General features: G+C 66.3%; 45 protein-coding genes and 1 pseudogene. 16 read left to right on the top strand and 30 right to left on the bottom strand.

The features are described from left to right. Window positions 1-1,408: DUF349 domain-containing protein (locus BJG92_RS08185; RefSeq protein WP_232083531.1), on the top strand; the 1,408-nt coding region annotated here is incomplete at its 5' end. A 233-nt stretch (window positions 1,409-1,641) separates the two neighbouring features. Continuing rightward, entirely contained in the window at window positions 1,642-2,250 is a 609-nt protein-coding gene (locus BJG92_RS08180) for a hypothetical protein (RefSeq protein ID WP_232083530.1), read from the top strand. A gap of 110 nt (window positions 2,251-2,360) precedes the next feature. On the opposite strand, the gene BJG92_RS08175 is transcribed toward BJG92_RS08180, so the two are convergent. The 9 genes from BJG92_RS08175 to pdxT all read right to left on the bottom strand — a co-directional run bounded on the left by BJG92_RS08175 (window position 2,361) and on the right by pdxT (window position 12,329). Beyond that, a complete protein-coding gene (locus BJG92_RS08175) occupies window positions 2,361-4,754 on the bottom strand; it encodes a bifunctional (p)ppGpp synthetase/guanosine-3',5'-bis(diphosphate) 3'-pyrophosphohydrolase (RefSeq protein WP_374199776.1) in 2,394 nt (797 codons plus the stop codon). 163 nt (window positions 4,755-4,917) lie between these two features. Next, window positions 4,918-5,937, bottom strand: coding sequence for a protein translocase subunit SecF (gene secF / locus BJG92_RS08170; protein WP_232083529.1), 1,020 nt, complete (start codon window positions 5,935-5,937; stop codon window positions 4,918-4,920). Beyond that, entirely contained in the window at window positions 5,938-7,698 is a 1,761-nt protein-coding gene (gene secD, locus BJG92_RS08165; RefSeq protein ID WP_232083528.1) for a protein translocase subunit SecD, read from the bottom strand. Between the two features lie 105 nt (window positions 7,699-7,803). Next, a complete protein-coding gene (yajC, locus tag BJG92_RS08160) occupies window positions 7,804-8,211 on the bottom strand; it encodes a preprotein translocase subunit YajC (protein WP_232083536.1) in 408 nt (135 codons plus the stop codon). 212 nt (window positions 8,212-8,423) lie between these two features. Next, a complete protein-coding gene (ruvB, locus tag BJG92_RS08155; protein WP_232083527.1) occupies window positions 8,424-9,524 on the bottom strand; it encodes a Holliday junction branch migration DNA helicase RuvB in 1,101 nt (366 codons plus the stop codon). After that, the gene (ruvA, locus tag BJG92_RS08150) at window positions 9,517-10,161 is read right to left on the bottom strand and encodes a Holliday junction branch migration protein RuvA (protein ID WP_232083526.1); all 645 of its coding nucleotides are present in this window, start codon (window positions 10,159-10,161) and stop codon (window positions 9,517-9,519) included. The genes ruvB and ruvA overlap by 8 nt, the downstream gene beginning before the upstream one ends. Window positions 10,162-10,284: 123 nt before the next feature. Continuing rightward, window positions 10,285-10,872, bottom strand: a complete 588-nt coding sequence (ruvC, locus tag BJG92_RS08145) for a crossover junction endodeoxyribonuclease RuvC (RefSeq protein WP_232083525.1) — start codon at window positions 10,870-10,872, stop codon at window positions 10,285-10,287. Then, window positions 10,869-11,624 carry a YebC/PmpR family DNA-binding transcriptional regulator gene (locus tag BJG92_RS08140; RefSeq protein WP_232083524.1) on the bottom strand — a complete coding sequence of 252 codons (756 nt, stop codon included), beginning with the start codon at window positions 11,622-11,624 and terminating at the stop codon, window positions 10,869-10,871. Before BJG92_RS08140 ends, ruvC begins: the two co-directional genes overlap by 4 nt. 3 nt (window positions 11,625-11,627) lie before the next feature. Continuing rightward, on the bottom strand, window positions 11,628-12,329 hold the full coding sequence (pdxT, locus tag BJG92_RS08135) for a pyridoxal 5'-phosphate synthase glutaminase subunit PdxT (RefSeq protein WP_232083523.1): 702 nt from the start codon (window positions 12,327-12,329) through the stop codon (window positions 11,628-11,630). A gap of 81 nt (window positions 12,330-12,410) precedes the next feature. Here pdxT and BJG92_RS08130 point away from each other — a divergent pair, with 81 nt between their 5' ends. From BJG92_RS08130 to BJG92_RS08115, 4 genes are all read left to right on the top strand, one after another. Further along, the gene (locus BJG92_RS08130; protein WP_232083522.1) at window positions 12,411-13,700 is read left to right on the top strand and encodes a Mur ligase family protein; all 1,290 of its coding nucleotides are present in this window, start codon (window positions 12,411-12,413) and stop codon (window positions 13,698-13,700) included. Then, window positions 13,697-14,494 carry a type 1 glutamine amidotransferase gene (locus BJG92_RS08125; RefSeq protein ID WP_269461828.1) on the top strand — a complete coding sequence of 266 codons (798 nt, stop codon included), beginning with the start codon at window positions 13,697-13,699 and terminating at the stop codon, window positions 14,492-14,494. The genes BJG92_RS08130 and BJG92_RS08125 overlap by 4 nt, the downstream gene beginning before the upstream one ends. Before the next feature lie 96 nt (window positions 14,495-14,590). After that, entirely contained in the window at window positions 14,591-15,691 is a 1,101-nt protein-coding gene (locus BJG92_RS08120; protein WP_232083521.1) for a glycosyltransferase family 4 protein, read from the top strand. Beyond that, window positions 15,688-16,524, top strand: coding sequence for a class I SAM-dependent methyltransferase (locus BJG92_RS08115; protein ID WP_232083520.1), 837 nt, complete (start codon window positions 15,688-15,690; stop codon window positions 16,522-16,524). The genes BJG92_RS08120 and BJG92_RS08115 overlap by 4 nt, the downstream gene beginning before the upstream one ends. 89 nt (window positions 16,525-16,613) lie before the next feature. On the opposite strand, the gene BJG92_RS08110 is transcribed toward BJG92_RS08115, so the two are convergent. Next, complete coding sequence (locus tag BJG92_RS08110) at window positions 16,614-17,507, bottom strand: alpha/beta fold hydrolase (protein WP_232083519.1); 894 nt, start codon at window positions 17,505-17,507, stop codon at window positions 16,614-16,616. A 2-nt stretch (window positions 17,508-17,509) separates the two neighbouring features. Beyond that, window positions 17,510-18,835 (bottom strand): CapA family protein, encoded by a 1,326-nt coding sequence (locus tag BJG92_RS08105; RefSeq protein WP_232083518.1) that lies wholly within the window; start codon window positions 18,833-18,835, stop codon window positions 17,510-17,512. An 82-nt stretch (window positions 18,836-18,917) separates the two neighbouring features. On the opposite strand from BJG92_RS08105, the gene BJG92_RS08100 reads away from it, so the two are divergent. Then, on the top strand, window positions 18,918-20,930 hold the full coding sequence (locus tag BJG92_RS08100; RefSeq protein ID WP_232083517.1) for a M3 family metallopeptidase: 2,013 nt from the start codon (window positions 18,918-18,920) through the stop codon (window positions 20,928-20,930). Window positions 20,931-21,010: 80 nt separating this feature from the next. Here the strand turns inward: BJG92_RS08100 and pdxS are convergent, their stop codons facing one another. From pdxS to BJG92_RS08070, 6 genes are all read right to left on the bottom strand, one after another. Then, window positions 21,011-21,937 carry a pyridoxal 5'-phosphate synthase lyase subunit PdxS gene (gene pdxS / locus BJG92_RS08095; protein WP_308011638.1) on the bottom strand — a complete coding sequence of 309 codons (927 nt, stop codon included), beginning with the start codon at window positions 21,935-21,937 and terminating at the stop codon, window positions 21,011-21,013. Between the two features lie 173 nt (window positions 21,938-22,110). After that, window positions 22,111-22,749, bottom strand: a complete 639-nt coding sequence (pgsA, locus tag BJG92_RS08090) for a phosphatidylinositol phosphate synthase (RefSeq protein WP_232083516.1) — start codon at window positions 22,747-22,749, stop codon at window positions 22,111-22,113. Beyond that, window positions 22,739-23,362, bottom strand: coding sequence for an HIT domain-containing protein (locus tag BJG92_RS08085; RefSeq protein WP_232083515.1), 624 nt, complete (start codon window positions 23,360-23,362; stop codon window positions 22,739-22,741). The genes pgsA and BJG92_RS08085 overlap by 11 nt, the downstream gene beginning before the upstream one ends. A gap of 8 nt (window positions 23,363-23,370) precedes the next feature. Next, window positions 23,371-25,377, bottom strand: a complete 2,007-nt coding sequence (gene thrS / locus BJG92_RS08080) for a threonine--tRNA ligase (protein ID WP_232083514.1) — start codon at window positions 25,375-25,377, stop codon at window positions 23,371-23,373. Window positions 25,378-25,483: 106 nt separating this feature from the next. Then, window positions 25,484-28,984, bottom strand: a complete 3,501-nt coding sequence (locus BJG92_RS08075; protein WP_232083513.1) for a DNA polymerase III subunit alpha — start codon at window positions 28,982-28,984, stop codon at window positions 25,484-25,486. Window positions 28,985-28,986: 2 nt separating this feature from the next. Beyond that, entirely contained in the window at window positions 28,987-29,313 is a 327-nt protein-coding gene (locus BJG92_RS08070) for a DUF6504 family protein (RefSeq protein ID WP_232083512.1), read from the bottom strand. Between the two features lie 145 nt (window positions 29,314-29,458). Here BJG92_RS08070 and BJG92_RS08065 point away from each other — a divergent pair, with 145 nt between their 5' ends. After that, the gene (locus BJG92_RS08065) at window positions 29,459-29,845 is read left to right on the top strand and encodes a hypothetical protein (RefSeq protein WP_232083511.1); all 387 of its coding nucleotides are present in this window, start codon (window positions 29,459-29,461) and stop codon (window positions 29,843-29,845) included. A 22-nt stretch (window positions 29,846-29,867) separates the two neighbouring features. Here BJG92_RS08065 and BJG92_RS08060 read toward each other — a convergent pair whose 3' ends face one another. The 3 genes from BJG92_RS08060 to BJG92_RS08050 form a co-directional block, all read right to left on the bottom strand. Continuing rightward, window positions 29,868-30,194 carry a chorismate mutase gene (locus tag BJG92_RS08060; RefSeq protein ID WP_232083510.1) on the bottom strand — a complete coding sequence of 109 codons (327 nt, stop codon included), beginning with the start codon at window positions 30,192-30,194 and terminating at the stop codon, window positions 29,868-29,870. Between the two features lie 166 nt (window positions 30,195-30,360). Further along, a complete protein-coding gene (locus tag BJG92_RS08055; RefSeq protein WP_269461827.1) occupies window positions 30,361-31,107 on the bottom strand; it encodes an SOS response-associated peptidase in 747 nt (248 codons plus the stop codon). Between the two features lie 68 nt (window positions 31,108-31,175). Further along, window positions 31,176-31,697 (bottom strand): MarR family winged helix-turn-helix transcriptional regulator, encoded by a 522-nt coding sequence (locus BJG92_RS08050; RefSeq protein ID WP_232083509.1) that lies wholly within the window; start codon window positions 31,695-31,697, stop codon window positions 31,176-31,178. A 76-nt stretch (window positions 31,698-31,773) separates the two neighbouring features. Here BJG92_RS08050 and BJG92_RS08045 point away from each other — a divergent pair, with 76 nt between their 5' ends. Next, on the top strand, window positions 31,774-33,348 hold the full coding sequence (locus tag BJG92_RS08045) for an MFS transporter (RefSeq protein ID WP_232083508.1): 1,575 nt from the start codon (window positions 31,774-31,776) through the stop codon (window positions 33,346-33,348). A 7-nt stretch (window positions 33,349-33,355) separates the two neighbouring features. Then, a complete protein-coding gene (locus tag BJG92_RS08040; protein WP_232083507.1) occupies window positions 33,356-34,000 on the top strand; it encodes a YdeI family protein in 645 nt (214 codons plus the stop codon). Window positions 34,001-34,092: 92 nt separating this feature from the next. Here the strand turns inward: BJG92_RS08040 and BJG92_RS08035 are convergent, their stop codons facing one another. Next, complete coding sequence (locus tag BJG92_RS08035; RefSeq protein WP_232083506.1) at window positions 34,093-35,022, bottom strand: NADP-dependent oxidoreductase; 930 nt, start codon at window positions 35,020-35,022, stop codon at window positions 34,093-34,095. Between the two features lie 225 nt (window positions 35,023-35,247). On the opposite strand from BJG92_RS08035, the gene BJG92_RS08030 reads away from it, so the two are divergent. After that, on the top strand, window positions 35,248-36,303 hold the full coding sequence (locus BJG92_RS08030; protein ID WP_232083532.1) for a DNA polymerase IV: 1,056 nt from the start codon (window positions 35,248-35,250) through the stop codon (window positions 36,301-36,303). A gap of 74 nt (window positions 36,304-36,377) precedes the next feature. On the opposite strand, the gene BJG92_RS08025 is transcribed toward BJG92_RS08030, so the two are convergent. Beyond that, window positions 36,378-37,220, bottom strand: coding sequence for an MBL fold metallo-hydrolase (locus tag BJG92_RS08025; RefSeq protein ID WP_232083505.1), 843 nt, complete (start codon window positions 37,218-37,220; stop codon window positions 36,378-36,380). Window positions 37,221-37,509: 289 nt separating this feature from the next. On the opposite strand from BJG92_RS08025, the gene BJG92_RS08020 reads away from it, so the two are divergent. Both BJG92_RS08020 and BJG92_RS08015 read left to right on the top strand, forming a co-directional pair. After that, complete coding sequence (locus BJG92_RS08020; RefSeq protein ID WP_232083504.1) at window positions 37,510-37,863, top strand: toxin-antitoxin system YwqK family antitoxin; 354 nt, start codon at window positions 37,510-37,512, stop codon at window positions 37,861-37,863. Between the two features lie 120 nt (window positions 37,864-37,983). Then, window positions 37,984-38,428: pseudogene (locus BJG92_RS08015) on the top strand (IS3 family transposase); the annotation flags it as partial. A 326-nt stretch (window positions 38,429-38,754) separates the two neighbouring features. On the opposite strand, the gene rox reads toward BJG92_RS08015, so the two are convergent. Together rox and BJG92_RS08005 are read right to left on the bottom strand one after the other, a co-directional pair. Beyond that, a complete protein-coding gene (gene rox / locus BJG92_RS08010; protein ID WP_232083503.1) occupies window positions 38,755-40,185 on the bottom strand; it encodes a rifampin monooxygenase in 1,431 nt (476 codons plus the stop codon). Between the two features lie 451 nt (window positions 40,186-40,636). Continuing rightward, on the bottom strand, window positions 40,637-41,572 hold the full coding sequence (locus BJG92_RS08005; protein ID WP_232083502.1) for a DMT family transporter: 936 nt from the start codon (window positions 41,570-41,572) through the stop codon (window positions 40,637-40,639). Here BJG92_RS08005 and BJG92_RS08000 point away from each other — a divergent pair. Next, entirely contained in the window at window positions 41,571-42,983 is a 1,413-nt protein-coding gene (locus BJG92_RS08000) for a PLP-dependent aminotransferase family protein (protein WP_232083501.1), read from the top strand. The two genes, BJG92_RS08005 and BJG92_RS08000, sit on opposite strands and share 2 nt — an antisense overlap. Window positions 42,984-43,164: 181 nt before the next feature. Here the strand turns inward: BJG92_RS08000 and BJG92_RS07995 are convergent, their stop codons facing one another. The 4 genes from BJG92_RS07995 to BJG92_RS07980 form a co-directional block, all read right to left on the bottom strand. Beyond that, window positions 43,165-43,863 (bottom strand): DinB family protein, encoded by a 699-nt coding sequence (locus BJG92_RS07995; protein WP_232083500.1) that lies wholly within the window; start codon window positions 43,861-43,863, stop codon window positions 43,165-43,167. 14 nt (window positions 43,864-43,877) lie between these two features. Further along, window positions 43,878-44,354: a GNAT family N-acetyltransferase gene (locus BJG92_RS07990; protein WP_232083499.1), complete on the bottom strand. Its 477-nt coding sequence runs from the start codon at window positions 44,352-44,354 to the stop codon at window positions 43,878-43,880. Between the two features lie 148 nt (window positions 44,355-44,502). Beyond that, window positions 44,503-45,522 carry an NAD-dependent epimerase/dehydratase family protein gene (locus BJG92_RS07985; RefSeq protein WP_232083498.1) on the bottom strand — a complete coding sequence of 340 codons (1,020 nt, stop codon included), beginning with the start codon at window positions 45,520-45,522 and terminating at the stop codon, window positions 44,503-44,505. Window positions 45,523-45,794: 272 nt separating this feature from the next. Further along, window positions 45,795-46,226 (bottom strand): MarR family winged helix-turn-helix transcriptional regulator, encoded by a 432-nt coding sequence (locus BJG92_RS07980; protein ID WP_232083497.1) that lies wholly within the window; start codon window positions 46,224-46,226, stop codon window positions 45,795-45,797. Between the two features lie 44 nt (window positions 46,227-46,270). Here BJG92_RS07980 and BJG92_RS07975 point away from each other — a divergent pair, with 44 nt between their 5' ends. Then, a complete protein-coding gene (locus BJG92_RS07975; protein WP_232083496.1) occupies window positions 46,271-46,738 on the top strand; it encodes an SRPBCC family protein in 468 nt (155 codons plus the stop codon). Beyond that, on the top strand, window positions 46,728-47,111 hold the full coding sequence (locus BJG92_RS07970) for a hypothetical protein (RefSeq protein WP_232083495.1): 384 nt from the start codon (window positions 46,728-46,730) through the stop codon (window positions 47,109-47,111). Before BJG92_RS07975 ends, BJG92_RS07970 begins: the two co-directional genes overlap by 11 nt. Before the next feature lie 62 nt (window positions 47,112-47,173). Here the strand turns inward: BJG92_RS07970 and BJG92_RS07965 are convergent, their stop codons facing one another. Together BJG92_RS07965 and BJG92_RS07960 are read right to left on the bottom strand one after the other, a co-directional pair. Next, the gene (locus BJG92_RS07965; protein ID WP_232083494.1) at window positions 47,174-47,839 is read right to left on the bottom strand and encodes a GAP family protein; all 666 of its coding nucleotides are present in this window, start codon (window positions 47,837-47,839) and stop codon (window positions 47,174-47,176) included. Next, complete coding sequence (locus BJG92_RS07960; RefSeq protein ID WP_232083493.1) at window positions 47,836-48,345, bottom strand: TetR/AcrR family transcriptional regulator; 510 nt, start codon at window positions 48,343-48,345, stop codon at window positions 47,836-47,838. The genes BJG92_RS07965 and BJG92_RS07960 overlap by 4 nt, the downstream gene beginning before the upstream one ends. Window positions 48,346-48,495 lie beyond the last annotated feature (150 nt).

Raw genomic sequence — 48,495 nt, 5'->3', positions numbered from 1 at the left:
CGCCCAGGAAGCGGCCCCCGAGGCGCCCGCCCAGGAAGCGGCAGTGCCCGCGGCCCGTCCCGCGCCGTCCCCGGCCGCGTTCGCGGCCCGGCCCAAGGCAAAGCCCTCCCCGGCGGCACCGGCAGCCGCCCCCGCAACGGTGTCCTCCGCTGCCTCGCTGGCCGAAGCCGCCCGCTGGGGCCGAGTTGAAGGCGACGGCCACGTGTTCCTCACCGTGGACGGCGCCGAGCACCCCGTCGGCCAGTACCCGGGCGTCAGCGATGACGAAGCCCTGGGCTACTTCGCCCGGAAGTACGATGACCTCCTCGCCCAGATCGTCCTGCTGGAACAGCGCGTAAACTCCAAGGCGCCCACCACGGATATGCAAAAGACTGTCACCCACCTGCGCGAGCAGCTGGCGGAGCGGAACATGGTGGGCGATCTCCGCTCCGCAGAGTCGCGCCTGGACGCCCTGGCCGCGCAGATCACGGAGCTGGAGAAGGCAGAGAAGGCCGAACACGACGCCGTCCGTGCCGCCGAGCTGGCGGCCCGCGAGGCCATCGTGGCCGAGGCCGAGGAGATTGCCGGCCACGATCCGGCGCAGATCCAGTGGAAGACCTCCAGCGCGCGGATGAACGAACTCTTCGAGAGCTGGAAGACCGCCCAAAAGGGCGGCGTCCGGCTCGGCCGCAACAATGAAGACGCCCTCTGGAAGCGGTTCCGATCAGCCCGCACCGTCTTTGACCGGCACCGCCGCGCCTACTTCTCCCAGCTGGACAGCAACAACTCGGCAGCCAAGGCAGCCAAGGAAAAGCTGATCGCCGAGGCCGAGGCTCTTTCCACCTCGACCGACTGGGGCTTTGCCGCCGGCGAGTACCGCCGCCTGATGGACCAGTGGAAGGCTTCCCCGCGCGCAAGCCGCAAGGACGATGACGCCCTCTGGGCCAGGTTCCGCGCCGCACAGGATGTCTTCTTCACGCACCGCCAGACCGCGAACGACGAGATCGACCAGGAATACGGCGCAAACCTCGTGGTGAAGGAAGCGCTCCTGGCCGAGGCCAGCGAACTGCTTCCCATCAAGGACCTCGCCGCCACCAAGAAGGCGCTTCAGTCCATCCGCGACCGCTGGGAAGAAGCCGGCAAGGTTCCGCGGGCGGACATGGCCCGGATCGAAGCCGGTCTGCGCAAGGTTGAGGACGCTGTCCGTCACGCCGAGGAGGAGAACTGGAAGCGCTCCAACCCGGAGACGAAGGCCCGCACCAACAGCGCGTTGACCCAGCTGGAATCGGCCATCGCCGGACTCCGGGATGACCTGGCAAAGGCCGAAAAGGCCGGCGACCAGCGTAAGATCAACGCCGCCAGGGAAGCGCTCGAAGCCCGCGAGGCATGGCTGGAGCAGCTCGAGAAGTCGGCAAGCGAACTCGCCTAGCAGGCACGCCCCGCCAGCACTGCGCGCAGCAACCAGTAGCAAGCAGCCAGCCGGCACCGCAGGCCCCGTTTCGGTTATCCACATGACCGGGACGGGGCCTGTTGCTGTCCCGGGGAGCGCGGCACGATGGCTGAATGGTCATCCCGCCCGGCTCCCCTGCCGTTCCCGGCTTTCATCCGCCCGGCTTTCATCCACCCGGCTTTCATCCACCCGGCACTCTTCGCGCGCACGGCATGGCTGCGCGCCCCGCTCGCGCCGCTGCGCCCGATCCGCCGCCTGTCGAGCTGTACTCCCCGGGCGGGCTCTTCTCCTGGCCCGAGCTGCAGGCGATGGCGTCCGACGGCGTGCTGACGCAGCTCTACCAGCGCGGGTACCTGCCGCCGGGTGCCCGTCCCACGCCGCAGCTCCGGGCCCGGGCCGCAGCCGTCCTGATCCGTCCGGCTATCCGCCAGCGCGTCGTGGCGGGCAGGATGACTGCGGCCTGGATCTATGGCTGCGCGCCGGAACCCGACCGGCTGGCACTGCTCGTGGACGCAAGCCGGAGGATCTCGAGCCTGAGGTCAACGCGCGGGTGCACCTTGCACGAGGTGCGGCTCGGCCGGTTCGACGTCGTGAGCCTCGGCGGGCTCATGGTTTCGAGCCCGCTGCGGACCGCCGTGGACATCGCCCTCCATGTGGATGCCAAACGGGCGGTCCCTGCCCTGTGCGCCCTGGTGGAGCACCCTGAACTCGGTCTTGGACTCCGGGTACTCACCCTCGCCGTGGACGCGATACCAAGGATGCCGCATAAGCGGCAGGCACTGGAGACGCTTGCCTCGGTCCGGTCCGGCCAGGCGCCGTAACTGCGGGCACCGTAACTGCAGCCACCGTAACTGCAAGCGACCCAGCGGCCAGGCGCCGGGTTCCCAGGGACCTGGCTGCCGGCTCCCCCGGGCGCCGGGCCGCCCGCCGCCTAGTTGCGCCGGCGGCTTCCGGTGGTGCGGTAGACGTCGAACACGCCGTCGATCCGGCGGACGGCGCTGAGCACGTGGCTGAGGTACTTGGGATCGCCCATTTCGAAGGCGAACTTGGAGATCGCCACCCGGTCCGTGGACGTGTGCACACTGGCTGCCAGGATGTTGACGTGGTTGTCCGAGAGGATCCGGGTCACATCCGAAAGCAGGGACTTGCGGTCCAGCGCCTCGACCTGGATTTCCACCAGGAACACGCTCGACTGGGTGGGCGCCCACTCGACCTCCACGATCCGGTCGGGCTGCTCCAGCAGGCCCGTGACGTTCGTGCAGTCCGTCCGGTGTACGGAGACGCCGGAGCCGCGGGTGACGAAGCCGAGGATCGGATCGGGCGGCACCGGCGTGCAGCAGCGGGCCAGCTTGACCCAGACGTCGTCCACGCCCCGGACCACCACGCCGGAGTCCGAATAGCGGGCCTTGCTGACCTGGGTGGGGATGGAGACCTCGGTGAGATTGTCCTCCGGCGCGTCGTCCCCGCCCAGGCTGGCGATGAGACGTTCCATCACGGACTGCGCGGACGTGTGACCATCCCCGACCCCGGCGTAGAGCCCGGAAATATCCGTGTACTTGAAGTCCTCGGCGATTGCGGCGAGGGCATCGTGCGTCATGAGCCGCTGCAGGGGAAGGTTCTGCTTGCGCATGGCCTTGGTCAGCAGCTCCTTGCCGCGGTCGATCGACTCTTCGCGGCGTTCCTTGCTGAACCACTGCCGGATTTTGTTGCGGGCGCGGGCGCTCTTGACGAAGTGCTGCCAGTCCTGGCTGGGACCGGCGCCTTCGGCCTTGGACGTGAAGATCTCCACCCAGTCGCCGTGGTTCAGTTCGCTGTTGAGCGGCACCAGTTTGCCGTTGACCCGCGCACCGATGGTGCGGTGGCCCACCTCTGTGTGGACGGCGTAGGCGAAGTCCACGGGCGTGGAGCCGGCGGGCAGCGCCATGACCTCGCCCTTGGGGGTGAAAACGAACACCTCCCGGGCATTGATCTCAAAGCGCAGGGAGTCCAGGAACTCGCCGGGGTCGGAGGTCTCCTGCTGCCAGTCGACGAGGGACCGCAGCCAGCCCATGTCGCCGTCGCGCGGGCTTCCAGGCCCGGCAGCGGCACGGTTGGGCTGATCCTTGTATTTCCAGTGCGCCGCGACACCGTACTCGGCGCGGCGGTGCATTTCGTGCGTGCGGATCTGGATTTCCACGGGCTTGCCGCCGGGGCCGATCACCGTGGTGTGCAGTGACTGGTACATGTTGTACTTGGGCATCGCGATGTAGTCCTTGAACCGCCCGGGCAGGGGATTCCAGCGCGAGTGCAGGGCGCCGAGCGCCGCGTAGCAGTCCCTGACGGAGTCGACCAGGACCCGGACGCCCATCAGGTCATTGATGTCGTCGAAGTCCTTGTCCCGGACGATCATCTTCTGGTAGATCGAGTAGTAGTGCTTCGGCCGGCCGGTGATGGTCGCCTTGATTTTGGCCTCGCGCAGATCATCGGTGATCTGGTTGCGGATCACGGCCAGGCTCTTTTCGCGCTCCGGGGTCCGGTCCCCCACCATCCGCACGATTTCCTCATAGACCTTCGGGTACAGGGCGGCGAAGGAGAGGTCTTCGAGTTCCCACTTGATGGTGTTCATGCCCAGCCGGTGGGCCAGCGGAGCGAAGATCTCGAGGGTTTCCCGGGCCTTGCGGGCCGATGATTCCGCGGAAACGAAGCGCCAGGTGCGGGCGTTGTGCAGCCGGTCCGCGAGCTTGATCATCAGCACGCGGATGTCCTTGGCCATCGCCACGACCATTTTGCGCACGGTTTCGGACTGGGCGGCCTCGCCGAAGCTGACCTTGTCCAGCTTCGTGACGCCGTCCACCAGCATGGCCACTTCCGGACCAAACTCAGCCTTGAGGTCCGCCAGCGTGTACGAGGTGTCTTCCACCGTGTCATGCAGGAGGGCTGCTGCCAGCGTCGTGCCGCTGAGACCCAGTTCGGCGAGGATGGTAGCGACGGCTACCGGGTGCGTGATGTAGGGATCACCGCTCTTGCGCTTCTGCCCGCGGTGGCAACGCTCCGCGACGAGGAAGGCGCGCTGGATGAGGTCGAAGTCCTCTTTGGGATTGTTGGCCCGCACGGTACGGAGCAGGGGCTCCAGGATCGGCGAATACGCGGGTGCCCCACGGCCCGTGAGCCGGGCCAGCCTGGAGCGGGTGCGTTCACGTCGGCCGGGGAAGGTCGGCCGGGCTCCGGAGTTGTCCACGGGCACACGGGGGTCGGCGCGTCCGGGAGCCACCACACCAGTCTGCGAACCCTGGGCGGCACCTGTGTCCGCTGGTGCTGCAGGCACCGGCGTCGAACGTTCTTCCAATGAAGCACCCCTCACAAGCCGTTAATTACTCAAGTCTATTCCCGCAGCAGGTTACTTCGATAACCGGCGAAGATAAGGCGACGGGCCGGAGAACGTCACGGATGACGTTCTCCGGCCCGTCGCTTGAAGCCGAGCGGAACCGTTGGGGGCAAATACCGGGCGGCTACGCCGTCGCCGGTGTCGCCGCGGAGGCGTTCTTGGCGGCCGCTTCGGCCCGGCGCTGCACGACGCGCTTGGCCTGCTTGACCATGTCCGGCTCGCCCTGGCGCAGCCAGGCATAGAGCGGAGCGGCGATGAAGATCGTCGCCGCTGTGCCGACGAGGATGCCCACGAACAGGGCGAGCGAGAGGTCCCGCAGTGTGCCGGCGCCGAGCAGCCCGGCACCGATGAACAGGATGGCACCCACGGGCAGGATGGCCACCATCATGGTGTTGATGGACCGGACCAGGGTCTGATTGACGGCGAGATTGACTTCTTCGGCGAACGTACGGCGTGTGGACGCCTGAAGGTCCGCGGTGTTCTCTCGGATCTTGTCGAAGACCACCACGGTGTCATACAGCGAGTAGCTGAGGACGGTCAGGAAGCCGATGATGGCCGACGGCGTGACCTCGAAATCGCTGAGCCCGTAGACCCCGGCGGTGATAAACATCGTCACCAGCATGCCGACGATCGCGGAGAGCGACATCTTCCAGGTCCGGAAGTACAGAGCCATCAGGAAGGCGGCGAGCACGACGAAGGTCACGAGTCCCAGCAGTGCCTGCTTCGTGACGTCAGCACCCCAGGTAGGTCCGACGAACGCCGAGGTCACCTCGTTGTCAGTCACTCCGTAGGCGGAGGTCAGGCCGTCCTTGATCCGGAGGGTCTCGTCGTCGGTGAGCTTGTCCGTCTGGATCCGCATGGTGTTGCCGGCGACGTTGGCCACCCTCGGGATGCTGCCCGGGACAACATCCTGGACTGCCTGTTCGCCGAGCGCCGGATCGGTGTTCTTGACACTGGAGACCGTGAACTCGGAACCGCCGCGGAATTCGATACCGAGGTTGAACCCGCCCTTGGCGACCGGGATGAGGATCGACAGCGCGACAGCGGCGGCCGCGATCAGGAACCAGATCTTCTTCTTGCCGACGAAGTCGTACGAGCGCTTGCCCGTGTAGAGCTCGTTACCGAATGTGGAAAAGTTGGCCATTTACTTGCCCTCCTTGGACGCACTCTTGGAGGAACCGGCAAGCTGGTCCTGTCGTTCCGCGAGGCGTCGTTCTGCAATGGTCATCCGGCGTTCGGCTTCGGCCGAGGCGCCGGTGTTCTTGGCGCGTACCGCCACCGTGGGCTTGTCCTCCGGAGCGCGGACCCGGCCGGCTCCCCGATAGAGGGGAACAGCGCCCAGCTGCTTGGGATCCAGCCCGGAGAACCTGTGGCCCTCAGCAAAGAACTTGGTGCGGGCCAGCAGCTGAAGGGTCGGGTGGGTGAACAGGAAGACGACAATGAGGTCTGCGATCGCCGTCAGGCCGAGCGTGAACGCGAAGCCGCGGACGTTGCCCACCGCCACGAAGTAGAGCACCACTGCGGCCAGCAGGTTCACTGCCTTGGACGCAAGAATGGTGCGCTTGGCACGCTTCCAGCCGTTGTCGACGGCGGAGACCAGGCCGCGGCCTTCGCGGAGCTCGTCGCGGATGCGTTCAAAGTAGACGATGAACGAGTCAGCCGTCTGGCCAATGGCGACGATGAGGCCCGCGACACCGGCCAGGGACAGTCGGTAGTTCTCCGTCCAGCCCAGGATCGCGATGGCAAGGTAGGTCAGCGCGCCCGCCACGAGGAGGGAGGCCACGGTGACGAAGCCGAGCGCCCGGTATTGGAAGAGCGAGTAGATAACGACGAGCAGCAGGCCGATCAGGCCGGCGAGCATGCCCATCCGGAGCTGCTCACCACCGAGGGTGGCCGAAATCTGCTGTTCGCTCTGGATCTCGAAGCTGATCGGCAGGGCGCCGAAGCGGAGCTGGTCCGAGAGGGCCTTCGCCGACTGTTCCGTGAATCCGCCGGTGATCTGCGGGCGGCCGTCGGTGATGACGGCGAGCGAACGCGGTGCCGAGATGACCTGATCGTCCAGGACGATCGCGAACTGTGCCTTCGGGTTGGAGCCGCTCTGGCCGCCGCCGGAAACGTAGAACTGGTACAGGCGTTCGGTGACCTGCTTGAACTTCGAGGTGCCCTCGTCGTCGAACTGGATATTGACGGCCCACTCGTTGGTCACTGCACCTTGGGCGCCGCGCTGCAGCTGGAAGGAGGACCCGGAGATGTTGGAGCCCTTGACTTCAACCGGGCCCAGGATGTACTTGATCGCCGGCGAGTTGGCGGATGCGGGCTCGCACGTGACCAGCGGCTTGGCCGGATCGGAGCGTTCCTGCTTGTCCTGGGACGGGTTGTCGCAGTCAAGCGCCTCGAACTTCTTGTAGACCTCAGCAGTGATCCAGTTGTCGTCGCTGCTGTTCGTGGGCTCGGCGGCGGGTTTGGGCAGCTGGTCCTCCGGCGTCCGTGACTCCGGGGGAACCACCGCGCCGGGGCCGGCCTGAAGGACCGGCCGGAAGTTCATGTCGGCAGAGGCCTGAATCAGCGCGCGGGTTTCCTTGGAGGGGGTTCCGGGGAGGCTTACGACGACGTTGCGGCCGGACTGCGTGCTGATTTCAGCTTCCGCTACTCCCGAACCGTCGACGCGCTGGCGGATGATCGCCACAGCCTGGTTCAGCTGCTCTTCGTTGATGCCCGAACCGCCCTCGACTTTGGGCGCCAGGATCATCTGGGTGCCGCCTTCAAGGTCCAGGGCGAGCTTGGGCGCCCAGCTCGCCTGGCCGGCGACTACGCCGCCCGCCAGGACTGCGGTCATGACGGCGAGGATTACGCCAAGCCAGACCAGCGACCTGACGGCTCTATTTTTGGGGCCAGTTCGTGCCATTGTCGATCTTTCTATTATTTTCGGAGGAACCGCCTGTGCGGAACACAGGGCCCGCGCCGGCGGATGCCCGCAACCGTTACGTCGCGGGATAGCTCAAAGGGCAGACTAGCTGTCTTTCTTGCCTTCGTCATTGAGGCGGCGCAGGGTTTCGTCGGGAGTCTCGCTGTGCGCAGCGCCGTCGTCGGCCACCGGGGTGTCCGTCTTGTCGATGGTCAGGGAGGAGGCGTCGTTGGGAACCACGGCGGGTTCCTCGGCTGCGACAACCGGTTCGACGATCTTGGTGACGGCCTGACGGTGCACAGTGGCGGTGTTTCCCGGGGAGAGTTCCAGCAGGACCTTGTTTTCCGCGTCATCGATTTCCACAATGCGTCCAAAGAGGCCGAAGCTCGTCATGACCTCTACGCCCGGGGCAAACTGTGACTGCAGCGTGGCTGCCTGTTCTTTGGTCTTCTTGTTGCGTCGGAACATCATGAAGACGAAGAGTCCGAGCATGACAAAAAGCAGGATGTTAATTGGATCCACGGGGATAGTTCCGTTCTGTACTTGCGTAGCCGGTTTTCAGCAACGTTGGCTTCGTTCCGGGCTGGCTAGCAGAACATCCAGCAGATGGTCTGGCAGAAAAACCGTGCCCAGCCAACGGCGGCCGGATGGATGCCGCACAAGAAACAAAGACCCGAACGTGCCGAGCGTCATTCCATTCTAAAGGGAAAGCCCGCAAGGTGGTGCTATTGACTGTTACGGATCCGCTCTGGATCAGCTTGTTCGCCCAGGTCTTCATCGTTGTCTTCCGCCTGGAACAGTTCCAGGGGGTCCTGCCCGAAGATCCCGGGCGGCACCGCGAATCCGAGGTGAGTCCAGGCCGGGGCCAGGGCGATCCGGCCCCGCGGCGTCCGGCCCAGCAGTCCTTCGCGGACCAGATACGGCTCGGCAACGGTTTCCACGGTCTCGGTCTCTTCGCCGACGGCGATCGCCAGCGTGGACAGGCCCACCGGTCCCCCGCCGAATTTCAGGATCAGGGCTTCCAGGACGGCCCGGTCCAGCCGGTCCAGGCCGCGCTTGTCCACTTCGTACATGTCGAGGGCAGCGGAGGCGGCCCGTGCATCGATCTGCTCAATGCCGTGCACCAGCGCCCAGTCGCGGACGCGGCGCAGGAGGCGGTTGGCGATACGGGGTGTGCCGCGGGACCGACCGGCGATCTCGCTGAACCCGGCCGAGTTGACCTTCAGATCCAGCAGCCCCGCGGAGCGCCGGAGCACGAGTTCCAGTTCAGCCACGGAGTAGAACTCGAGGTGACCGGTGAAACCGAAGCGGTCGCGCAGCGGCCCGGGCAGGAGACCGGCACGGGTGGTGGCGCCGACCAGGGTAAAGGGCGGCAGTTCGAGCGGGATCGCTGTGGCGCCGGCGCCCTTGCCGACGATGATGTCCACCCGGAAGTCTTCCATCGCCATGTACAGCATTTCCTCGGCCGGCCGGGACATCCGGTGGATCTCGTCGAGGAACAGGACTTCGCCCTCGGAGAGCGAAGAGAGGATCGCGGCGAGGTCGCCGGCGTGCTGGATGGCCGGACCGCTGCTGATGCGCAGTGGGGCGTTCATCTCGGCGGCGATGATCATGGACAGCGTGGTCTTGCCCAGGCCGGGCGGACCGGACAGCAGCACATGGTCGGCGCTCCGCCCGCGCATGCGGGAGGCTTCCAGCACGAGCGACAGCTGTTTGCGGACCCGGTGCTGGCCTACAAAGTCGTGCAGGTTCTTGGGCCGGAGCGCGGCCTCGATGGCGCGCTCCTCCGGCTCCTCTCCCCCGGCGACGAGTGACGGCTCAGCCACGGGCACCTACCCTGTTCCCGGCGCGTGCGCCGTCCTGGCCCAGCCAGCGGAGGGTGGCGCGCAGGATTTCGGCCACGTTGCCCTGCTCGGCCAGTCCGGGTGAATCGGCCAGGGACTTGTCGATGCTCACGGTGGCGTCCTTCTCGGACCAGCCGAGGCTCGTCATGGCGGCGACCACCTGCGGCTTCCACACCGCTTCGGAGGACGGTGCCGGAGCCGCGGCGCCGGCGGTGCCGTGCGGCACGAGCTTCCCGGCCAATTCCAACACGATCCGGCCTGCAACCTTGGGGCCGATTCCGGGCACCTTCGTGAACGCCTTGCCGTCGCCGGAATGCGCTGCAACGCGGATGGCTTCGGGTTCGTGGACGGCCAGGACGGCCAGCGCCAGCCGCGGCCCGACGCCGCTGACGCTGAGCAGGATGTCGAAAACCTCGCGTTCGTCGTCGCTGGAGAAGCCGAACAGCGTGAGCGAGTCCTCGCGGACTATCAGGGACGTGAAGAGCTTCCCCTGCTCACCCTCACGGAGACCGCTGAGGGTCTGCGGCGTCGCGTTCACGCTCATGCCGGCGCCGTTAAGGTCGATCACGGCGGAGGACAGGCCGATGTGCGCTACGGTTCCGCGAAGAAAACTGATCAAGGCCGGGCTCCTGAAATGCCGTTGAAAATAGAAAATAAAGTTGACGAAAGAACCGGCAATAACCGGCTATCCGAACATATCTACGAATACCCTACCAAGTTCCGCGGCAGGACAGCCGGACATTCAGCGTGTGCGGCGCGCTTTGGCTTCGGCCTCCGCCCACGCGCGCTGGGCCGGGGTGAGCGCCTGGCTGCCCGGGCCCGTGGTGGCCGCGCCCTGGCTGGAGGTTCCGCCGCCGGACCGCCACGCGTGGGTGATGGCCAGCGCGAGGGCGTCTGCGGCGTCGGCCGGACGGGGCGGGGCGTCCAGCCGGAGGATCTTGGTAACCAGTTTGGTGACGGCGTCCTTGTTCGACGTGCCGCTGCCGGTGACGGCGGCCTTGACCTCTGACGGCGTGTGCAGGGCCACGGGGATCCCGCGCCGGGCGGCCGCGGCGATCACGACGCCGGAGGCCTGGGCGACGCCCATCACGGTGCTGACGTTGAGCTGGGAGAAGACGCGTTCGACGGCGAGGACGTGCGGTTCGTACTTGTCCAGCCACTCATCGATGGAGGTGGCGATGACAAGGAGGCGCTGGTCCAGGCTCTCCTCGGGGGAGGTGCCGACTACGCCGAACGCCACCATGGTGGCGCGGCGGTTCTTCTCGACGTCCACGACGCCGATCCCGCAGCGGGTGAGGCCCGGGTCGACGCCGAGGACGCGCAGGGTCACTCCGCTTCCAGTGCGGCCTGTACTTCGTCGCTGAGGTCGGCATTGCTGTAAACATTCTGGACGTCGTCGAGTTCTTCCAGCGCGTCCACGAGCTTCATGAACTTTTTGGCGGCCTCGAGGTCCAGCGGCACCTGCATCGACGGCACAAACTCGGCCTCGTCGGTGTCGTACTCGATGCCGGCTTCCTTGAGGGCGTCGCGGATGGCCTGCAGGTCGGTCGGCTCGGAGTGGATCTCGAAGCTGTCGCCGTTGTCCTTGACCTCGTCCGCGCCGGCGTCGAGGACGGCCATCAGGACGTCGTCCTCGCTCAGGCCGTTCTTCGGCAGCGACACAACACCCTTGCGGGAGAAGAGGTAGCTGACGGAACCGGGATCGGCGATCGTGCCGCCATTGCGGGAAATGGCGAGGCGGACCTCGGAGGCCGCACGGTTCTTATTGTCCGTGAGGCATTCGATCAGCAGTGCAGAGCCCTGCGGGCCGCGGCATTCGTACATGATCTCGGTGTAGTCGACGACTTCGCCGGTCAGGCCGGCGCCGCGCTTGATGGCGCGGTCGATGTTGTCGGCGGGAACCGAGGTCTTCTTGGCCTTGGTGACGGCCAGTTCCAGGCTCGGGTTACCGGCCAGGTCAGGGCCGCCCATCCGTGCGGCGACTTCGATGTTCTTGATCAGCTTGGCGAACGACTTGGCCCGTCGGCTGTCGAGGATGGCCTTTTTGTGCTTGGTCGTCGCCCATTTGGAGTGGCCTGACATGCTTTACGCTTCTCCTCTGATCATTCGAATAAACAGTTCATGCACGCGCTTTTCCCCCGTCACTTCCGGATGGAAGGAGGTGGCCAGCAGCTTGCCGGAACGCACAGCAACAATTCTAGCTGTCCCGGCCAGCGCCTCGGGGTGGGAGGCCTTCGAGGGCTCCACCGTGGCGAGCACTTCCACACTGTCCCCGACGCGTTCCACCCACGGTCCGCGGATGAAGACCGCGTGGACAGGGGCAACACCGTCCGCGGTGGCGCTGAACTCCAGGCCCTTGAAGTCGAGGTCTGTCTCGAAGGACTCCCGCTGCCGGCCAAAGGCGTTGCGGCGCACAGCGATGTCGAGGCCACCGAAGGTTTGCTGCGGGTTGCCGGCGAGATCCGTCGCCGGGTCATGAATCTCCTCAGCGAGCAGGATCATGCCGGCGCAGGAACCGTAGACCGGCAGTCCGGAGCGGATGCGATCCCGGAGCGGGTCCCGGAGCCCGAAAAGCCGGGAAAGCTTGTCGATGGTGGTCGATTCGCCGCCGGGGATAATGAGGCCGTCGAGGCCGTCCAGTTCGGCGGGGCGGCGGACGCCGACGCCGGCCGCGCCGGCCTCCTCCACCGCGCGCAGGTGTTCGCGGAAGTCGCCCTGGAGTGCCAGGACGCCGATCCTCAGCCCTGTTCCCGCTCGGGAAGGGGGCGCTGAAGTGGGGTTGGTCATCCGAACAGCTTAGTGGCCTGAAAGCACCGTTGGCCGCCTCCCGGCGGGCTTCCATGCCGCCGCTGGGATATATTACGAAGCATGTTTTACTTCAGCATTCCGCTCGGCAAGCTCGTCCGCCGGGTCTCCCGGCTCCGGGGCGGAGGCTCTGCCCTTCCCGGGCTCGTCGTCGAAAAGATCGACCCCGGCTTCATGCGCAGGACACTGTCCACGCTGCCGCACGGCGTCGCCGTCGTCAGCGGCACCAACGGCAAGACGACCACCACGAAGATGGTGGTGGAACTGCTCGAGAGCCAGGGCCTGAAGGTCTTCACCAACCGCACCGGCAGCAACTTCACCCGCGGTGTGGCCGCGGCGCTGCTCGGCGAAGTGGACTGGCGGGGCCGGCTCGACGCGGATGTCGCCATCCTGGAGCTGGATGAGGCGCACGCCGTGCATTTCGTCCACCAGGTGCCGCCGCGCTACAGCCTCCTGCTCAACGTCCTGCGGGACCAGCTGGACCGGTTTGGCGAGATCGACAAGACCGCTCAGCTGCTGCAGCACATCGCAGCCAAAACCACGGGGACCGTCGTCCTGAACCGCGAAGACCCGCGCGTCGCCCGGATCGCGGAAACTCTCAACGGTCCCGACGTCCTGTACTTCGGCCTGGATGACTCCCTGCTGAGCACCTTCCCGAACGACGACGAAATGCGGGCCGCCCCCGGCAGCCCGGTGCCGCCGGCCCCCGCGAAGCCGCACGCCGACGTCGTCCTCCGGCGGGTGGGCGCCGCGGATGCGGACTTTGAGTACGACGGCGTCACGGCCACCACGCCGATGTTGCTCCGCGGTGTCTACAACATCTTCAACGCCGCCGCGGCGCTGACCCTGGCCCGCGCCATTGCGGTACGGGACGGGCAGGTTGCGGACAACGACGGCCTGCTGAAGGCCCTGGCCCAGGTGGCACCGGCTTTCGGCCGCGGCGAGAGCCTGGTGGTTGACGGCCTGCCGCTGGACCTTGTCCTCGTGAAGAACCCCAGCGGCTTCCGGCTTGGCCTCAAATCCTTCCCGGCGGCGGGCTACGCCACGATGATCGCGATCAACGACAACTACGCCGACGGCCGGGACATGTCCTGGCTCTGGGACGTTGAGTTCGACACCCTCCGCGACGGCGGGGTGGACCAGCTGACCGGCTCCCGGGCCTACGACATGGCCCTGCGCCTGCAGTACGACGACGTCGTGATCGGCGGAGTCAACACCGAGATCCCGGCTGCCCTGGCCACGTTCATCAGCGGGGCAAGGGACAAGCCCAAACGGATATTCTGCACCTATACCGCCATGCTGGCCATCCGCCGCGAGCTCGCCAAAATCACCACAGTGGAGGTGGTCTCATGACCCCCCGTCCCGAAGAAAATGCGAACACGGCATCCTACGGGCACGAACTGCCACCGGAGGACTCCGCCGCCCCCAGCAAGGGAACCATCCGGGTCCTGCAGCTGTACCCGCGGGACATGAACATCTACGGCGATTGGGGCAACGCCCTGGTCCTTGCCCAGCGCCTGCGCTGGCACGGCTACACCCCGGAACTGCTTGAGTACAACGTCGGCGACGAATTCCCCGCCGACGTCGACCTGATTGTGGGCGGGGGCGGTCAGGACAGCGGCCAACTGGTCATCCAGGATGACCTGCTGTCGCGGGAGTCAGTCCTGAAGGACCTGGCCGAGGACGGCACCCCCATGCTGGTGATCTGCGGCCTGTACCAGCTGTTCGGGAAGTTCTTCAAGACCCGGACGGGGTCCGTCATCCCGGGGATCGGCATCCTGGATGTGGAAACCCACGGGACCGACGAGCGGCTGATCGGCAACGTCGCCGTGTCCTCGTCCGAGTTCGGCACCGTCCTGGGCTACGAGAACCACAGCGGCCAGACCACCCTGGGTCCGGGCGTCTCGCCGCTGGGAACCACTGCCAAGGGCACCGGCAACAACAGCAACGACGGCCAGGAAGGAGCCCGCTACCGCAACATCGTCGCGAGCTACCTCCACGGCTCGCTACTGCCGAAGAACCCGGCCCTGGCGGACTTCCTGATCAAGACTGCCGTCGACCGCAAATACGGCAGCTTCTCCCCCGGCGCCCCGGACGACTCCTACGCGGACCTCGCCCGGAAACACGCGGGCCGCCGGCCGCGCTGACGCCCGTGCCGCTGCGCGAGGTATCCGGGTAGCATGGGTCCCGCGGGCCCCAGCCGCGGTCTGTCGCTTATCCGTTGCTCGAACAGGGAGTCCGCCATGGTTGCCCCTCCAGATCCCGAACTGGTTTTCGCCATCCCGGGCGACCTGTCAGCGCCCACCGGCGGCTACGCCTACGACCGCAGCCTCCTGGCCCACCTGCCGGGCTCCGGAATCCGGGTTCGGCACCTTCAGCTCCCGGGCTCGTGGCCGTCTCCCACGGCGGCTGACGTTGAAGAAACCAGGCGGCTGCTCGCATCGCTTCGGGACCGGACCACGGTCCTGGTGGACGGACTCGCGTACGGGGCGTTCCCGGACACGTTGCTCGAGACCTTGGGGAACGGGACCGGCCATCAGGTCATAGCCCTGGTTCACCATCCGCTGGCACTGGAATCCGGACTCGGGGAGGATCAACGCCGGCTGCTGGAGGGAACCGAACGCCACGCCCTGGCATGCGCTGCGCACGTGATTGCCACCAGCGCCTCGACGGCCCGGACCCTGACTCGCGACTTCGGCGTCCCGGCCGGGAAGATCACCACCGCCTGTCCGGGGACACGTCCGGCACGCCGTGCAGAAGGCTCCGGCCGCACGCGCGGGGCAGAACTGCTCTGCGTCGGGTCGGTCTCGCCGCGCAAAGCCTATGGCGTCCTCGCCTCGGCACTCTCCCGGCTGACTGATCTGGACTGGCACCTCACCATCGTCGGCGAGACCGACCGGGTGCCGGGCGAGCACGCCCGCGTGGCCGCCGCCGTGAAGGCCCACGGCCTTGCCGGCAGGGTCACTTTTGCCGGCGTCCTCACGGCAGATGAGCTCGAAGCCGCCTACCACTCCAGCGACGTCTTCCTCATGCCCTCCCTCTACGAGGGCTACGGCATGGCGTTGGCGGAGGCCATGTCCCACGGCCTGCCGATCGTCTGCACCACCGGCGGGGCCGCTGCCGAGACGGTGCCGGACGGCGCGGCTATCAAGGTCCCGCCCGGCGACGCGCCCGCGCTCGGCAACGCCGTCCGTTCGCTCTTGACCGTTCCGCAGCGCCTCGCCGACCTTGGGGAGCGCTCCTGGGCCGCCGGCCGGGCTCTGCCGCCCTGGCAGGACACGGCCGGTCGAGTCGCTGACCTCGTGCGGGCCGTGGCCCGGTCGCTCCCGGAGCACGCGGCATGAGCGGCTTCAGCCCCGAGTGGCTGGACCTGCGCGAACCGGCCGACCACCGGGCCCGGGACTCGGCTCTGGCACAGCAAATGGCTGCCCATTTCGCGGCACGCGCGCATGTCAGCGTGGTGGATCTGGGCTGCGGTTCCGGGTCCAACCTGCGGGGCACCGCGCAGTTCCTGCCGGACCACCAGTCCTGGCGGCTGGTGGACTACGACGCTCAGCTGTTGACCTGGGCCCGGGAACGCCTGGTCGATTGGGCTGACGACAGCCGGTCCGAGGGCGCCCTCCTTCGGCTCCGCAAGGACAACAAGCGCATCGACGTCAGCTTCGCCGAGGCTGACCTCACCCGCGAGCTCACGCAAGTGTTGACGCCGGCTCCGGATCTTGTCACGGCCGCCGCACTGTTCGACCTGGTTTCGGAGCCCTGGCTGGAACTTTTCACGGCTGCCCTCAGCGCGGCCGGGCTGCCGCTCTACACCGTCCTGAGCTACGACGGCCGGCAGGAATGGCAGCCGGCCCACCCTCAGGACGGGCGTGTGCTGCGCGCGTTCAACAGCCATCAGCAGTGGGACAAGGGCTTCGGCCCGGCGACCGGTCCGCGGGCATCGGCTGTGCTGGCCGGGCTGCTCGCGGCGCGCGGGTATGCCGTGCACACCGCCGGCTCACCCTGGCTGCTCGGACCGGAGGACTCGGGCCTCCGGGGCGAACTCGCCACCGGCATCGCCGCTGCCGCGCAGGAGACCAAGGACCTTACAGCGGAGGAAGCCGCCGACTGGCTTGCCGTCCGCCGGGAGCCGGGCCACGCCACGATCGGCCACTCCGACATTTTCGCCACGCCCTAGCCGCATTGAGCCCGGCGCCTACAGATTTCCCGATCGGCGCCTGCGGATTTCCCGATCGGCGCCTGCAGATTTCCTGATCGGCGCCGCCGTCATCCGGCGCCGGCGTTCCGCAACAGCGCCGCGAATTCCGCGGGCCGGGTCGCCGGCCACCAGTGGCCCGCGTCCACCGGCACCACGGTCAGGTGGTCCACCCAGGTTTCGAGGCCATCCACCAGATCCGGCGACAGGAACGGGTCCCGGCTCGGCACCACCACCTGCACCGGCATCGCCACCCGCGCTGCCGCCGGCCACCTCCGGGCGGCGAACATGTTGCTCCGGTAGAGGGCCAGTCCGCGGACCGGGTCGTCGCCGACGTCGCGCTTCGCCACCTGCGCGTACCGCCGGGTGAGGAACAGCCGCCAGGCGGCCTCCGGCAGCACCGGGAGCAGGAAGGCGCCGATGTACCAGCTGCGCAGCAGCTGCCCGGCCAACTGGCGCCAGGCCCGCGGGCTCCGGTACCGGGAGCGAACCCAGCGCGAGAAGTGGCGCAGGTCCGGACCGGAAATACTGGTGTACCGGCTGATCAGCGCGGCGGCGCGCGGATCCTGCACGGCGGCCCAGCCCTGGATCGATCCCCAGTCGTGGCCCACCAGGTGCACCGCCGAAGCGCCGACGGCCTCCAGGACCGCAAAGACGTCGTCCACCAGCGTGGCCAGGCCGAAGTCCCCCGGGCTGCCGACGATGACGGATGCGCCAGCGTTGCGCGTGTCGTAGGCGACCACGTGGTGTGTCGTCGAGAGCTCGGCGATGGCGGGGAGGAACACCCGGTGGTCATCGGGGTAGCCGTGCACCAGCAGCAGGGTCGGCACACCGGCAGCGGGCTGCCGGCCGTACTCGAAGACGGCCAGCCGGGCCCCGCGCACGTCGACGTTCCGCCGTCGTGCGGCCAGGGCATCCAGGGGATCAAGGGGGTCAAGGGGATCAAGGGGGTCAAGGGGCGCCATGGCTACCCCTCCTTCGTGATCAGCAGCTCGTGGGCGCCTGCCGTGGCAGCGCCCATCGACTCCACGACAGTTTTGGTGCGCAGACGCGTGGCCGCGTCGGCGGCGGCACCCGCGCAGGGTCCCTGCGGGGCATCGGCGGCCGCGGAGCACCAGCGGTAGGGTCCGCGGACCATGACCGACGGCGCCCACGCCAGGTCCGCGGCTGTCCACGTGCCCGCCTTGTCCTGGCTGAACTGCGCCCGGACCAGCAGGCCCTCGTTGTTCACCGCATAGCCCGGAGACAGCTCGGTGATGCCGTTGCCCAGCCCGTAGGCGATCCACGTGCCCTTGTAGTGCTCGATCGGCAGCACCGAATGCGTGTGGTGGCCGTAGATCATGGTGAACTGCCCGCTGTCGACGAGGGCGTGGGCGACGTCCCGCTGCTGCGCGTTGGGCACACTCGAGTACTCCTCACCGGCGTGCATGACGCCGAGGACAATGTCCGCGCCGAGTGCCCGGGCCTTCTTCGCCTTGGCAATCATGGCCGCGGCATCGAGCATGTCCACCTGCCAGGCCGCCTCGGGCACCTGGCCGTTGAGGCCGTAGGTTCCCTCGATGACGGCGATCTTTGCCGCCGCAGTCTGCAGGATGAGGACCCCCTGTGAGTCGGCCTCGGTCCGGTACGACCCCGTGTGCTGCAGCCCGGCGGCGTCAAGGGCATCCAGGGTCCGGACCAGCCCGGCGGTCCCCCGGTCAATGGTGTGGTTGCTCGCCGAGGTGCACGCCTGGTAGCCCACCTGCTGGGCTGCTGTGGTGATCTGCGGAGGAACGTTGAAGGAGGGATACGCCGAGAAGGGCCCGGTCGGTCCGGCCACCGGGGTCTCCTGGTGGCAGATCGCGAGGTCGCTCTTTTCGAGGTACTTCCGCTGGCCCTCCAGCAGCGGACCGAAATCCAGCCCTTTGGCCCCGGCGGCCAGTGCGTCCGCACGCGCCTGCTCCCAGAGCTGGGCATTGACCAGCATGTCTCCGGTGACCAGTACGGAGGTACAGCGGACCGCCGCGCAGGCGGGTCCCTTCCCCGGCGTCGGTGCCGCGTCCGGCGTCGCGTCCGGCGTCGGAGTCGCGCCCGGCGTGCTCGGCGTGCCCGTCGTCGTGCCCGGCGTGCCCGGCGTGCCCGACGGCGTCTGTGCGGGCGCCGCCGTCGCCGTGCCGCCTTCTTCCGCCGAAGGGCTGGAGCCGTTCTTGTTCTCGCTGGCGATCATGCCGCAAGATGCCGTCGAAACCACAAGCAGCGTTGCGGCGGCGGCGGCCAACAGCCGTCCGCGAAAAGTTTGGTTGGTATTCCCCATACCGAGCATCCTACGGTGACGACGGTCACAACACGCGCAGCGGGCCGTTGAGAAGCGTCCCCTGACATGAAAGAGTTACTTCATGACTAATCCCCTGCTGAGCCCCAGCACCCTGCCGTTCGGCCTGCCGCCCTTCGCGGACATCGAGGACGCGCACTACGCCGAAGCCGTGGAGGCCGGGCTTGCCGAGCACCTCGCCGAGATCCAGGCGATCGTGGACAACCCCGAGCCCGCCAGCTTCGAGAACACTGCCCTCAGCATGGAGCAGTCCGGACGGCTGCTGGACCGTGCCGCGGCGTCCTTTTTCACCCTCGTCTCGGCGCACGCCACGGAGACAATCCGCGAGCTGGAAACGCGCCTCTCCCCGCTCTTCTCGGCACACCAGGACGCCGTCTACCTTCACCGCGGCCTCTTCGACCGCTTCGCCGCGCTGGACACGACGGACCTCGACGCCGAGTCCGCCCGGCTCGTGGATGAGTACCTCAAGGAGTTCCGCCAGTCCGGGATCCAGCTCGACGCGCCGGGCCAGGACCGGCTCAAGGCCGTCAACGCCGATCTCTCCCGGCTCGGCACGGAATTCGGCCAGCGCGTGAAAGAAGCGATGAAGGCAGCGTCCCTGCTCCTGGACGACCCCGCCGAGCTCGCCGGGCTGGCCCCGGACGACGTCGCCAGCGCGGCGGAGGCCGCCCGGACGGCCGGTCACGAGGGCAAGTTCCTGCTCACCCTCATCCAGCCGAGCAACCAGCCCGCCCTGGCCTCTTTGGCTAACCGGGACGTCCGCCGCCGCCTGTACGAGGCCTCCGTCGGCCGGGGCAGCACCGGCGGCAGCCTTGACGTGCTGGAGCTGGTCAAGGACATGGTCCGGCTCCGCGCCGAAAAGGCGGCCCTGCTCGGCTTCGCCAACTTCGCCGAACTCAGCGTGGACCAGCAGACCGCCCCGGATTTCGAAGCCGTGCAGGCCATGATGAACCGGCTCGCCCCTGCCGCCGTCCGGAACGCCGACGCCGAGGCCGAGGCCCTCACCGAGATCGCCGGCCATCCGCTCGAAGCCTGGGACTGGGCCTACTACTCCGCCAGGGTCAAGCGTGAACGGTACGCCGTGGACGAGCAGGCCCTGCGTCCCTTCTTCGAGCTGGACCGGGTCCTCAACGACGGTGTGTTCTTCGCCGCCAACGCCCTCTACGGCATCACATTCCACGAACGCAGCGACCTCGCCGGCTATCACCCCGATGTTCGTGTCTGGGAAGTCCGGAACTCCGACGGCACCGAGCTGGGCCTGTTCCTGGGCGACTACTTCACCCGGGAGTCCAAGCGCGGCGGCGCCTGGATGAACTCCCTCGTCGAACAGTCCGGCCTGCTGAAGACGCGGCCTGTCGTCATCAACAACCTGAACATCTCCAAGCCGGCGGCGGGCGAGCCGACGCTCCTGACCCTGGACGAGCTCCGCACCACCTTCCACGAGTTCGGCCACGCCCTGCACGGACTCTTCTCCGCCGTGACCTACCCCCGGCTGGCCGGCACGTCCGTGCCGCGGGACTTCGTGGAGTACCCCTCGCAGGTCAACGAAATGTGGATTATGTGGCCCGAGGTGCTGGCGAACTACGCGCGGCACCACGCCACCGGCGAGGCCCTGCCGCAGGACGTCGTGGCCAAGCTCGATGCCGCAAGCCTCTGGGGTGAGGGCTTCGGCACAACGGAATACCTGGGCGCCGCCCTGCTGGATCTTGCCTGGCACGTCCTGGACGGCTCGGAGATTCCGGCGGACGCGCTGGAGTTTGAGGCCAAGGCCCTGGCGGCCGCAGGGGTGGCGCACAGCCTGATCCCGCCGCGTTACCGGACCGGCTACTTCCAGCACATCTTTGCCGGGGGCTGGTACGCGGCCGGCTACTACTCTTACATCTGGAGTGAGGTCCTGGACGCCGAGACGGTGGAGTGGTTCAAGGAGAACGGCGGACTGACCCGCGCCAACGGTGACTTCTTCCGGGCGGAGCTGCTCTCCCGGGGAAACAGCCGCGATCCCCTCGCGTCGTTCCGCGCGTTCCGCGGCCGCGACGCCGGACTCGAACCGCTGCTCAAGCGCCGCGGCCTCGAATAGTCCCACGGGCGGAATCGACGACGCCGGCCGGTCACCCCAGAAGGTGACCGGCCGGCGTCGTGCTTAAGGCTTTGCTGCTGCTACCAGCCGCGCTCGGCGAGCCGGTGCGGCTGCGGGATCTCGTCGACGTTGATGCCGACCATGGCTTCGCCCAGGCCGCGGGAGGCTTTGGCGATCTCGTCCGGATCATCGAAGAAGGTGGTGGCCTTCACGACGGCGGCGGCACGCTGGGCCGGGTTGCCGGATTTGAAGATGCCGGAGCCGACGAACACGCCGTCGGCGCCGAGCTGCATCATCATGGCGGCGTCCGCCGGGGTGGCGATGCCGCCGGCGGTGAACAGCACGACGGGGAGCTTGCCGGTGGCGGCAACTTCCTTCACCAGTTCGTACGGGGCCTGCAGTTCCTTCGCCGCGACGTAGAGTTCGTCCTGGGCCATGCCGGCGAGCTTGTTGATTTCCGACCGGATCTGGCGCATGTGCGTGGTGGCGTTGGAGACGTCGCCCGTGCCGGCTTCGCCCTTGGAACGGATCATGGCCGCGCCCTCGTTGATGCGGCGCAGGGCCTCACCGAGGTTGGTGGCACCGCAGACGAAGGGGATCGTGAAGTTCCACTTGTCGATGTGGTTGGCGTAATCGGCCGGGGTCAGGACCTCGGACTCGTCAATGTAATCAACGCCGAGGGTCTGGATGACCTGGGCCTCGACGAAGTGGCCGATCCGGACCTTGGCCATGACCGGGATGGACACGGCTGCGATGATCGCCTCGATCATGTCCGGATCGGACATGCGGGACACGCCGCCCTGGGCGCGGATGTCGGCGGGAACGCGTTCCAGCGCCATGACTGCCACGGCACCGGCATCCTCGGCGATGCGGGCCTGCTCGACGTTGACCACGTCCATGATGACGCCGCCCTTGAGCATCTCCGCCATGCCGCGCTTGACGCGGTTGCTGCCCGTGATGCTCCGGGCGGACGCGCCGGCTTCGCTGCTTACATCAGGTGTAGACACAAAAACCCCTATGGGTAGATAGATGACCTCGCCGGAGGCGCGGCCGGCACACAAATGCTGACCTTTCACACCCCGGATTACCGGATCCATTGGCCGGTAGAGCTAATACTAGTCCCCAGCCGCGACCCGGCAGAATTCCGGTGACACCCGTGCGTCCTGCCGATCCTGCGCGCTCAGGAGGCCGGTCCGGCTGCGCTGCCTGTGGGCTCTTCGAGCGACTGGCGGCGCACCACGAGGATCCGCTGGATGAGCGTCACAAGGCTTGCCGCGGCCAGGAGGCAGAGGGTGACCAAGAGGACCACGGTGGGCAGGCCCAGGCCGGTGAGCCCGGTGACCACCAGCACGGACACCAGCCGTTCGGCGCGCTCGGCTATGCCGACGTTGGCCTGGAAGCCCAGCGCCTCGGCCTTGGCCCGTGAATAGGACACCACCATGCCCAGGACCAGGCAGACGACGGCGGCGATAGCCACGCTACTGTTCGCGCCCCCGGTGAAGAACCAGACGGCGACGCCGGCGAACAGGGCGCCGTCGGCAACCCGGTCCAGGGTGGAGTCCAGGAAGTTCCCCCACCGGCCCCCGCTTTCCTGCATCCGGGCCATGATGCCGTCAATGACATCGGAGAAGATGAAGGCGGTAATGAACAGCGTGCCCCACAGGAGCTGGCCCAGCGGGTAGAACACCAGTGCCCCCACCACGACGCCGAGCGTGCCCACGATGGTCACCGCGTCCGGGGAGACACCGATCCGCAGCAGCCACCGGGCCAGCGGGGAAAATAGTGCGGTGAAGAAGCCGCGCGCGTGCCTATTCAGCATCCGTTGTCCCCGCCGTCTCGTCCCGGGACACCATTTCCCCGGCCCAGGCCTCGGAGACCTGCTGCCGGACCTCGCCAAGTGTCTGTGTGATGGCCTTGGTCTGGGCAATGATCGGGAAGAAGTTGCCGTCCCCGCCCCAGCGCGGCACCACATGCTGGTGCAGGTGGCCCGCGATCCCGGCGCCGCCCGTGACGCCCTGGTTCATGCCCAGGTTGAAGCCGCCGGGATTGGCCACCTTGCGCAGCACGCGCATGGCCGTCTGGGTCAGTCCGGCGAACTCGGCCGTCTCCTCCACCGTCAGGTCCGTGTAGTCCGGGATGTGGCGGTAGGGGCACACCAGCAGGTGCCCGGGGTTATACGGGAACAGGTTCAGCACGACGTAGCAGGTCCGCCCCCGGTGCACGATGAGCGATTCCTCGTCCTCGCGTTCGGGCGCGGCGCAGAACGGGCAGTCGTCCGGGTTCTTGAACTGGTGCTGCCCGCCTTTGATGTACGCCATGCGGTGGGGCGTCCACAATCGCTGGAACGCGTCCGGAACCCCGGCCAGGCCAAAGCCGTCCGTCACGCCGTCGTCGCCCGGATACTCCGGCCCGGCCCCCGTGGTTTCCTGCACGCCCGCCCCTAGCTGGTCCGGTTGCGGACGGCGTCGACGATCCGCTGGACGGCTTCGGAAACCGGCACGCCGTTTTCCTGGCTGCCGTCGCGGAAGCGGAAGGACACGGCGCCGGCCTCGGCGTCGTCCCCGCCCGCGATCAGCACGAACGGGATCTTGTCCTTGCTGGCCGTGCGGATTTTCTTCGGGAAGCGGTCCGAGGAAATGTCCACTTCAGCCCGGATGCCCGCGGCCTTAAGCTGGTCGACGACGTCGAACATGTAGTCGTTGAACGCCTCGGCCACCGGGATTCCGACCACCTGGACGGGTGCCAGCCAGGCCGGGAACGCCCCCGCGTAGTGCTCGGTCAGGACACCCATGAAGCGTTCGATCGAACCGAACAGGGCGCGGTGGATCATGACGGGGCGCTGGCGGGTGCCGTCGGCGGCCTGGTATTCGAGTTCGAAGCGCTCGGGGAGGTTGAAGTCCAGCTGGATGGTGGACATCTGCCAGGTCCGGCCGATCGCGTCGCGGGCCTGCACGGAGATCTTCGGGCCGTAGAAAGCGGCTCCGCCCGGATCCGGGACCAGGTCGAGGCCGGATTCCTCGGCGACCTCGGCGAGGGTCTGGGTGGCCTCCGCCCAGATCTCGTCGGTGCCCACGGACTTTTCCGGGTCCTTGGTGGAAAGTTCCAGGTAGAAGTCGTTCAGCCCGTAATCCTTGAGCAGTGCGAGGACGAAGTTCAGCGTCTTGGTGAGCTCATCCTTCATCTGCTCGCGGGTGCAGTAGATGTGGGCATCGTCCTGGGTCATGCCCCGGACCCGGGTGAGCCCGTGCACGACGCCGGACTTCTCGTAGCGGTAGACGGATCCGAACTCGAACAGCCGCAGCGGCAGTTCGCGGTAGGACCGGCCGCGGGAACGGAAGATCAGGTTGTGCATCGGGCAGTTCATCGGCTTCAGGTAGTAGTCCTGGCCGGGCTTGCGCACGGAGCCGTCCTCGTTGAGTTCCGCATCGATATGCATCGGGGGGAACATGCCGTCGCGGTACCAGTCCAGGTGGCCGGAGACCTCGTACAGGTGGCCCTTGGTGATGTGCGGGGTGTACACGAAGTCGTAGCCGGCCTCGACGTGGCGCTGGCGGGAGTAGTCCTCCATGGCCTTGCGGATGATGCCGCCCTTGGGGTGGAAGACCGGCAGGCCGGAACCGAGCTCGTCAGGGAAGGAAAACAGGTCCAGTTCCACGCCGAGCTTGCGGTGGTCCCTGCGCTCTGCCTCGGCGACCCGCTCCTGGTAGGCCTTGAGGGCTTCTTTCGTGGGCCAGGCGGTGCCGTAGATGCGCTGCAGCTGCTTGTTCTTTTCGCTGCCGCGCCAGTATGCCGCGGAGGAACGGGTCAGGGCGAAGGCGTTGGAGATCAGCTTGGTGTTGGGCAGGTGCGGGCCGCGGCAGAGGTCGCACCAGACGGCGGTGCCGTCCTTGCGCTCAACGTTGTCATAGATGCTCAGCTCCCCGGCGCCCACCTCAACGGAGGAGCCGTCGGCGTCGGAGCCGGCGCCTTTAAGTCCGATCAGTTCGAGCTTGTAGGGCTCATCCTTCATCGCCTCGCGCGCCGCGTCCTCGGTGACCACCCGGCGGACGAACTTCTGGTTCTGGTTGATGATCTTCTGCATCATCTTTTCCAGGGTCTTCAGGTCCTCCGGCGTGAACGGCTCCTCGACGTCGAAGTCGAAGTAGAAGCCGTCGGTGATGTACGGGCCGATTCCGAGCTTGGCGTCCGGGCGCAGCTGCTGCACGGCCTGGGCCATGACGTGGGCGGTGGAGTGGCGCAGGACGTTGAGGCCGTCCGGGGAATCGATGGTGACGCCCTCGATCGCGGCGCCCTCGGGAAGCGGCTGGTCGAGGTCCGTGAGTTCGCCGTTGACGCGGGCCACCACGACGTCCCGGCGCTCAAAAAAGAGTTCCGCGCCGGTGGTCCCGGTAGCCACCTTGGTCTCTTCGCCATCGACGAGAAGGGTGATCTGCAGGGCATCTGACACGGGTGTCTCCTCTAAAAAGTTAAGGCTTCGTAGCTTGTGGCGTACGGGGACCACAGCCAGCCTCGTCCATGCTATCGGTTTCTGGAGAGGCCAACCAACGCGCCGCTCAGCCTCCCAGCCCGGTAATGGCGAGGTTGCGGCTGATGCCGTCCAGCGGGCCCGGTTGCTCCGGTTCCCGCCGGGCGGCCGCTCCGGAGGCCGGTTCCGGGAAGGGCAGACTCTCGGTGCGGCTGAGGTCCCAGGCCATGCTGGCGCTGATGCTGATTCCGCGGGGTCCTGTGCGGCGGGTGGTCCCCCGGATCAGCAGCAGCCTGGTGCCGAACAGCAGCGGTCCCGCCAGCTCCTGGGCCTCGTGGAAGAAAACCGAGTCCACGCAGCCCGTGCCGTCGTCGAGGCTGATGAACACCACCCTGCGGCCCCCGCGCATGGGCGGGGTCTGGGTGGCGACCCGGACACCGGCCACCAGCACCTCCGTGCCGTTGCGCAGGCCCAGAAGCTGGTCGGCGGTGGTGACGCCCAGCCGGTCCAGGAGGGGCCGGTGGCTGGCCATCAGGTGCTCGCTGACGTCCACGGCCATCAGGTCAAGTTCCGCCCGGACGGTCTCCACCAGGGTGGGCGCCGGCAGCACGGCCTTCAGGTTCTTCAGCTCCATGTCCCCCAGCGGCAGTGACAGCTGCCCCTCGATGACTTCCATGCCCTTCCGCTGGGGCCGGCTTCGCAGCGTCTGCAGGTGCTGGACCAGGTCCGCCCGGTTGGCGGTTCCGCCGGAGGCCCGGTGCAGGGAGTCGAAGGCACCCAGTTGGGCCAGCCGCTGAATGCTCGGCTTGCTCAGCCGCGAGCGGGCTCGCAGGTCCGCCAGGGAGTCATAAGGCTGGCCTGCCACGACCCGTTTCAGTTCGGACCCGGAAAGGCCAAAGATGCCGTTCAGGCTCAGCCGGATGCCCAGCTTCCCGCGGTCCGTGCCGGTTTCCACCCGTTCCACCCGGTACTCCGCGTGGCTCCGGTTGATGTCCAGGGGCAGGATGGGGATTCCCAGCCGCCGGGCCTCGGCCACCAGCAGGCGTTTAGGGTACATCCCGGGGTCGTGTTCCCACAGCCCGGCCAGGAACGCCTCCGGGTGGTGGGTCTTCAGCCAGGCGGACTGGTAGGTGGGCACGGCGAAGGCCGCCCCGTGCGCTTTGCAGAAGCCGAAGCTGCCGAAGGCCTTGAGCGTGCCCCAGACCTTGTCCACCACCTCGGGACTGTACTTCCTGGTCCGGGCTTCCTTCCGGAAGAAATCCTCCACCCGGCCCTCCAGCACCTCGTTGCCGAGGGCGCGCCGGAATTCGTCGGCGCGGGCCAGGCCGCAGCCGGTCATGACGTCAAAGGTCTTCAGGATCTGCTCGTGGAAGACGGTGACCCCGTGCGTCTCCTTCAGGACCGGCTTGAGGTCCGGATGCGGGTACACCTCGGGGGCGAACCCGTGCCGGTACTCCAGGAAAGGCCGGACCATGTCCGATTTCATCGGTCCCGGGCGGAACAGCGAGATGTCGATGATGAGGTCGTTGAACTCCCGGGGGGCGAGCTTGCCGATCAGTTCGCGCTGGCCCGGGGATTCGATCTGGAAACAGCCCAGGGTGTGGGTGCTCCTGATCAGCTCATAGGTGGCTTCGTCGTCGAGCGGGACGGCATTGAGGTCGATGTGCCCGTCCGCGGAGATATAGTCCGGTCCGGTTCCGTCCGGGCCGGCGGGATGCGCCCCTGCCGCGACCACCTCGGCCTTGGAAGGGTGGAGCCGGATGACCTCGCGGACGGCGAAGGCCATGGCGCTCTGCATCCGCACCCCCAGGACATCGAGTTTCAGCATGCCCATGGGGTCCATGTCGTGCTTGTCGAACTGGCTCATCGGCAGTCCCAGGCCGCTGGGCTGCACGGGGGTGCGGTCCAGCAGCGTGGCGTCGCCCAGGATGACCCCGCACGGGTGCATGGAGATGTGGCGGGGCAGCCGGTCCAGCCGTTCGGTGAGGTCCACCAGCAGGTCCAGCTGCTGGTTTTCGGAGAAGCCGCGCTGTTCCACGCGGCCGGCGAATTCCTTCAGCTCGGGTTTCTCCACAAGGGCCTCACGGAAGTTCCGTGCCGAGAACCGCCAGAGCTGCTTGGCGATGTCCCCGATTTCGCCTTCCTCCATGCCCAGGGCCAGCCCCGCGTCGCGCACTGCACCGCGAGCGCGGTAGCCGTTCTGCATGCTCATCAGCGTGACCCGTTCCGAGCCGAAGCGTTCAAAGATTTTCCGGTAGACGTTGTGCCGTTCCGCGCTTTCGACGTCGATGTCGATATCCGGCAAGGTGGCGCGGTCCCGGGAGAGGAAGCGTTCGAAGATGAGGTCGTGCTGGAGCGGGTTCACCGCGCTGATGTCGATCAGGTAGTTGACCAGGCTGGACGCGCCTGAGCCGCGTGCCGCAGCACGGACGCCCATGTCCAGGATCATCCTGGAGACCTCGGCGACGGTCAGGAAGTAGGCGGCGAAGCCCAGGCTGTCGATGATCCGCAGCTCGTGCCCCAGCCGGGCGCGCAGCTCCTCGGCCTCTTTCCCGGCGATGCCGGGGAACCGTCGGCTGATGCCTGCCTCGCAGCGCTGGGTGAGTTCCACGAGGGCGTCCCCTGCGATCCCGATCACCGAGGCTTCCGGAACCACCGGCTGTTTCCAGCCCATGTCCGTGACAGGGTCAGTCCGGCAGCGGTCCGCGAGCGCCTCGGTCTGGGCCATCAGGCTTTTCAGGTCGGCAGTGCCGTAGCCGGCGGCGTGCATGATCTCCTTACCCAGCTGGAGCATGTGGGCCGAGGATTTGAGCCAGCCCTGACCGTTGGGCTGAAGCATCGGGGCGGCGGAGAGCTCCGGGAGTGACTTCAGGGTGCGGGCGGAGTCGAGCACGTCGGCAGTGGCAGCACCGTCCTCCGCGACGTAGCGCACGGCATTGCTCAGCACGGCGGGCACAACGTGTTCCGCGGCGAGCTTGAGCATGCGCACGGCGTGGGCAGTACTGAGTGGTTCCCCGGGCGGACTGAGCTGGGAGACCACCTCGGCGGCGAGGGTCCCCGGCGGCATGGCGTCCAGCCAGCGTTTGAACAGGGTCCTGGGGCGCAGGTAGCGTCGCCCGCCCATGGCACGTCCGACGTCGGAGTCCGGGCCGATCAGCACGGTCAGTACCGGCTGCAGGGTCTCCGGATCCAGGGTGCGGGAGGCCAGCTCCGCCCGGGTGACGGCCACGGGCACCGCTCCCCCGGCCTTGCCGGTGGTGCGGGCATGGGCATCGGAGATCAGCCGGCACAGGGCGCGGTAACCGGCGCCGTTGTTGTGGCCGTGGGCCAGGACGACGACGCGCCCGCCCACCTGGGTGCGGAGGTCGCCGTCGTCATCGAAGACCGCAAGGTCAACCCCGACGATCGGGTCCAGTCCCGCGGCTATGCAGGCCAACATGTGCTTGACGGTTCCGTAGAGGCCGTCGCGGTCCGTGCAGGCGAGCGCGGTTGCACCGTCGGCGGCCGCCGCGGCCGCCAGCTCATCCGGCCAGGAGACCCCGTAGTGGGCGCTGAAGGCTGTGGAGACGTGGAGGTGGGTGAAGCTCATGCTTATTCTGGCATCCGGAGGGGAAGCAGGGCATCGTGGATCCGCAGCAGGCGCCAGCGCCCGCTGCGGACGTGCCGGGTCAGGTCAAGGGTGAGGCTTTCGGCGTCGGGGGAATCTGCCGGGCGTACCTGGACCCGCCAGATCTCATGGTCCACCAGTCCCGAGCCGCTGCCCAGCGGGGCGCGGGCTTCCTCCACCCACCACTGGCGGCGCTCATACCAGCGGACCGGTTCCGCGCACACGGTGTAGTGCCGGCCCGCCCAGGCCAGCTTCAGGGGCATGCCGGCGGGGGTGCAGACGACCTCGACCGACTCGCTGAACATGCCCATTGTGCCTCCCGGAACCGGCCGGCTGTTGAACCGGCCAAAAATGCTTATTCGAATATATCTTCGAACGATTCCAGTCTACGACGATGCCCGGCCAAAACCTAGATCAGGGGTGGACGGACGGAGGTGTGCGGGGCAGGATTGAGCCATGAGTTCCCATAACGCACTCCTCAAGCACGTCAGCATCGCCGCCAAGGACACGTCCCTGGTGGCGAAGTTCGATATAGACGGAAATATCCCCGGCCAGGGGGCCTATGTGGTGGGGCTCTTGGCGGCTACCCCGGACCATTCCCACCAGCGCAGGATGGGGATCGAGTTCATGAACGGAGAAGCCGTCTCCTTCTTCTGCTTCAGCCACGACGGCACTGAGGAGAACTTCGACCTCAAGGGCGTGGACCACTCCGGAAACACCATCACCGGAAACTTTCCCCTTGCCACAGTGCTTGGCCTCCCCAAGGGACACCTGATGACGGCCTTCAGCGACTGCGACGGCCGGGACTACCAGGCGAACGTGCCGGTGGACGAAGCCCTTTAGCGCCGAGGAATCAAGGCCGGCCCTAGGAGCCGGCTTTATAGATTTCCAGCTCGAGCCTGATGAAGGCCTCAATCATGGCCTTGTACGTCTGCTCGACGATGTCGGCGTCGATGTCCTTCTGCCCGGCGGTCGCGCGGACGTGTTCGATTACCCGTTCCACCCGGCCCGGTGCCCGCACCTCTGCACTGTCCGCCTTGAGGGTGCCGGCGATCCTGATCAGCCGCTCGCGCCGCCCGATCAGCGCGACAATTTGCTCGTCCACCTCATCAACGGCAACACGCACAGCGGCGAGCTGCTCCCGGTCGGCCTGGGCAGCTTTATCGTCTTCGTGATGTGTGGACATGACCATGACAATAGCGAAAGATGCCGCCGGGAGTCGATCTGGTTCCGCCGGGCCTTTTCGGCCCCTACGGCTCCCGGCGTCTGTCGGCGGCACCACTAGGATCCGGACAACGAGCGAAGGTTGCCGCGAAGCCGGGCCCGTCGCGGGCACCCTATCCGGCTGTGGCCCCGAGCTAGAACAGGCTCCCTGCCGGCTGGATGAGGTCCGGGGAGTCATTTTTGACGTTCCCGACGGCGGTGCCGACGGCGTCGATCCTCCAGCCCTCCGCGACGTCATGCGCGCCGGCCCGGACCAGGTCCACCAGTCCGGCGGCGTCGTTGGCCTGCGGGTCCAGCCACGCCTGCATTGTCCCCCGGTCCATCGGCAGCGGCACCCTGTCGTGCAGGGCGGTGAGTTCGGCCAGCATCCCCCCGGCGTAGCCTTCCGGCGGTGAATCGGTGGTCAAGATCGACGTCGAGAGCAGCCAGCGCTCCGGGTCATCCTCGGCCTTGGACGCGTCCTTCCACCATTCGTAGAGTCCGGCGAAGACTATCGGGTGCACATCCTTCGGGTGCACATAGTAGGGCTGCTTGCTGCGGCCCTCGCCCTTCCATTCGTAGTAGCCGTCGGCGGGGACGGCACAGCGCCGGGCCCGGGTGGCTTTCCGGAATGCCGGCTTCTCCAGCACACTCTCGCTGCGGGCGTTGATCATCTTCGAGCCGATCCTCGGGTCCTTGGCCCAGGACGGCACCAGTCCCCAGCGCGCAACATGCAGCTGCCGGACCGGTTCACCGTCCACCAGCCGTTCGAGCAGGATCGGCACCTCCGCGGTCGGGGCAACATTCCACGACGGCGGAATCGCCACCTCTTCCTCAAGTCCGGCGTCGAACTCGGCCAGCAGGTCTCCGACGGCCCGGGCCATCACGTAACGTCCACACATGGCACCAGCATGCCACCGCACCAACCCGGTGTCATCCGGCACAGGCGAGCCTGCATGGCTACAGGCTGTCAGCTGGGCGCAGCAGGTTCCACCGGAGCGCCGAGGGCCCGTGTGTGGTCGCGGAGACGGTCGCCCGCTGCCCGGAGGTAGCGGTTGATGACTGCCTGCTCGCCGTCCGTGAACTCATTCGACAGCGCGTCGAGGTCGGCGAAGAGCGGTCCGAGTTCCCCAAGGATGAGTCCAACGGCTTCTTGGCGAGCAACAAGTTGAACCCGACGCCGGTCGGAACCCTCGCGCGTGCGGGCGATGTGCCCCGCCCGTTCCAGGCGGTCTGCCAATTCGGTTGCGGATCCGGTGCTGATGCGAAGCCGCTGTCCCAGTTCGGCGGGGCCGAGTTGAGTGCCTTCCTGGTCCATGATGTGGCCCATGGCCTCATAGTCGAGCTGCCGCAGGCCGAGCTTTGCCGCTAGCGCGTGGTCGAGTTGGGTGGCAGCGCGATTGACGGATCGAAGGGACCAGGAGAGCTCGTCGGCGGACATCCGCCCGCGCTCAACCTGTTCCGCCCAGCCGTCCTCAGCATTATTAGACATAGTGCAATCCTACTTGACATATACCTCGGTAACGGAGAGACTCCAGTGTAGAGAGAAGCAGGAGTTGCTCGTGACCATGGATCCTTCCCCACTCCCGAAGCACGCGGAGCCGTCCACAGCCCAGCTTCGAGCATTGCTCATTGTGCTGTGCGCAGGCCTCGCCCTGGTTGTGGCCGGCAACTCCGCGCTCGCGATCGCGTTGCCCAACATTGCCGCGGACTTGGGTGCTGACCAGTCTGAGTTGACGTGGATCATCGACGCCTACGCGCTGACCTTCGCGGCACTCCTCCTCACGGCCGGGATCGCCGCCGACCGAGTCGGGCGCCGCACCATCCTCGGGGCCGGCCTGGCGATCTTCGGCCTCGCATGTATCGCGTCGGCATTCTCGCCCGACGCGAGTTGGATCATCGGCCTCCGAGCGCTAGCGGGTGTGGGCGCGGCAGCGGTGTTCCCGGTGACCCTTTCCGCCCTGGTCGACGCGTACCCGGAGGAGCGCCGGACCTTCGCGATCGGAGTGTGGTCGGGTGTCAGCTCCGCCGGTGCTGTCGCCGGGACGATCGTCGCGGGCGCACTTCTTGAGGCGTGGTGGTGGGGCAGCGTGCAACTGCTCTTCGGCGGGGTGGCGTTGGCCCTCATCATCCCGGTCCTGGCGCTCGTGGCCCAGAACCGCAATCCCTCGCTTTCGCTGGATCCGGGGGCCGCGATCTGGTCGATCGTTGCTTTGGCCGGCTTAGTCTTCGGAGTCGTCGAAGGTCCGCAACGCGGTTGGCTGGACCCGCTGACGCTCCTCTCGCTGGCTGTCGGGGCGGCCGGCTTCGTCGCGTTTGTGATCCATCAGCTCCGCGCCAGGACCCCCTCGCTTGACGTTCGGCTGTTCGCGAATCGGGGGTTGGCGGCGGGCTCGGTGATCGTCACGGTCCAGTTCTTCGCCTCGCTCGGATTCTTCGTCCTCTCCCCGCAGTACTTGCAGATCGTGCTCGGCTTCACCCCACTGGGTTCCGCGCTTGCACTTCTGGTGGTGCCGATCGGGGTGGGCATCGGAATCGGTGCTGCCGTCGGACTGAGCGCGAGGTTCGGGGCCCGGATACCCGGATCGCTCGGCCTTCTGCTCATGGGATCAGGATTCGCGATCTTCGCGGCCGGACTCACCGGCGGACTCGAAGCGTCCCTGTGGGTGCTCGGTGGCGGGGTCCTCGTGTTCGGTCTGGGCTTCGGCATGGGCATCACCCCCGGTACCCAGTTGATCATTGAGGGCCTCCCCGCGGAGAGGCGGTCGATCGCGAGCGCCGTCAACGACATCACCCGAGAGGTCGGCGGCGTCCTCGGGATCGCGGTCCTGTCGAGCATTCTGATCAGCGTCTACCGGGCAGACATCACACCGGCTTTGGCGGGTTTGCCGGAGCCCGTCCGTGAGGTCGTCGACGCGGGGGCGGGGGCAGCGATCGGGATCGCCGACTCATTCGGCCCCCAAGGTCTGGCGCTCGCAGATGCCGCACGGGAAGCGTTCGGGGCCGGGCTGAGCGCAGCAATGTTCGTAGGCGCCGTCATCCTCGCTCTCGCCTCGATCATCACCTTCGTCGTTGCGCCAGGCAAACCTGCTGCAGCACAAACCACCTCGGCATTGATCGCACACCAACTCGACGAAGGCTGATGGAAACATGGCCGATCCCTCAGCCGCCCCGCAGGTCCATGTGGTGACGAGGGCGCAGTGGCGCCAGTGGCTGCAGGAGAACCACGGCAGCACTCAGGCGGTATGGCTGGTCTCGTGGAAGAAGCACACCGGCAAGCCTGCACTCGCCTACGAGGACGCCGTGTCCGAGGCCCTCGCGGTGGGATGGGTCGACAGTAAACCCCGGCGTCTCGACGACGAGCGCACGATGCTCTACTTCACACCCCGCAAGCCCACCAGCGCGTGGTCGCGCCCGAATAAACTTCGCATCGAAGCCCTGAGGCAGCAGGGACTGATGACCACAGCCGGTGAGCACGCCGTGGCGCAGGCGGTCCAGAACGGAACATGGACCGTGCTGGACGACGTCGAGGATCTCGTCGTCCCCGATGACCTCCAGCGGGCGTTCGATCGGCACCCAGCTGCCCGCGCCAACTGGGACCGATTCCCTTCTTCGGCACGCCGCGGCATCCTCGAATGGATCGTCCAGGCCAAACGGCCTGCCACCCGCGCCAACCGGATCGAGGAGACGGCACGTCTGGCCGCCGTGGACCAACGCGCCGCCCAATGGCGGGGGCCGCTCAAGTCGGCAGAAAGTCGCCGCGCTGCCCCTCCTCACCGCAAGTCGGACCAATGATCCGAGACAGAGATACCGCGCTCACCCCTCTGCTTCCAGCACACGGCAGGCCGCCAGAGAAGCGGCGGCCGGAATCCGGCCGCCGCTCCGCGTCATGCGACGTCGTCGACTGCGATGACGATCTTGCCGCGCGTGTGCCCTTCCATGTTGAGCCGGAAGGCCTCCGCCGCCTGCGGCAGCGGGAAAGTCCGGGCAACCTCGACACGAATTGCGTGCTCGTCGACCAGATCGGCGAGCATCTGCAGCTCGGCGCCTACGGGGTTGACCCACATCCAGGTGCCGCCATGCTGCTCGACCTCGCTGTCAGCGATGGAGGCATGCCGGCCCCCGTCGGCCAGGACAGCCAGGGTGGATTCGAGATTTCCCCCTACGAAGTCCGCGACAACGTCGACGCCCTCGGGGCGGAGGGCGCGAACCCGGTCCGCAAGGCCTTCGCCGTAGCTGACGGGCTCGGCCCCGAGGGAACGCAGGAAGTCGTGGTTCTTCTCTGACGCAGTCGCGATCACCCTGGCACCGAGCGCCGCAGCGATCTGGATTCCCAGGGACCCGACGCCGCCGGCGCCGCCATGTATCAGCAAGTTCTCGCCCGCCTTCAGGCCCAGACGGGTAAGGACTTGATAGGCCGTCAGGCCTGCCAGGGGAAGACCGGCGGACTCGTCCCACCCCAGGGATGCGGGCCGGCGGGCAAGGAGCCTTTCAGGCAGGGCCATATATTCAGCGAAACTACCGCCGTGGACGTAGTCTTTGCGGCCATAGGCGATGACCTCGTCGCCTGGCCGGAATTGCGGCGCGTCGATACCGACCGACTCGACCACGCCCGCCACATCCCACCCGGGAATCGCCGGGAACTGCAGGTCCATGGCTGCATCCAGATAGCCGGCCATGATCTTCCAGTCGACCGGATTCACCGACGCCGCCTTGACTTTGACCAGGACCATCCCGGGCCCGACCTTCGGCATGGGCTGCTCCGATACCTCGAGGACGTCCGGACTTCCGTATTCGCTGTAAGTTATTGCCTTCATGCAGGCGTCAACAGATGCTTCCAGGACGCTATTCCGCAACCGGCCCACGAGTGTGGCAGCTCACTGCCCGCCCCCGAGGGGCCTGTCATTTTTGGGAGCTGAGGTCCAGCCGTGCCCGCGGATCCCGGGTCAGGAGCCCGCAGGATCAGCGGCCAAGTTCTGTGGAGAGCCGATGCTTGCCGGGGATGTTTAGGGCAGACTGGTGGCGTGAGCGGAATCCGGTGGGTGCTGCACGTGGATCTGGACCAGTTCATCGCGGCGGTCGAGGTTCTCCGGCGGCCGGAGCTTGCGGGGAAGCCGATCATTGTCGGCGGTCGGGGCGACCCCACGGAACGGGCTGTGGTGTCGACCGCATCCTACGAAGCCAGGGCGTTCGGTGTGGGTTCCGGAATGCCCTTACGCATTGCGGCCCGGAAAGTGCCCGACGCAGTGATCCTGCCCGTCGATCAGGAGGCTTACCTCGCGGCGTCTGAAACGGTGATGGCTGCCCTGCGCGCGCAGCCCGGCGCCACCGTGCAGGTGCTGGGTTGGGATGAAGCCTTTTTAGGTGTTGAGACAGAGAATCCGGAAGCCTACGCCCGGCAGGTGCAGGCCGCTGTTCTGGCGCGAACGCAGCTGCATTGCAGCGTGGGCATCGGCGACACCCTGGTCCGTGCCAAGGTCGCCACCGGTTTCGGCAAGCCGGCCGGCGTCTTCCGTCTCACCTCCGGGAACTGGCTCGACGTCATGGGCAGTCGGCCCACCAGGGACCTGTGGGGCGTCGGAACCAAAGTGTCGGGCCGGCTGGCCAAACTCGGCATCAACACAGTCGCCGAGCTCGCAGCGTCCGACCCCCAGGACCTGGTCCCGGAGTTCGGCCCCAGGATGGGTCCTTGGTATGCGGAGCTCGGACGCGGGCACGGCGCCAGCGTTGTGGACGACACCCCGTGGGTTGCCCGCGGGCATAGCCGGGAAACCACCTTCCAGCAGGACCTGACTGAGCCTGCCCAGGTGGACCTCGCCGTGAGGGAACTGACAGCGCGTGTCCTTGAGGATGTGGCGGCCGAAGGACGGCCTGTGGTTGGGCTGACCCTGAAGGTTCGGTACGCACCCTTCTTCACCACGACCCACGCCAGGAAGATTCCCGGGACATTCGACCGGACCGAAATCCTGGCGCGGGCCGTGGACCTCGCAGCCGGAATCGAAAAGGGCCGTCCGATCCGGCTCCTGGGCCTGCGGGCCGAAATGGCAATGCCCGACGACGCCCGAACGGGACATACGCCGACGCGCGGCGGTTGGTGACGGCGTCGTCGCCTTCCTTACCAGCGCGGATGAATCGCTTTGCGGAAGTGATGGGGGTAACAGAATGAGGCTGTTCAGGTGTCCTCTGGGGAATGCCTTTCGAGTGTCTCGGTCTGCTCCCTCTGCGCGAGCCGCTGTAATTGCCATCTATGCACGTCGGGCAACCAGTCCAGCGGGGCCGACGGACCGACCCGTGGGTCATCGGGAGCACCGCCCTCTCGGAGGGCCTCCACGTAGGCGCGATCCTGTGTGATTCGTGCTCGTAGCTGCTCAGCTCCGCCGACTGAGCCGTGACCGGGGATGACGGCAACAACGTCGTCGGCCACACTCTCGAACAGCAGGAGCGCGGCGAGGTAGTCCTCGATCGGACTCGCGGCCGCCAGATCCAGGAACGGCATCAGGATGTCGGAAAGCATGTCGCCGGCGACGAGGACGCCGCGCTCCTCGATCAGCAGCGCCGCATGGCCTGGGGCATGGGCCTGGTGCTCGATGATCCGGACTTTTGGGCCCTCCCAGGGAATCTGCGCTGCTCCGGTGGGCAGACCGGTCATGAGGCCGAGCAGATCCATCGGGATCTCCTCGGCGAGCTCCGGCGGTAGCACCCTGGCTACGCGGGTTTTCCAGTCCCTGTGCGACAGCAGGTCTTGGATGGACGCCGCGCAGCGGCCGGTACCGTAACGGGGCACGTCGCCGAACATCCCGTGCCAGAGCACGTGGTCCCAATGCGGATGCGTCGAAAAGCCTGCAACGACAGGCTGTCCTAACTCGTGAAGGTCGTTCGCGAGTGCTTCCAGCTCGTTGCTCGTTATGCCGGCGTCGATGAGCAACACACCGGCCCGGCCCTGCACGGCCACGGAGTTGCTCTGGATGAACTCACTTTCGTGAACGAGAACGCCCTCAGCGATTTGCTTCAGCATGAAACGCCTTCCGCTTGAGGTTTGCAACTCCTTGTCGAGACCGTATTACCGAGGGGTCGTTGATCGCAAGCATCAACCGGCCTATCCGCACACTAGCTCCGCCTCAGCGAGCAGCACCACCAAATGATCCCTGTCAATGGCGTGGCGCCACGCTCTAGTACCAGCAGGCAGCTCTGCGCGTAGGCCGAACCTGTTGCGGACGTACATCATCGTTTCAGAGGAAAACAACACGTAGTTCTGGTTCGCCAAATGTGCAACTATTGCGAACGAGCACGGCAACGGAGGGGTCATGGCAGAGTTTCAGCGGGACACGTACAAAGACGGAACGCTGATGGGCCAAGGCCCGATCCTTGACGGGAAGAAGCACGGCAGGTGGCGCAATTGGTACCGCAACGGCCAGCTCAAAGCCGAAGGCAACTTCGTTCAGGGCGAGTTTGACGGGAGCTGGACGTGGTGGCGAGAAAACGGGGAGTTGCTCCAAAAGGGTAATTTCTTGGACGGCAAGCAGAATGGAACATGGCAACGCTGGCATGACAATGGTGCTCTTATGGATGAGGGCATTTGGCGCTCTGGCAAGCGCAGCGGCGACTGGGTATCTTACAACCCGGACGGATCCATCAGAAAGAAACAAACATTCCGGTAGCCGGAATGGTGCCGAGGGGAATCCTCAGTGGACGTCGAATTGGTTGGGTCCCCGGATAGAAGTCCGGTGTCTGTGTGAGTTTCGTGTCCGAGAATGGACACAGGCGGAAATTCACGAATCATGGCACGCAGACACACCCCGGAGCAGATCATCGCCAAAGTCCGGCAGGGCCAGAAAATGCTCAACGACGGACGCCGATGGTCGAGTTCATCAAGGAGCTTCAGGTCACCGAGGCGATCTGATTCCGCTGGATGAACCAGTACGGGTCCGAGAAGAACGCCGAGGCGTCCAAACGGACCCCGCCGCCGTGAAACACCCCGCGTGGGGCTGGCGCAAAGCCCGCTGGCACCTGCTGGGACAGCCGGCTTGGGACGGCGTGGCACTGAACAGGAAGCGGGTGCGCCGGCTCTGGCGCGACGAAGGACTGGTCTGCAAATCCAAGGCGCGGATGAAGCGCCGTACCGGGCCCGGCGCCGGGGAACAGAAACGGCTCACGGCCGAGTACCCGATGCATGTGGTCAGCTTCGACTCCCAGTCCGATGTGACGTCCTGCGGGCGGCATATGAATTCACCGCTGAGGCACTGGTCGGCTGGTGCGACACCGAAGCAGTTGCAGCAATCAGGGCGCAAGGACTCTCTGTTCAGAACGGGTGAAGAGGGCGCACGCGATCACCACTTCCCAGGGAAGCGAACGGGAACCGCTGCATGAACTCTGGGATCACAGAGAAAGTACGAATGTCACTGCGCCCTAGTACAGAATCGCGTGAGCAGGATCTGCCTGCGAGCCGATCCTTTGCCGGGCAGGCGCGGTCTTCCGTGGTCATTAGGATGAGTGGAACGCTGCCTGAACTAAGTTCCCAGATGGCCAAGACGCAGTAGATACCTAGCAAGCTAGGCGTCGGATGGTGTTCCGAACCACGTCCGCAACTGACGGAGCAGGTCCTCCTGGTCATCGCCGATCCATACGACGTGGCCGTCCGGTCGGAGCAGGACCGCGGGCGCCTCCAGTTCCCCGCTGACGTCGACCACGTGGTCGACCCGATCTGTCCATCCTGTCATTGAGACCCTGCCGGTCTGGTCCAGCAGCAGCCCGCGCCCTTCCCGGGTGAGCTCGTAGAGACGGCCCCGTGACAGAGTGATGTCGCGGAGTCGTCTGCCGAGCAGCTCGGGCCCCTCGCCGAAATCGTAGCGGACCCCGAGCGAGCTGATCCTTTCGGCCAGGAACCGGGCGACGTCGTCGAAGTCCATCAGCTCGGCCAGCAAGCGGCGCACTGCCTGGGGTCCGGGGTCGGGTGAGATCAGCTCGCTCTGGGCACGAGTGATACTCAGAACATCTGCGGCCACCGGGTGACGCTCGGCGTGATAGGTGTCCAGCAGCCCTTGTGGCGCCCAACCGTTGATTTCGGCGGCGAGCTTCCAACCGAGGTTGAACGAGTCCTGGATGCCGAGGTTCAATCCCTGCCCTCCCAGCGGCGGGTGGATGTGCGCGGCGTCGCCGGCGAGGAAAACCCGGCCCGCGCGGTACCGTTCGGCCAGCCGGGTGGCGTCGCTGAAGCGTGATAGCCATCGCGGTGAGTGGACGCCGAAGTCGGTACCAGCGTAGACCCGCAGTTGCGTTCGGAGCTCGTCCAGCGTCGGCGGGACCGAGCGGTCCTCGGCCACGGCCGCCGCGGGCACCACGGCCCGGAATAGCCCATTGCCGGCGGGGCCGATGCCGAACCCCCTGTGCGTCTTGCGAACCTCGTTCACCACTTCAGCCAACTCGTCCGGCGGCGTTGTCACCTCCATCTCGCTGTGGATCCATTCACTCGTCGCGGCATCTCCGGGAAAGCCGATACCGAGCAGCCTGCGCACCAAGCTGCGTCCGCCGTCACAGCCGACCAGCCAGCTTGAGCGAAGCCGGGTGCCGTCGGCGAGTTCGACGCCCACCCCGTCGTCGTCCTGCTCAATGCCCGTCACCTCACAGCCGCGGCGGACCTGCGCACCGAGTTCGACGGCGCGCCCGGCCAGCAGGCCGTCGGTGGTCGGTTGCGGGATGCCGAGGATATAGGCGTGTGCGGTGTCCAGATTCGCGGGCAGGGTTTTGTCGATCCCGGCGAACCGGCCGACGCCCAGATACTTCTGCCCGTGTGCGAGGAACCGATCCAGCAGCCCGCGCTGATCCATGATCTCGATGCTTCGCGGGTGTAGGCCGAGCGAGCGGACTGCCGGGCTCGGTTCCACGTCTTTCTCCAGTACGAGTACGTCCACGTCGTGCAGGCGCAACTCGCAGGCCAGCATCATTCCCGCCGGGCCGCCGCCGCTAATGATCACGTCGAACATGTGAACCCCCAATCTCAGAAGTAAGCGCGGCCACCATTCTGGTCGAGGGCAGGGGCCTTGCCGCAAGCCCCCCAGGGAGCTATATCCTGAAGATGGCAAGGAGATCGTTGACCTAACCTGGCCCGCAAACTCAGGGGCCATCATCGACGGCGTCTCCGGCTAAGTCATCTAGGAGTTTCCGGCTGACGAGAAAGCGCCCCCCCGCTTACTAGTTCGGGCCTCCCCACCCAAGGTCACAGCGCAGTCTGCACCTGCAGCGAGGTGCCGGAGTGCCGGCTTTATGGACTCCGAGCACCCGCCCCGCTTGTATACAACTGGCAGTCCAACGTTCGGCCTTTCCAGCGCTGTCATGCTGCCCGAAAGCCGGTGGCTCAACGGACGGCCCGGTGCCCGGTGGCCGGTCCTTTACCGGACACGACGAAGACGGCCAAACAACGACGGTCCTGGTTCCTCAGTGGGACGTCGGCGTCCGGCGGGTCAGTCGAACTCGAACGGCGACACCGGCGCAGAGGATGACGGCGATGCCTCCGAGGATTGTGGCCCAGGTGAGTTGTTCGTGGAGCAGGAGGGCGGCCCAGAGGATGCTGAGGACGGGTTGGGTGAGTTGTACCTGGCTAACCCGTGCCATGGGACCGATGGCGAGCCCGCGGTACCAGGCGAAAAAGCCAAAGAACATGCTCACGACAGCCAGATAGGCAAACGCGGCCCACTCGATCGGCGTCCCATTGGGTGGTTGCTGCGCTACGGCTGTGATGGTCAGGCCGAGCATCAGTGGGGACGCGATCGCGAGTGCCCATGAGACCGTTTGCCATGCCCCGAGTTCGCGGGCGAGTAGGCCGCCTTCCGCGTATCCGATGGCAGCAGCCAGGACGGCCGCGAAGAGCAGCAGGTCTGATGAGGTGAGGTGTGCGAGGCCACCGCCTTGCAGCGCTGCGAACCCGATCGCCACTACGGTGCCCACAGCTGCCAGAACCCAGAACGAGATTCGTGGTCGTTCTTTGCCTCGGATGACTGCCATGACGGCAGTCGCTGCGGGCAGGAGTGCGATCACGACAGCTCCGTGACTGGCCGGTGCTGTGGTGAGGGCGAAGGAGGTGAGTAAGGGGAAACCGATGACGATACCGCCGGCGACGACGGCCAGTCGTATCCATTGGACGCCGTTGGGGAACCGTTGCCGGGTAAGGGCCAGTGCCGCGATAGCGAGGGCCGCGGCAATCACCGCCCGCCCTGACCCGATGAACAGGGGTGAGAGCCCGCCGACTGCTGCACGGGTGAAGGGGACGGTGAAGGAGAACGCGAGAACACCGAGCAATCCCCAGGCGAGTCCAGCCCGTGAGGCTGGTAGCACGGCGGGCTTTTGAAGAGTAGCGCTACTATTAGGGTTCATGAACAACGATAGCAGTACGAGAATCGTGACGGCCTTGCGGGAGTGGATCGCAGGTGCTCCGGCTGGCGCGAAGCTGCCGTCGACCCGCTCGTTGGTGGCCCGGTACGAGGCCAGTCCCGTCACCGTGCAGAAAGCACTGCGCACCCTGACCGGGCTGGGACTGATTGAGAGCAGGCCCGGAGTGGGCACTTTCATTCGGGCCGTCCGCACCGCCAAGCCCTCGGATTTCGGCTGGCAGACCGCCGCACTCGGATCCCCACGCAACCGATTCTCCACATCGCCGGCGACGATGCGGCCCACACCAGCTGACGCTATTGCTCTTCATGGTGGATACCCCGACCGGGAGCTCCTGCCCGAACGCCTCATACGTGCCGCCCTGGCCCGGGCGGGACGCAGTGACGCCGCGCTCACGCGTTCTCCCGTCGCCGGTCTCCCCGAGTTGCAGTCGTGGTTTGCGTCCGAACTTGCAACAGCTACCTCTGTCGGGGTGACTCCGCCCCTGGCCGGTGACGTCATCGTGCTTCCTGGCAGTCAAAGTGGGCTCAGCTCGATCTTCCGGGCCCTGGTCACTGACGGCCGTCCCCTGCTGATCGAGTCCCCTTCTTACTGGGGTGCGCTCCTCGCCGCTGCACAGGCAGGCGTCCGCCTGGTCCCAATCGCCTCCGGCCCCACCGGCCCTGACCCGGAGGACGTCGCGCAGGCGTTCGAGGAAACCGGTGCCCGTGCGTTCTATGTGCAACCGAATTACGCCAATCCCACCGGAACCCAGTGGTCGGCTGAGACCGCACGTCAGATACTCGACGTGGCCAGGACCTATGGGGCGTTCGTTATCGAGGACGACTGGGCCCACGACTTCGGTATCACCACCGGCCCAACACCGGTAGCGGGCCACGACGATAGCGGGCACGTCGTCTATATCCGTTCACTGACCAAAAGTGTGTCACCCGCACTCAGGGTGGCCGCGATCATCGCCCGCGGTCCGGCGCGAGAACGGATCATCATGGACGGGGCCGCCACGTCCATGTACGTCAGTGGAGTCCTCCAGGCCGCTGCCCTGGACATCGTCACTCAGCCCGGTTGGCAGACTCACCTCCGCGGTCTCCGTCAGCAACTCCGGTCACGACGGGATCTGCTCGTCGACAGCCTCACCCAACACGCGCCTCTCGCTCACATCACTGCGATCCCACCCGGCGGATTGAACCTCTGGGTCCGGCTCCCCGACACCACAGACCTGCCCTCCTTCACCCGAGAGTGCGAGGCAAATAACGTCCTGGTTGCACCCGGTAACGAATGGTTCCCCGCGGAACCCACAGGACCCTTTGTCCGCCTCAACTACTCCGGGCCCAACCCGGGCGCCTACCCCGAGGCAGCTCGCATCATCGGCCGAACGCTGGAAAAGGCCAACAGCTAGGAAAGCGTCGGGGCAGGCCAAAGCCCCAGCGCGTCCAGGCACAGGTTCGCTGGAGGATCCTGCAGCGGATCAGTCGGTTCTAACGCCACCCGCTATCGGACAAGAACAGATCCTGATCGAGCCGCCATCAGAGTGTGAAAACTGTTCCAGTGTCCGAGTTTCACGCGGTTGGCCGACGCCGCTATCGGGGCTGGTGAGAGTCGGTTGCGCGCGGTTGGGTCTGTTTCCCGTAACCGCGCGCAACCGATTCCAGGTGATCGCAGTACTCGTGCCACCACGCCGGGTCCCCGGCTGCCATGTTGTCGTTGCCGTCCCGGTGTCCGACGCTGCCGTCGGCCAGCTCACGCACGATGTCTGCATGACCGGCATGCCGATGCGTTTCGGCTGTCACGTGGACCAATATGCGGGCGAGGCTGACCGGGTTGCTCGCCTCACGCCACCACGGCACGCAGCCGGAAGCATCAAGCGGCAGCAGGGAAATTGTTTCGTCGGCATGTACCCACACCCGTTGATATAGGCCGACGATCGCGTCGCGGGACTCCTCAGACCGCGCCCACATGTCCTCATTCGGCTCGGCATTGGGCGAAAGCCATCTAAGTTCCTCAGCGAAGGGTCGGTTGAAGACTACGCCGAAGTACTCGGCTTCGACCCCGGCCAGGTGCTTGACCAGCCCGAGAAGGTTCGTGCCGGTCGGTGTCAAGGGGCGGCGTAGACCGTACTCAGACAGGCCTTCAAGCTTCCACACCATCGCATCACGGCCATCCTGCAAATACCGGCGCAACTCCGCCTTGGCAACATCACTCATGCGTGACAGCTTGTAGCGGTTGACGGCCGATGGCAAGCCAAGATGAACGAACACCACCAGCCAAGAAGAGGTCAAGGTCGCGTTGTCGCTTAGAGCAGCATGTCGCGCCGGGTGCCACCAATTTCCTGGTGGCTGCGGAGCAGGCCCTCACGCTGGAAACCGGATGCCTCGGCAACGCGACTTGAGTTGCTGTTCCACGGCTCGATGTACAGCTCGATCCGGTGCAGAGTGGGGATGGTCCAAGTGAACGCCGTCAGTGCCTTCAACGCGCTGCTGGCGATCCCGCGGCCCCGGTGCGCGGGGGCAACCGAGTAGCCGATCGTCGCGCGGCCGGCCGGCATATTCTGAAGCCACAGTCCGATGGCACCGACGGCGGTGTCGGACTCGGCATCGGCGATGGCGAAGGACAGCCCTTTTCCTTCGGCGAACCGGCCGCGCTGCCGGCAGATCCACTCCCGAGCCTGCTGTGCCGTGGGGAGTGCCGGAAGGCTGCCAATGAGAGGGATGTAAGGATCGTCCCCCAACTCGACGACGAGATGTACGTCGTCGTCGGTGAACTTGCGCAAGACGACTGAACCGTAGGCCGGTGGTGTGGTCGGCCAGGACGGCAGGTGCTCGGTCCTACGTCGATTATCGCCGTGATCATCGTCCCGTGCTGTTCAATATCCCCCCAACCATGCTGGACGGGGCGGGTTTTCCAACCCTCAACCCGTTTCATGTGAAGGATCCCCCAGCGGAACAGCTGGGGTCTTGCGTTGCCTTCCCGCAGATTTCGGCGAGAAGGAGAGTTTCTTCGTCGCGGTTTAGGCCGGATCGTCGTTCTCTGTTGAGTCCGCGTGTTCGTTCGTCCGCGAGGACGTCCTCGAGCGTCTGCTTCAGGTTGCGCTCGGTGCCACCAGCGGCGAGGAAGCGGGTCCGGCTGCGTTGGGCAAAGGCAGAGTCATTGCGGGGAAGCCAGAGCGGCAGTGAACGAGGTCCAGCCCAGTAGCTGACGTTCCGTTCGATCAGCCAGTTGTCGTCGGCTGAGATGAATTCGCCGGTATGGCCCGCGACCTCTGCGGCAGCAAGCAGGACCGTCGAGAAATCGCGTTCGCTGCCGACAGTGTTGTAAGTGCCGGTGAGGCCCCGGCGGCCGGCGTTGATCAGCCATCCGGCCAGGTCCCGATTGTCGATGACCTGCACTGAACGACCACGCACATCGGGTACGAGAACGGGTTCATGCGAAGCCAGGGCCAGACGTGATGCCCAATAGCCGAACCGGTCGCTCGTGTCGCCCGGCCCGGCAATAAGGCCCGGTCTCGCGATGAGAAGGCGATCGCCCACGGCCTCGGTCGTTGCCCGTTCGGCGGCAACCTTTGCGTGCGCATAGTCATCGAGGTCGGTTGGCTCTACGAGGGCGGCGTCTTCGTCAGCGCCCGATTCGGAGTTGCTGGCGTACACGGAGACGGAAGAAACTAGGGTCCAGTGCCGCGTGTTGCCGGCCAAAGCCTCAAGCGCCCCGGTTACGAGGTCAGCCGCGTAACTGAGCTCGATAATTTCATCCCATCTACTAACTGTGACCGCGTCGTAAGCCCCGGGCAGTCGCCTGTCAGAGCGGACGAACGTCGCACCGCTGGTAACCTCTCCGGACTCGCCGCGAGCAAGGCAAGTCACGTCCTCGCCTCTGGCCACCAACTGTTCGGCTATCTCGCGACCAAGCCAGGCCGTCCCGCCAAGAATGAGTGTGCGCGTCATGACCATCAGCTAACCGCAACAGCGACAAAAAACGTCGGATTCGCCGTGAGCGCAGGGCGCGTCCACGGCCGTCGTCGAGTTTGGGGGAACCCCCGTTGCGACACGAAACGTGAGTTTCCCTGGTGTTCGCGGCGCCACTGGGCTGGGTGTTGGCCTATCTTCTGCGCCCGGTCCGGAATCAATGGATCCACGTCGGAGCCCTTCTCGCGGTGCCCACCCTATTGCTTGACCGATGCAAGCGGGCTGCGCGGAAGCGCGGAAGCGCGGGGCTTCTAGGAGGCCGGGCTGATGGCATCGGAAATGGCTCGCAGGTTCTCCGTCAAACGCTCCACATCGGCCGCTGACATATCGTCGGCGACCCCGAGGACGCGCTGGCCGGCTGGACGGTAATGCAGGCCCAGGACCTGCCACACCTTTGGGATCAGGTTTACCAATTTCACGCGGCGATCAGTTGGCGAAGTCTCGCGAACGACCAGCCCCGCTGCTGTCAGCCGATCGACGATCACGGTCACGGCCGCACGACTCACATGGAGATGGTCCGCGAGGTCGACCTGCGAACTGGGTCCGCCCTCGAGCCGATTCAGGAGTCGAAGCTCGTTCCGCGATACTCCCAGACGCTCTGCCATCAGCGCATCATGAGCATCGAAAGCCGCCCCGAGATTCCTGCAGGCCAGAAGCAAAGGATGCTGAGTGTCAAAGTCCATTAGCTAGAGTATATTACAGTCAAATTACTTGACTAAGGAGCGCCATGAAGTGGATAGAAGCAATCGACATCCAGGCGCCGCTGGACGTCGTCCACCGGGCCGTGCTCGATCAACACACCTTGATGCAGTGGTCTGCGTGGCCCGAAGCGACCGGGTATACATGCCGTGTCGACGGCGACGGGCAGAGCCCCGGGTCGCAGATCGTTTTCACTGATCCCAAGGGCGTAGAACAGGGCCGGCAGACCTTGGTTTCAGCAGAGGACCGCATTATCCGGAACACCATGCACAACCGGGGTCCAGGCGGCCGCTGGGTGACGCCCCTGGTCGACTTTCACATCGACCCCATCACCGAAGGACGCACCCGGGTGTCGCTGGCATTCGAGGTCGAACCCCCTGTGCCGCGTCTGCTGAAACTTCTGGCCAACAGGTGGCTGCGACGATCGATCCGTCCGCTTCACGTCAAGGACCTCCAGCAGCTCAAGGACCTCGTCGAGCGCTCGCATGCCCAGTGACCCGCACTCAGCGGCGGTCACCCCACGGGCGTGGGCCGAAGACGCAAGAGCGCGTGAACAGGGGCGCGTCCAAATCTTCAATTCGACCCGTCCTGATGGCCTCGACGGGTGGACCATCGCCGTCGAACAATACGAACTGCTCGTCGACATCATCCTGAAGACCATCGATGCCTTCGCGGCGGCGGATGGCACCGTGCCGCTCCAGGTCATCGTCAACGAAGCTCAGAACACCCTGGGAACCCACCCCGCCTTCCCCAACGGGCGGCTTTCCAACTATGTCCGTTACACCAAGGTCGATCTTGAGGCCCGCGGCGTCGTCGAAAGAGTCCCAAAAAGCTCACCCCAACGCGTCCGCAGAACACCCGGCAGCTGAAAGCAACGCCGATCATTGTTGCGGTGAGGGATCCCTCATCGTGCTCGTCTCGCGCGGCATGCTCAGGGCCAGAGAACGATGGTGAGGACTGCTGCGGCGAGGACGAACAGGGCAATCGCTGCTGGGATAGAGCGTTTGACGGTTCCCGTCGAGAACCGATCCAGTACCTTCCGGAGGCGTGTCCTGACTTTGTCGCCGTGTGCCATGCCGAGGGCGAGCAGAATGAGGCACGGGATGCAGTACACGAGAGCGTAGCCGGCGAGCACGAACAGGCCCACAGGGATGTCGATGTCCGCGGCGACCATTCGTTCGATGGCGATGAAGTAGGGGAACGCGTTGGGCAGGTCAGCTCCGGTAACCAGGATGCCGAGCGGGAAAGCCGTCCACACACCGAACCAGGACGGCAGGTCGATGCCGGTCCTTTCCCGGTCCTTGAAGCGGCGGAGACCGGCGATGCCGAGAGTGATGGCGGCGATGAGGAACACTCCGCGGCGAAGCCAGATGAGCCCTTCGCCTAAGGCGTCGGCGGCAGCATTGGCGCCGAGGAAGATGACCACGCCGAGGGCGAAGACCGTGCTCATCGCGCCCAGGACGAACGTCAATGCTGAAACGACAGTCCGGTGGCTGACGGTGAGCAGGATCAGGGTGATGGCGACGATGGTCGCCGGGTTGAGCGAATCAGCCAGGGCGAGGCCGCCGATGCCGGCGAGGAGGCCACTGCCAATCACTTGGCGGACCTGCGATCCAGCCACTGCAAGATCGAATCAACGCCGGGTGCAGAGTCGTCGTCCGTGATGCTGTTTAGCAGCATCCCGTCACCCAGGAGACGGATGACCGAGGCTGCCACCGGGTCTCCTGTTTCGGCGGCGAAGAGTTGCTCCCACCGACCGGTGGCCTCAGCTGCCTGCTGCAGAAGCATGTCGGTCATCGAGGCGTGATCGGTGAGCAGGATCGACATCGCCCGATACAGAGCAGCCTCTTCACGGGATGATGACAGGCGCAACCAGGTCTCGACCACGTTGCCGCGCCCGGCGGCCGCGGTCAGTGCCTGATCCATATCCTGTATTGCCTGCCCTGCAATGCCCTCCACCAGGGCAGCGCGTGACTTGAAGTGGTGCATCAGCCCACCCTTCGAAACCCCCGCCTGCTGAGCGATGGCATCCATCGACGGCACCGACCCGGTCTCGATCGCCAATCGTCTAACGGTCTGCAAAATGTGTTCCCTGTTGCTCATGAAGTCACGATAACACGAGAACAGACCGACCGGTCGGCTTGGATCAAGAATTTGAGGGTTGTGGGCTGAACCGCATGCGGGTCGTCCACCGGCCGCCCTACGCCCCGACGCCCCGACGCCCCGACGCCCCACCGCCCCACCGCTGACAGC

It is taken from the genome of Arthrobacter sp. SO5 (assembly GCF_020532805.1).
In the GTDB taxonomy this organism is placed as follows: domain Bacteria; phylum Actinomycetota; class Actinomycetes; order Actinomycetales; family Micrococcaceae; genus Arthrobacter.
The sequence above is the reverse complement of the archived record's forward strand: the minus strand, read 5'-3'. Positions and strand labels throughout refer to the sequence as shown.

Bases quoted from the DNA above. Each gene is read 5' to 3' on its own strand.
- BJG92_RS08180 (WP_232083530.1), top strand. From the start codon at position 1,642: ATGGCTGCGCGCCCCGCTCGCGCCGCTGCGCCCGATCCGCCGCCTGTC.
- secF (WP_232083529.1), bottom strand. From the start codon at position 5,937: ATGGCCAACTTTTCCACATTCGGTAACGAGCTCTACACGGGCAAGCGC.
- secD (WP_232083528.1), bottom strand. From the start codon at position 7,698: ATGGCACGAACTGGCCCCAAAAATAGAGCCGTCAGGTCGCTGGTCTGG.
- BJG92_RS08140 (WP_232083524.1), bottom strand. From the start codon at position 11,624: ATGTCAGGCCACTCCAAATGGGCGACGACCAAGCACAAAAAGGCCATC.
- pdxT (WP_232083523.1), bottom strand. From the start codon at position 12,329: ATGACCAACCCCACTTCAGCGCCCCCTTCCCGAGCGGGAACAGGGCTG.
- BJG92_RS08130 (WP_232083522.1), top strand. From the start codon at position 12,411: ATGTTTTACTTCAGCATTCCGCTCGGCAAGCTCGTCCGCCGGGTCTCC.
- BJG92_RS08125 (WP_269461828.1), top strand. From the start codon at position 13,697: ATGACCCCCCGTCCCGAAGAAAATGCGAACACGGCATCCTACGGGCAC.
- BJG92_RS08120 (WP_232083521.1), top strand. From the start codon at position 14,591: ATGGTTGCCCCTCCAGATCCCGAACTGGTTTTCGCCATCCCGGGCGAC.
- BJG92_RS08115 (WP_232083520.1), top strand. From the start codon at position 15,688: ATGAGCGGCTTCAGCCCCGAGTGGCTGGACCTGCGCGAACCGGCCGAC.
- BJG92_RS08110 (WP_232083519.1), bottom strand. From the start codon at position 17,507: ATGGCGCCCCTTGACCCCCTTGATCCCCTTGACCCCCTTGATCCCCTG.
- BJG92_RS08105 (WP_232083518.1), bottom strand. From the start codon at position 18,835: ATGGGGAATACCAACCAAACTTTTCGCGGACGGCTGTTGGCCGCCGCC.
- BJG92_RS08100 (WP_232083517.1), top strand. From the start codon at position 18,918: ATGACTAATCCCCTGCTGAGCCCCAGCACCCTGCCGTTCGGCCTGCCG.
- pgsA (WP_232083516.1), bottom strand. From the start codon at position 22,749: ATGCTGAATAGGCACGCGCGCGGCTTCTTCACCGCACTATTTTCCCCG.
- BJG92_RS08075 (WP_232083513.1), bottom strand. From the start codon at position 28,984: ATGAGCTTCACCCACCTCCACGTCTCCACAGCCTTCAGCGCCCACTAC.
- BJG92_RS08070 (WP_232083512.1), bottom strand. From the start codon at position 29,313: ATGGGCATGTTCAGCGAGTCGGTCGAGGTCGTCTGCACCCCCGCCGGC.
- BJG92_RS08065 (WP_232083511.1), top strand. From the start codon at position 29,459: ATGAGTTCCCATAACGCACTCCTCAAGCACGTCAGCATCGCCGCCAAG.
- BJG92_RS08060 (WP_232083510.1), bottom strand. From the start codon at position 30,194: ATGGTCATGTCCACACATCACGAAGACGATAAAGCTGCCCAGGCCGAC.
- BJG92_RS08055 (WP_269461827.1), bottom strand. From the start codon at position 31,107: ATGTGTGGACGTTACGTGATGGCCCGGGCCGTCGGAGACCTGCTGGCC.
- BJG92_RS08050 (WP_232083509.1), bottom strand. From the start codon at position 31,697: ATGTCTAATAATGCTGAGGACGGCTGGGCGGAACAGGTTGAGCGCGGG.
- BJG92_RS08045 (WP_232083508.1), top strand. From the start codon at position 31,774: ATGGATCCTTCCCCACTCCCGAAGCACGCGGAGCCGTCCACAGCCCAG.
- BJG92_RS08040 (WP_232083507.1), top strand. From the start codon at position 33,356: ATGGCCGATCCCTCAGCCGCCCCGCAGGTCCATGTGGTGACGAGGGCG.
- BJG92_RS08035 (WP_232083506.1), bottom strand. From the start codon at position 35,022: ATGAAGGCAATAACTTACAGCGAATACGGAAGTCCGGACGTCCTCGAG.
- BJG92_RS08025 (WP_232083505.1), bottom strand. From the start codon at position 37,220: ATGCTGAAGCAAATCGCTGAGGGCGTTCTCGTTCACGAAAGTGAGTTC.
- BJG92_RS08020 (WP_232083504.1), top strand. From the start codon at position 37,510: ATGGCAGAGTTTCAGCGGGACACGTACAAAGACGGAACGCTGATGGGC.
- rox (WP_232083503.1), bottom strand. From the start codon at position 40,185: ATGTTCGACGTGATCATTAGCGGCGGCGGCCCGGCGGGAATGATGCTG.
- BJG92_RS08000 (WP_232083501.1), top strand. From the start codon at position 41,571: ATGAACAACGATAGCAGTACGAGAATCGTGACGGCCTTGCGGGAGTGG.
- BJG92_RS08005 (WP_232083502.1), bottom strand. From the start codon at position 41,572: ATGAACCCTAATAGTAGCGCTACTCTTCAAAAGCCCGCCGTGCTACCA.
- BJG92_RS07985 (WP_232083498.1), bottom strand. From the start codon at position 45,522: ATGACGCGCACACTCATTCTTGGCGGGACGGCCTGGCTTGGTCGCGAG.
- BJG92_RS07980 (WP_232083497.1), bottom strand. From the start codon at position 46,226: ATGGACTTTGACACTCAGCATCCTTTGCTTCTGGCCTGCAGGAATCTC.
- BJG92_RS07975 (WP_232083496.1), top strand. From the start codon at position 46,271: ATGAAGTGGATAGAAGCAATCGACATCCAGGCGCCGCTGGACGTCGTC.
- BJG92_RS07970 (WP_232083495.1), top strand. From the start codon at position 46,728: ATGCCCAGTGACCCGCACTCAGCGGCGGTCACCCCACGGGCGTGGGCC.
- BJG92_RS07960 (WP_232083493.1), bottom strand. From the start codon at position 48,345: ATGAGCAACAGGGAACACATTTTGCAGACCGTTAGACGATTGGCGATC.